The organism is Streptomyces sp. YIM 121038 (assembly GCF_006088715.1).
Taxonomy (GTDB): Bacteria; Actinomycetota; Actinomycetes; order Streptomycetales; family Streptomycetaceae; genus Streptomyces.
Window position 1 is genome coordinate 5537501 of the sequence record NZ_CP030771.1, and the last position, 57671, is coordinate 5595171.

General features: G+C 71.9%; 47 protein-coding genes and 2 rRNA genes (2 of these 49 running past the window's edge). 30 read left to right on the forward strand and 19 right to left on the reverse strand.

Going from position 1 to position 57671, the window contains the following annotated elements; all coding sequences use genetic code 11:
• The 10 genes from C9F11_RS23640 to C9F11_RS23685 all read left to right on the forward strand — a co-directional run.
• Positions 1 to 1461, forward strand: a 23S ribosomal RNA gene (locus tag C9F11_RS23640); it begins 1663 nt to the left of the window's first position.
• An 89-nt stretch (positions 1462 to 1550) separates the two neighbouring features.
• Positions 1551 to 1667 (forward strand): 5S ribosomal RNA (gene rrf / locus C9F11_RS23645).
• 63 nt (positions 1668 to 1730) lie between these two features.
• Entirely contained in the window at positions 1731 to 2387 is a 657-nt protein-coding gene (locus C9F11_RS23650; protein ID WP_138961150.1) for an HAD family hydrolase, read from the forward strand.
• Positions 2388 to 2430: 43 nt separating this feature from the next.
• On the forward strand, positions 2431 to 3678 hold the full coding sequence (locus C9F11_RS23655; protein ID WP_138961151.1) for an MFS transporter: 1248 nt from the start codon (positions 2431 to 2433) through the stop codon (positions 3676 to 3678).
• On the forward strand, positions 3629 to 4801 hold the full coding sequence (locus C9F11_RS23660) for an acetoin utilization protein AcuC (RefSeq protein WP_138961152.1): 1173 nt from the start codon (positions 3629 to 3631) through the stop codon (positions 4799 to 4801). Before C9F11_RS23655 ends, C9F11_RS23660 begins: the two co-directional genes overlap by 50 nt.
• Before the next feature lie 267 nt (positions 4802 to 5068).
• A complete protein-coding gene (locus C9F11_RS23665; protein ID WP_138961153.1) occupies positions 5069 to 5884 on the forward strand; it encodes a phosphatase in 816 nt (271 codons plus the stop codon).
• 129 nt (positions 5885 to 6013) lie between these two features.
• The gene (locus tag C9F11_RS23670) at positions 6014 to 6223 is read left to right on the forward strand and encodes a helix-turn-helix domain-containing protein (protein ID WP_157164103.1); all 210 of its coding nucleotides are present in this window, start codon (positions 6014 to 6016) and stop codon (positions 6221 to 6223) included.
• A 132-nt stretch (positions 6224 to 6355) separates the two neighbouring features.
• On the forward strand, positions 6356 to 6454 hold the full coding sequence (locus C9F11_RS23675) for an AURKAIP1/COX24 domain-containing protein (protein ID WP_003948845.1): 99 nt from the start codon (positions 6356 to 6358) through the stop codon (positions 6452 to 6454).
• Between the two features lie 348 nt (positions 6455 to 6802).
• Positions 6803 to 7906: an NAD-dependent epimerase/dehydratase family protein gene (locus C9F11_RS23680; RefSeq protein WP_138961154.1), complete on the forward strand. Its 1104-nt coding sequence runs from the start codon at positions 6803 to 6805 to the stop codon at positions 7904 to 7906.
• 14 nt (positions 7907 to 7920) lie between these two features.
• Positions 7921 to 9093, forward strand: a complete 1173-nt coding sequence (locus C9F11_RS23685) for a lysophospholipid acyltransferase family protein (protein WP_138961155.1) — start codon at positions 7921 to 7923, stop codon at positions 9091 to 9093.
• 122 nt (positions 9094 to 9215) lie between these two features.
• Here the strand turns inward: C9F11_RS23685 and C9F11_RS23690 are convergent, their stop codons facing one another.
• The 3 genes from C9F11_RS23690 to C9F11_RS23700 form a co-directional block, all read right to left on the reverse strand.
• Positions 9216 to 10448 carry a DUF5667 domain-containing protein gene (locus tag C9F11_RS23690; protein WP_138961156.1) on the reverse strand — a complete coding sequence of 411 codons (1233 nt, stop codon included), beginning with the start codon at positions 10446 to 10448 and terminating at the stop codon, positions 9216 to 9218.
• 346 nt (positions 10449 to 10794) lie between these two features.
• Positions 10795 to 11565: an ECF subfamily RNA polymerase sigma factor, BldN family gene (locus C9F11_RS23695; protein WP_138961157.1), complete on the reverse strand. Its 771-nt coding sequence runs from the start codon at positions 11563 to 11565 to the stop codon at positions 10795 to 10797.
• Positions 11566 to 12121: 556 nt separating this feature from the next.
• Positions 12122 to 13060 (reverse strand): HAD-IB family hydrolase, encoded by a 939-nt coding sequence (locus tag C9F11_RS23700; protein ID WP_138961158.1) that lies wholly within the window; start codon positions 13058 to 13060, stop codon positions 12122 to 12124.
• 130 nt (positions 13061 to 13190) lie between these two features.
• Here C9F11_RS23700 and C9F11_RS23705 point away from each other — a divergent pair, with 130 nt between their 5' ends.
• The 7 genes from C9F11_RS23705 (at position 13191) to C9F11_RS23735 (ending at position 21123) form a co-directional block, all read left to right on the forward strand.
• Positions 13191 to 13490: a glutaredoxin family protein gene (locus C9F11_RS23705; RefSeq protein WP_138961159.1), complete on the forward strand. Its 300-nt coding sequence runs from the start codon at positions 13191 to 13193 to the stop codon at positions 13488 to 13490.
• A 375-nt stretch (positions 13491 to 13865) separates the two neighbouring features.
• A complete protein-coding gene (locus tag C9F11_RS23710; protein WP_030687529.1) occupies positions 13866 to 14621 on the forward strand; it encodes a redox-sensing transcriptional repressor Rex in 756 nt (251 codons plus the stop codon).
• Positions 14618 to 16315 (forward strand): glutamyl-tRNA reductase, encoded by a 1698-nt coding sequence (locus tag C9F11_RS23715; protein ID WP_138961160.1) that lies wholly within the window; start codon positions 14618 to 14620, stop codon positions 16313 to 16315. The genes C9F11_RS23710 and C9F11_RS23715 overlap by 4 nt, the downstream gene beginning before the upstream one ends.
• Positions 16312 to 17271, forward strand: coding sequence for a hydroxymethylbilane synthase (gene hemC, locus C9F11_RS23720; protein WP_138961161.1), 960 nt, complete (start codon positions 16312 to 16314; stop codon positions 17269 to 17271). The genes C9F11_RS23715 and hemC overlap by 4 nt, the downstream gene beginning before the upstream one ends.
• Positions 17268 to 18938 (forward strand): uroporphyrinogen-III synthase, encoded by a 1671-nt coding sequence (locus tag C9F11_RS23725; protein WP_138961162.1) that lies wholly within the window; start codon positions 17268 to 17270, stop codon positions 18936 to 18938. The genes hemC and C9F11_RS23725 overlap by 4 nt, the downstream gene beginning before the upstream one ends.
• A gap of 140 nt (positions 18939 to 19078) precedes the next feature.
• Positions 19079 to 20068: a porphobilinogen synthase gene (gene hemB, locus C9F11_RS23730; RefSeq protein WP_138961163.1), complete on the forward strand. Its 990-nt coding sequence runs from the start codon at positions 19079 to 19081 to the stop codon at positions 20066 to 20068.
• Positions 20069 to 20160: 92 nt separating this feature from the next.
• Entirely contained in the window at positions 20161 to 21123 is a 963-nt protein-coding gene (locus C9F11_RS23735; RefSeq protein WP_138961164.1) for a zinc-binding dehydrogenase, read from the forward strand.
• A gap of 40 nt (positions 21124 to 21163) precedes the next feature.
• Here the strand turns inward: C9F11_RS23735 and C9F11_RS23740 are convergent, their stop codons facing one another.
• The 3 genes from C9F11_RS23740 to C9F11_RS23750 all read right to left on the reverse strand — a co-directional run bounded on the left by C9F11_RS23740 (position 21164) and on the right by C9F11_RS23750 (position 23619).
• The gene (locus C9F11_RS23740) at positions 21164 to 22054 is read right to left on the reverse strand and encodes an NAD(P)-binding domain-containing protein (protein ID WP_138961165.1); all 891 of its coding nucleotides are present in this window, start codon (positions 22052 to 22054) and stop codon (positions 21164 to 21166) included.
• Positions 22055 to 22268: 214 nt separating this feature from the next.
• Complete coding sequence (locus C9F11_RS23745; protein WP_138961166.1) at positions 22269 to 22802, reverse strand: DUF4232 domain-containing protein; 534 nt, start codon at positions 22800 to 22802, stop codon at positions 22269 to 22271.
• Between the two features lie 91 nt (positions 22803 to 22893).
• Positions 22894 to 23619: a DUF4232 domain-containing protein gene (locus tag C9F11_RS23750; protein ID WP_138961167.1), complete on the reverse strand. Its 726-nt coding sequence runs from the start codon at positions 23617 to 23619 to the stop codon at positions 22894 to 22896.
• 206 nt (positions 23620 to 23825) lie between these two features.
• On the opposite strand from C9F11_RS23750, the gene C9F11_RS48775 reads away from it, so the two are divergent.
• Together C9F11_RS48775 and C9F11_RS23760 are read left to right on the forward strand one after the other, a co-directional pair.
• The gene (locus C9F11_RS48775; protein ID WP_249401855.1) at positions 23826 to 25376 is read left to right on the forward strand and encodes a helix-turn-helix domain-containing protein; all 1551 of its coding nucleotides are present in this window, start codon (positions 23826 to 23828) and stop codon (positions 25374 to 25376) included.
• Between the two features lie 137 nt (positions 25377 to 25513).
• Positions 25514 to 26797, forward strand: coding sequence for a PLP-dependent aminotransferase family protein (locus C9F11_RS23760; RefSeq protein ID WP_138961168.1), 1284 nt, complete (start codon positions 25514 to 25516; stop codon positions 26795 to 26797).
• Here the strand turns inward: C9F11_RS23760 and argS are convergent.
• The gene (gene argS / locus C9F11_RS23765; RefSeq protein ID WP_138966909.1) at positions 26775 to 28532 is read right to left on the reverse strand and encodes an arginine--tRNA ligase; all 1758 of its coding nucleotides are present in this window, start codon (positions 28530 to 28532) and stop codon (positions 26775 to 26777) included. The two genes, C9F11_RS23760 and argS, sit on opposite strands and share 23 nt — an antisense overlap.
• Positions 28533 to 28758: 226 nt before the next feature.
• Between argS and lysS the strand changes: the two genes are divergently transcribed.
• The gene (lysS, locus tag C9F11_RS23770; RefSeq protein WP_138966911.1) at positions 28759 to 30525 is read left to right on the forward strand and encodes a lysine--tRNA ligase; all 1767 of its coding nucleotides are present in this window, start codon (positions 28759 to 28761) and stop codon (positions 30523 to 30525) included.
• A 375-nt stretch (positions 30526 to 30900) separates the two neighbouring features.
• Here the strand turns inward: lysS and C9F11_RS23775 are convergent, their stop codons facing one another.
• Complete coding sequence (locus tag C9F11_RS23775; protein WP_249401856.1) at positions 30901 to 32442, reverse strand: DUF2637 domain-containing protein; 1542 nt, start codon at positions 32440 to 32442, stop codon at positions 30901 to 30903.
• A gap of 226 nt (positions 32443 to 32668) precedes the next feature.
• Here C9F11_RS23775 and C9F11_RS23780 point away from each other — a divergent pair, with 226 nt between their 5' ends.
• Entirely contained in the window at positions 32669 to 33592 is a 924-nt protein-coding gene (locus C9F11_RS23780; RefSeq protein ID WP_138961169.1) for a peptidase, read from the forward strand.
• An 86-nt stretch (positions 33593 to 33678) separates the two neighbouring features.
• On the opposite strand, the gene C9F11_RS23785 is transcribed toward C9F11_RS23780, so the two are convergent.
• The gene (locus C9F11_RS23785) at positions 33679 to 34590 is read right to left on the reverse strand and encodes a DUF3558 domain-containing protein (RefSeq protein ID WP_249401857.1); all 912 of its coding nucleotides are present in this window, start codon (positions 34588 to 34590) and stop codon (positions 33679 to 33681) included.
• A gap of 135 nt (positions 34591 to 34725) precedes the next feature.
• Positions 34726 to 35655 (reverse strand): DUF3558 domain-containing protein, encoded by a 930-nt coding sequence (locus C9F11_RS23790; RefSeq protein ID WP_138961170.1) that lies wholly within the window; start codon positions 35653 to 35655, stop codon positions 34726 to 34728.
• Between the two features lie 192 nt (positions 35656 to 35847).
• Between C9F11_RS23790 and C9F11_RS23795 the strand changes: the two genes are divergently transcribed.
• On the forward strand, positions 35848 to 37041 hold the full coding sequence (locus C9F11_RS23795) for an RtcB family protein (RefSeq protein WP_138961171.1): 1194 nt from the start codon (positions 35848 to 35850) through the stop codon (positions 37039 to 37041).
• Positions 37042 to 37062: 21 nt separating this feature from the next.
• Here C9F11_RS23795 and C9F11_RS23800 read toward each other — a convergent pair whose 3' ends face one another.
• The 4 genes from C9F11_RS23800 to C9F11_RS23815 form a co-directional block, all read right to left on the reverse strand.
• Complete coding sequence (locus tag C9F11_RS23800; protein WP_138961172.1) at positions 37063 to 37272, reverse strand: hypothetical protein; 210 nt, start codon at positions 37270 to 37272, stop codon at positions 37063 to 37065.
• Entirely contained in the window at positions 37269 to 38057 is a 789-nt protein-coding gene (locus tag C9F11_RS23805) for an SDR family NAD(P)-dependent oxidoreductase (protein ID WP_138961173.1), read from the reverse strand. Before C9F11_RS23805 ends, C9F11_RS23800 begins: the two co-directional genes overlap by 4 nt.
• 73 nt (positions 38058 to 38130) lie before the next feature.
• Entirely contained in the window at positions 38131 to 38466 is a 336-nt protein-coding gene (locus tag C9F11_RS23810; RefSeq protein ID WP_138966917.1) for a YnfA family protein, read from the reverse strand.
• 288 nt (positions 38467 to 38754) lie between these two features.
• Complete coding sequence (locus C9F11_RS23815) at positions 38755 to 39306, reverse strand: GNAT family N-acetyltransferase (protein ID WP_138961174.1); 552 nt, start codon at positions 39304 to 39306, stop codon at positions 38755 to 38757.
• Between the two features lie 140 nt (positions 39307 to 39446).
• Between C9F11_RS23815 and C9F11_RS23820 the strand changes: the two genes are divergently transcribed.
• Both C9F11_RS23820 and C9F11_RS23825 read left to right on the forward strand, forming a co-directional pair.
• Positions 39447 to 39665 carry a hypothetical protein gene (locus C9F11_RS23820; RefSeq protein ID WP_138961175.1) on the forward strand — a complete coding sequence of 73 codons (219 nt, stop codon included), beginning with the start codon at positions 39447 to 39449 and terminating at the stop codon, positions 39663 to 39665.
• Complete coding sequence (locus C9F11_RS23825) at positions 39662 to 41566, forward strand: HEXXH motif domain-containing protein (RefSeq protein ID WP_138961176.1); 1905 nt, start codon at positions 39662 to 39664, stop codon at positions 41564 to 41566. The genes C9F11_RS23820 and C9F11_RS23825 overlap by 4 nt, the downstream gene beginning before the upstream one ends.
• On the opposite strand, the gene fxsT is transcribed toward C9F11_RS23825, so the two are convergent.
• From fxsT to C9F11_RS23850, 5 genes are all read right to left on the reverse strand, one after another.
• The gene (fxsT, locus tag C9F11_RS23830; RefSeq protein ID WP_138961177.1) at positions 41563 to 46224 is read right to left on the reverse strand and encodes an FxSxx-COOH system tetratricopeptide repeat protein; all 4662 of its coding nucleotides are present in this window, start codon (positions 46222 to 46224) and stop codon (positions 41563 to 41565) included. The genes C9F11_RS23825 and fxsT overlap by 4 nt on opposite strands.
• Positions 46221 to 47585 carry an AAA family ATPase gene (locus C9F11_RS23835; protein ID WP_138961178.1) on the reverse strand — a complete coding sequence of 455 codons (1365 nt, stop codon included), beginning with the start codon at positions 47583 to 47585 and terminating at the stop codon, positions 46221 to 46223. Before C9F11_RS23835 ends, fxsT begins: the two co-directional genes overlap by 4 nt.
• 6 nt (positions 47586 to 47591) lie before the next feature.
• Entirely contained in the window at positions 47592 to 49211 is a 1620-nt protein-coding gene (locus C9F11_RS23840) for a hypothetical protein (RefSeq protein WP_138961179.1), read from the reverse strand.
• A complete protein-coding gene (locus C9F11_RS23845; protein WP_138961180.1) occupies positions 49208 to 50248 on the reverse strand; it encodes a trypsin-like peptidase domain-containing protein in 1041 nt (346 codons plus the stop codon). The genes C9F11_RS23840 and C9F11_RS23845 overlap by 4 nt, the downstream gene beginning before the upstream one ends.
• A gap of 160 nt (positions 50249 to 50408) precedes the next feature.
• Positions 50409 to 51005, reverse strand: a complete 597-nt coding sequence (locus C9F11_RS23850; protein ID WP_138961181.1) for a hypothetical protein — start codon at positions 51003 to 51005, stop codon at positions 50409 to 50411.
• A 209-nt stretch (positions 51006 to 51214) separates the two neighbouring features.
• Between C9F11_RS23850 and hemL the strand changes: the two genes are divergently transcribed.
• From hemL to C9F11_RS23885, 6 genes are all read left to right on the forward strand, one after another.
• On the forward strand, positions 51215 to 52540 hold the full coding sequence (hemL, locus tag C9F11_RS23860; RefSeq protein WP_138961182.1) for a glutamate-1-semialdehyde 2,1-aminomutase: 1326 nt from the start codon (positions 51215 to 51217) through the stop codon (positions 52538 to 52540).
• Positions 52541 to 52572: 32 nt separating this feature from the next.
• Complete coding sequence (locus C9F11_RS23865) at positions 52573 to 53220, forward strand: histidine phosphatase family protein (protein ID WP_138966919.1); 648 nt, start codon at positions 52573 to 52575, stop codon at positions 53218 to 53220.
• A 315-nt stretch (positions 53221 to 53535) separates the two neighbouring features.
• Complete coding sequence (locus C9F11_RS23870) at positions 53536 to 54870, forward strand: hypothetical protein (protein WP_249401858.1); 1335 nt, start codon at positions 53536 to 53538, stop codon at positions 54868 to 54870.
• 102 nt (positions 54871 to 54972) lie between these two features.
• On the forward strand, positions 54973 to 55620 hold the full coding sequence (locus C9F11_RS23875; protein WP_138961183.1) for a TlpA disulfide reductase family protein: 648 nt from the start codon (positions 54973 to 54975) through the stop codon (positions 55618 to 55620).
• Between the two features lie 17 nt (positions 55621 to 55637).
• A complete protein-coding gene (locus C9F11_RS23880) occupies positions 55638 to 56408 on the forward strand; it encodes a cytochrome c biogenesis CcdA family protein (RefSeq protein ID WP_249402220.1) in 771 nt (256 codons plus the stop codon).
• A 3-nt stretch (positions 56409 to 56411) separates the two neighbouring features.
• Positions 56412 to 57671, forward strand: partial view of a cytochrome c biogenesis protein ResB gene (locus C9F11_RS23885; RefSeq protein WP_138961184.1) — the 5' portion only. 684 nt of this gene lie beyond the right edge of the window; 1260 of the gene's 1944 nt are visible here — the first part of the coding sequence; its start codon is at positions 56412 to 56414; its stop codon lies off the right edge, out of view.

Genomic DNA, 57671 nt, shown 5'->3' on the forward strand with positions numbered 1-57671 from the left:
GCCCGGGCGGTGGTTGTCCCGGGGTAAGGGTGTAGGCCGTGTGATAGGCAAATCCGTCACACATTAAGGCTGAGACCTGATGCCGAGCCGATTGTGGTGAAGTGGATGATCCTATGCTGTCGAGAAAAGCCTCTAGCGAGTTTCATGGCGGCCCGTACCCTAAACCGACTCAGGTGGTCAGGTAGAGAATACCGAGGCGTTCGGGTGAACTATGGTTAAGGAACTCGGCAAAATGCCCCCGTAACTTCGGGAGAAGGGGGGCCACGCCTGGTGATGGGTTTTACATCCTGAGCTGGGGGTGGCCGCAGAGACCAGCGAGAAGCGACTGTTTACTAAAAACACAGGTCCGTGCGAAGCCGTAAGGCGATGTATACGGACTGACGCCTGCCCGGTGCTGGAACGTTAAGGGGACCGGTTAGTCACTCTTCGGGGTGGCGAAGCTGAGAACTTAAGCGCCAGTAAACGGCGGTGGTAACTATAACCATCCTAAGGTAGCGAAATTCCTTGTCGGGTAAGTTCCGACCTGCACGAATGGCGTAACGACTTCTCGACTGTCTCAACCATAGGCCCGGTGAAATTGCACTACGAGTAAAGATGCTCGTTTCGCGCAGCAGGACGGAAAGACCCCGGGACCTTTACTACAGTTTGATATTGGTGTTCGGTTCGGCTTGTGTAGGATAGGTGGGAGACTGTGAACCCGGTACGCCAGTATCGGGGGAGTCGCCGTTGAAATACCACTCTGGTCGTGCTGGATGTCTAACCTGGGTCCGTGATCCGGATCAGGGACAGTGTCTGATGGGTAGTTTAACTGGGGCGGTTGCCTCCCAAAGGGTAACGGAGGCGCCCAAAGGTTCCCTCAGCCTGGTTGGTAATCAGGTGTTGAGTGTAAGTGCACAAGGGAGCTTGACTGTGAGACTGACGGGTCGAGCAGGGACGAAAGTCGGGACTAGTGATCCGGCGGTGGCTTGTGGAAGCGCCGTCGCTCAACGGATAAAAGGTACCCCGGGGATAACAGGCTGATCTTCCCCAAGAGTCCATATCGACGGGATGGTTTGGCACCTCGATGTCGGCTCGTCGCATCCTGGGGCTGGAGTCGGTCCCAAGGGTTGGGCTGTTCGCCCATTAAAGCGGTACGCGAGCTGGGTTTAGAACGTCGTGAGACAGTTCGGTCCCTATCCGCTGTGCGCGTAGGAATATTGAGAAGGGCTGTCCCTAGTACGAGAGGACCGGGACGGACGAACCTCTGGTGTGCCAGTTGTTCTGCCAAGGGCATGGCTGGTTGGCTACGTTCGGGAGGGATAACCGCTGAAAGCATCTAAGCGGGAAGCCTGCTTCGAGATGAGTATTCCCACCTCCTTGAGAGGGTAAGGCTCCCAGTAGACGACTGGGTTGATAGGCCAGATATGGAAGCCTGGTAACGGGTGGAGTTGACTGGTACTAATAGGCCGAGGGCTTGTCCTCAGTTGCTCGCGTTCACTGTGTTGGTTCTGAAACCACGAACAACCCCATACCTGCATGGTGTGGTGCGGTAGTTCACAGTTTCATAGTGTTTCGGTGGTCATAGCGTGAGGGAAACGCCCGGTTACATTCCGAACCCGGAAGCTAAGCCTTACAGCGCCGATGGTACTGCAGGGGGGACCCTGTGGGAGAGTAGGACGCCGCCGAACAAATTGTGATGGGAAACCCCCGTGCCGGATGGCACGGGGGTTTTCTGCGTTTAGGGTCGAACCATGCGATACGACCTTGTCATCTTCGACAACGACGGTGTCCTGGTGGACAGCGAACCGCTCTCCAATACGATCCTCGCCGGATATCTGACCGAGCTCGGGCACCCCACCACTTACGAGGACTCCCTGCGCGACTACATGGGCGCCGCGCTCCACCGCGTACACGACACCGTTCTCGAACGGTCGGGGCAGCGGCTGCCGGAGGACTTCGACGACATCTTCCACGGCAAGGTCTTCGCAGCCTTCGAACGGGAACTGGAACCCATGGCCGGGGCCTTCGAAGTGCTGGAGAAGCTGACCGCCGACGGAGTCGCCTACTGTCTCGCCTCCTCCGGGAGCCATGAGCGCATTCGGGTCGGGCACCGGAAGACCGGGCTCGACAAGTGGTTCGGAAAAGAACGCGTCTTCAGCTCGCAGGACGTGGGGCGGGGCAAGCCGGCGCCGGATCTCTTCCTGTACGCCGCCGAACGGATGGGGGCCGCGCCCGAGCGGTGCGTCGTAGTGGAAGACAGCCCTCTCGGGGTACAGGCCGCGAGGGCAGCCGGGATGGACGTCTACGGCTTCACGGGCATGACCCCGGCCGAGCGGCTGACCGGAGCCACCCGGCTCTTCGGGGACCTGAGAGAGCTGACCACCCTTCTCACCGAAGTTGATGGGTGATCTATCTACCCAGCGGTAGCGCCCGGGCCTACGCTTCGCCGTCATGACGGAGACGCTGCGGCGGGGCAGGACCTCGCTCGCGTTCGGCTTCCTGGCGCAGGGCGTCGCGTTCGCGCTCCTGGTGACGCGGATACCGGCGCTGCAGGACCAGTACGGGATATCCGACGGGCTGCTGCCGGTCTTCCTGGCGGCGGTGCCCATCCTGGCCGGTGCGGGAAGCGTGGGGGCCGAGCGGCTGGTGAGGCGGGTGCGGCCCAGCCGGGTGATGCGGTGGTCGCAGCCCGCGGTGCTGCTCGCGCTGCTCGGCGCGGGGGCGGGCGACGCGATGTGGGAGATCGCGGTGGCGCTCGCGGCGTTCGGAGTCGCGGTGGGGGCGCTCGACGCCTCGATGAACATGCTCGGGGTGAGCCTCCAGCGGGCCTACGGGCGCAGCATCATGCTCGGCTTCCACGCCGCGTACAGCCTGGGCGGCATCGTGGGGGCCTCCCTGGCGTGGGCCGGCGCGCACTGGGACCTGTCGCTGTTCGTGCTGTACCTGCCGGTGGTCGTGGTGCTGCTGCCCGCCGCGTTCCTGGGGAGCCGGTGGTACGTCGACGACGTGCGCGGCCACGGGGACGAGGGGACGGAAGGCACTCCGGACGGCCAGGACGATGGCCGGAACGCCGAGGACCGCGTAGTCGTTTTTCGGACGCTGTTGCCGCTGTGCCTGGTGATGGCGTTCGTGTACATCGGGGACTCGACGGTCTCCAACTGGGGCGCCAAGTATCTCCAGGACGTGCTGGGCAGTTCGGAGCAGCTGTCCACGGTCCCGTACAACGTGTACATGGTGACGGCCCTGGTGGGGCGGGGAGTTGGGGACCTGGGCGTGCGGCGCTTCGGGGCGGTGGCCGTGGTGCGGGCCGGAGCGGTGCTGGGCGCGGCCGGGTTCGGTGTGGTGGCTGTGGCTCCCGGGGCGTGGGTGGGGATCGGTGGGTTCACACTGCTGGGGCTCGGGCTGTGCGTGATCGTGCCGCAGACCTTCGCGGCGGCGGGGCGGCTGTTCCCCGGGGCCTCGGACGCGGCCGTCGCGCGGCTCAACATCTTCAACTATGTGGGGTTCCTGGTCGGTTCGCCGCTGGTGGGGGCGCTGGGGGACGGGTGGAACTATCGCGGCGCGATGGTCGTTCCCTTGGTGTTGGTGCTCGTGATCCTGCGGTACGCCCGGTCGTTCGCCCCCGGACCGGACCGATACGGTGACGGACATGAGCGGGCGCGCACAGCTGATGTGGGACGAGGCGGTAACGGGCTATGACTTCGGTCCAGAGCACCCCATGGACCCGGTCCGGCTCGCGCTGACCAGGAGCCTGATCGGTGCCTTCGGGCTCGACCGGGAGCTGGACGTCGTCGCGGCGAAGCGTGCCGGTGAGTCGACGCTGGGCCTCGTCCACCGCGAGGACTATGTGGCGGCGGTGAAGGCGGCCTCCGCCGACCCTGCTTCGGCGCGGGAGGAGTACGGGCTGGGCACGATGGACGTGCCCGCGTTCGCCGGGATGCATGACGTGTCCGCGTTGATCGCCGGGCAGTCGGTCGGTGCCGCCGAGGCGGTCTGGCACGGACAGGCTCTGCACGCGGTGAACTTCGCGGGCGGGCTGCACCACGCCATGCCGGGCGCGGCCTCGGGCTTCTGTGTGTACAACGACGCCGCGCTGGCCATCGCGCGCCTCCTGGAGCTGGGGGCCGAGCGCGTCGCCTATGTGGATGTGGACGTGCACCACGGAGACGGGGTGCAGGCCGCGTTCTGGGACGACCCCCGGGTCCTGACGATCTCCCTGCACGAGCATCCCCGGACGTTGTTCCCGCAGACCGGATGGCCGGAGGAGACGGGAGGCGAGGCGGCGCCGGGCAGTGCGGTGAACGTGGCGCTGCCCGCGGGCACCGGGGACGAGGGCTGGGTACGGGCGTTCCACGCCGTGGTGCCGGAGCTGCTCGCGGAGTTCCGGCCGCAGGTCCTGGTGACGCAGCACGGCGCCGATACGCACTTCGAGGACCCGTTGGCGCACCTGGCGGTGTCGCTGGACGCGCAGCGGGCGGTGCAGGTCGCCTGTCATGAGCTGGCTCATGAGTACGCGGAAGGGCGCTGGGTGGCCCTCGGCGGGGGCGGGTACGCGGTGGTGGACGTGGTGCCGCGGTCCTGGACGCACCTGGTGGGCGTGGTGGCGGGGCAGGAGGTCGACCCCTCGGCGGGAGTGCCGGAGGAGTGGGGGCGTGAGGTGTTCGCGCGGGCGCGGGTTCTCGCGCCCGGACGGATGACGGACGGGCGGTGGCCGGTGCGGTGGCGGGGGTGGAACGAGGGGTACGACCCGGCCGACCGTGTGGATCAGGCCGTGTTGGCGGCTCGGCGAGCGGTGTTTCCGCTGCGGGGGCTGCTCGCCTGAGGCCCCGCGGGTGCTCCCCGCTGTGGCCGTCAGGGCTGTGGCCGTCAGCGTGCTCCGCGGGTGGACGCCCCTTCCCGGACCAGGGTCCGGGCCCCGCGATCGGACCAGGGTCCGGGCCCCGCGATCGGTGTTCCGCGTCTCGTCCTCGCCCGGCAGACCGGCCGGAGGGTGCCGCCGGAGTGCCCTGGCGTAGGAGTGTTAGCCCAACTGTGCGGTGTTTTCGGGTTTTTCGGGGTGGGGGTGGGGTGGCTGCGGCAGCATCGGGGCGTGTTGAGCACCGGAGCGTTGCGCGCGCATCTGCTGGCGGCCCGGCTCGCCGGGCCCGTGGCCACGTCGCGGGAGGAGAGCCTGCGGAGTTACCGGCTCTTCGCCGCCCGGGACCCACGGATACTGCTCGGGCTCGATCCCGAATGGACCTGGGGCACCGGCGACTTGCTGCGGCTCATGGCCGACAAGTGCGGGGTGTCCGGCGACCCGCGGCACACTACGGGGGCCGATGTCATCGACCCGGAGCGGACGTTGGCGGCTCTCGACGCGTTCGCCGAGCGGCTCCGGGAGGCGGCCCGCAGGAGGGTTCCCGTGCTGCTCGGGACGGGGCACCCGCACCGACTCCTTGGCTTCTACGCCGCGTTGGCCGATGCCCTGTCGGCGGCGGGCTGCCAGGTCCTCACTCCCGCGCAGGGTTGCCGTGTCGACATAACGACCCGGTTCGGCCTACGCACGTACAACCTTGACTACGTACAAGGTGTCGCGCTGGTGCGCGAACCCGGCGTGCGTCCCACCGGGAGTGAGACCGGCGCACACAGCCATTCTCCCTTGCCGGTTCGACGGGCTCTCGGGGTCCAGGCGGAGTCCGGGGGCCCTCTGCCCGAGCTGGTCATCGGGGACCACGGATGGGTCTGCGGAGCAGGTCAGCTGGGGTTTGAGGCGATCGGTCTGGCGGATACGGACGATCCGGCCCTGTTCGTCGGAGAGGCGGAGGGGCGAGTGTCCGTCGTCGTTCCGCTTGATGACGCTGTGCGGTCTGATTACTACCGACCGCTTACTCGCTATGTACTCAATCGAGCGTGTCTGTCACAGTAAACGGCCGATGGCAGCTCCTCTTCCCCACTCGCATCACCCGCCCCTACTCTGGGGAGTGAGCGCACAGCGACGAGGAGTCACCGGAAGGGGAAGCCGGTGCGCGTCATGTGCGGAAGGTTCAGGTGTGTCATGGCTGCTGACCAGAGGCCTCTCAGCGAGGTTGCGTTCCTGACCGTGGCGGAGGTCGCCGCGGTGATGCGAGTCTCGAAGATGACCGTGTACCGGCTGGTGCACAGCGGTCATCTGCCCGCAATCCGGGTCGGAAGGTCCTTCCGAGTGCCCGAGAACGCGGTTCACGAGTACCTTCGCGACTCATACGTGGGGGTGGAGACAGCCTGACCGACATCTCTCGATTACAGGCTCGGCGAACGGGCGGGTAGGCTAGGCCGACGTAGGTCGTGTGGGCCCAGACGCCCCGCACCGATATCCCCGCTGACGCGGGGGTGATCCGAGAAGTGAGCGAGGGTAGTCGTGGGCTCTGTTATCAAGAAGCGGCGTAAGCGGATGGCCAAGAAGAAGCACCGCAAGCTGCTGAAGCGCACGCGCGTTCAGCGCCGCAACAAGAAGTAAGCGGCCGCTGAGCGAGCGAGCCAGCGCACGTACTGAAGCCCTCCCGTCGTCCGACGGGAGGGCTTCGGTGCGTTCCGGGGCCCTCGGAACGACCCCGGAATCGTTGAGGGCGCTCTCATATGGGGTTCAACTGTTCAAAGGCGGGCGAACGGCTTGATCTCTACGAAGTCGTGTGGCCGTCGTCACTTCACGCAGCTCGCAGTCATCACAGCGCAACATCGACCCGCTAGCGTTGGCCACGCACGTAACGCGAGGCCGGACGCGCCGCTAGGTCTGAAGAGGCCGAAGCGCGGTACGCGGCCCGCAACAACCGGGGCAACGCGGGGCTGGGGAAAGGCGGCGCTGATCTTGGGCAAGGTCGTGCTCGTGACCGGGGTGGCCCGGCAGCTAGGCGGCAGGTTCGTCCGGCGCGTTCAGCGCGACCCCGAGGTCGAGCGGGTGGTCGCCGTGGACGCGATCCCGCCCGAGCACCATCTGGGCGGCGCCGACTTCGTGCAGGCCGACATCCGGCAGCCGACGATCACCCGGGTGCTCGCCGAGCACGCCGTGGACACGGTCGTGCACATGGACGTCACGGGCACCGCGCTCGCCGGCGGCAGCCGCGGCTCGGTCAAGGAGACCAACGTCATCGGCACCATGCAGCTGCTCGGCGCCTGCCAGAAGTCGCCGACGGTCAAGCGCCTGGTGGTGAAGTCGAGTACGAACGTGTACGGCTCGGCGCCGCGCGACCCGGCGGTCTTCACCGAGACCACGCCGCCCAAGTCGCTGCCGAGCGGCGGTTTCGCCAAGGACACCGTCGAGGTCGAGGGCTATGTGCGGGGCTTCGCGCGGCGCCGCCCGGACGTCGCGGTGTGCGTCCTGCGGTTCGCGAACATCCTCGGCCCGGCCGCGGACTCACCGCTCGCCGAGTACTTCTCGCTGCCGGTCCTGCCGACGGTCTTCGGCTACGACCCGCGCCTGCAGTTCGTCCACGAGGACGACGTGATCGAGGTGCTGCGGCTCGCCTCGCACGAACCGGCGCGGTCCACCCTCAACAGCGGCACCTTCAACATCGCGGGGGACGGTCTGCTGCTGCTCTCGCAGTGCGCGCGCCGTCTCGGCCGCCCGACGCTGCCGGTGCTGCTGCCCGCCGTCACCTGGGTGGGCACCGCGCTGCGCACGCTCGGCGTCACGGACTTCTCGCGCGAGCAGATCCGGCTGCTCACCCACGGCCGGGTCGTGGCGACACGGCAGATGCGCGAGACACTGGGGTTCAAGCCGAAGTACACGACCGCGGAGACCTTCGCGGACTTCGTACGCGGCCGGGGTCCCGGGCTGCTGCCTCCGGACGCGCTCGCGGCGGCCGTCGACCGGGTCGCGGCACTGCCGTTCGCGGGCGGCGGTACGGAGCGCGGCGCCCCCGTGGGCGCCGGACGCGAAGCCGACGACAGTGCCCACCACAGCGCCAACTGAGGAGATCGTCAACGATGGCGGACGCCAAGGTCATTCCGTTCGACGACGACCGGTCGCGTGGGGCCGGCCAGCGGCCGCCGCGCCGCCGGACCACCGTGTCGCGCCGCAAGGGCGACGCGGCGAAGGTGCGCGAGGTCAAGGCGGTGCCGACCGGGCGGGACGGTGACGTCCCGGCGGTCGAGGAGGCGGAGCCGGGGGCCGCGGGCGGGGCCGCCCCCGAGCCGTCGGGGCGGCGGCCGCGGCGGGTCGCCCTGCCCCGCGCCGGGGTCTCCCGCGCCGGTGCCGCCTCCGCCGAGGAGCAGGAAGCGGCGGCGCCCCACGCGCCCGAGCCGCGCGGTGGCGGCGGGGGCGGCTGGGACCGGCGGATCGCCGGCGGCCTGGCCTTCCTGCGGCGGCGGCTCACGGGGGACTACGAGGTCGACGAGTTCGGGTACGACGCGGAGCTCACCGACCAGGTGCTGATGTCGCTGCTCAGGCCGGTCTACGACAAGTACTTCCGGGTCGAGGTCAAGGGCATCGAGAACGTGCCCGGTGACGGCGGCGCCCTGATCGTCGCCAACCACTCGGGGACGCTGCCGTGGGACGGCCTGATGATGCAGGTCGCCGTGCACGACCACCATCCGCAGCAGCGGCATCTGCGGCTGCTCGCGGCCGACTTGGTGTTCATGCTGCCGGTGGTGAACGAGCTGGCGCGCAAGGCCGGGCACACCTTGGCCTGCGCGGAGGACGCGGGGGCGCTCCTGGAGCGGGGGGAGCTCGTCGGGGTGATGCCCGAGGGGTTCAAGGGGATCGGGAAGCCCTTCGGGGAGCGGTACAAGTTGCAGCGGTTCGGGCGGGGCGGCTTCGTGTCCACGGCGCTGCGGACCGGGTCGCCGATCGTGCCGTGCTCCATCGTGGGGGCGGAGGAGATCTACCCGATGGTGGGCAACGCGAAGACGGTCGCCCGGGTGTTGGGCATTCCCTACTTTCCGCTGACTCCCACGTTTCCTTGGCTGGGGCCTTTGGGAATGGTGCCGCTGCCCACGAAGTGGACCATTCAGTTCGGGGAGCCGATTCCCACGGACGGGTATCCGCCGGAGGCCGCCGAGGATCCGATGCTGATGTTCAACCTCACGGATCAGGTGCGGGAGCAGATTCAGCACACGCTGTACAAGTTGTTGGTGCAGCGGAGGTCGGTGTTCTTCTGAGCCGCCGTTCCGCTGGGCCGGTGTTCCTCCGAGAGGGAGCTGCCGCCCCGGGACCCTCACGCAAACGCCTCCGCCCACTCGCGTCCCCTTTTCCGGGAGCGAGTGGGCGGAGGCGTTGAGCGCTACTTCTGTTCCTCGTCCTCGATTCCCAGTTCCGGGAGGAGGCCGGGGATGAGGGGCGGCAGCGTCACTTCCGGTTTCGCGGGCGTGAGGCTGCTGTGGGGCTTCTCGGAGGTGTTGTGCGAGGGGGGCGGGGTGTGGGGCTTGGGCGGCTCGATCAGCCCGTCCGTGACTCCGGGGAGGAGGCCGTCGCTCTCCTTGTGGGAGGGGGCGGGGGCCTGTGGCCTGCCCGGGGCGCGGTGGGGCTGGGAGTCGTCCGAGGTGTGCGGGGAGGGGCGGTCCCTGCGGGGTGTGTCGGGGGTGTCCTGGCGGGGGCGGTCGTCCGGTGCGCGGTGCTTTCCGGGGGTGCGGGGGAGCAGGGAGCGCAGCGGGTCGACTTGCTGCTCTATGGCGTCGAAGACCGAGGTGACCTCTTCGCCCACGTCACCGAGCTGGACGGGGAGCTTGGCGCGCAGGTCGCGCCAGCTGGCGCTGTGGGCCTTGGCGAAGGAGGAGAGGGCCTGGATGGGGCCGAGGGAGCCGTCGCGCTCGTAGGCCTGGCGGAGCAGGCGGTGGCCCTCGGAGGCGTCGTGGCGCATGCCGGAGAGGGCGCGGCGGACCTCGCCGAGGGACTCGTGGTCGAGTTCGCCCGCGCGGGTGCGCTCCATCAGGCGGCGGGCCTCGCTGAGCCTGGTGGAGGCCTGGTCGAGGTAGATCTGGCCGCGGTCGGTGTCGCTGTCGGCCATGCCGAGCTTGAGGTCTTCCATGCCGCGCTTGAGGCCGTAGAGCGAGTCGCCCGGCAACGCGTCGTTGCTCGCGGCGGCGATGCCGCCGAAGGCCCCGGCGGCCACGCCCACGGTGAGTCCGCCGGCGGCGATGCCTTTGGACAGGCGGGAGCGCGGCTTGAGCTTCCGCAGCGCGCGGTGGGCGCCCTTGCGGGAGCGCTGGCGCGGCACGGAGGCGGTATCGCCCGTGGTGCCTTCCGCGAGCATGGCCTCCATGGCCGCCACGAGCTGGGCCCGCTGCACCACTTTGACCTCGGGATCCAGCTCCGGCCTCGGGAGCTGGGCCAGGCCGTCGGCGAGCGCCAGCAGGCGGTCGCGCTCGGCCGGTCCGGGGGCCGCGGTATCGGTGCGGGCGACCGTGGGGTCGGCGGGTTCTTCGGGCTGCTCGGCCGCCGGGTCCTGGCCGGAGTGCTCCTCCAGGGCCTGGGCGAAGGCGTTCGCCCGCCGGTGGGCCGATACGTTCGCGATCACTGGCGGCACCTCCTCTCGTCATGACGTCGACTCCCCAGGGGTCCTGAGGGTTGCAGGTCCTGAGCGCTTCCACACGATCGGGTGAGCGAATGGAGCGTCCCCCTGCTCTTTCGGAGCTCGGGGGAGGTCAGGATGCGACCACAGGGAGCCTGCATCCCGCACAACGAGCGTCGCGGCACTTGGGTTACGGACGGAGGATGATCGGACCGCCGGAGAATGGGGAGGCGCCGCGACGACCATCTGGCCGCCACGGACGGTGAGTTGGCCGTCGCCGAGGGTGTCGGGGCGAGGGCCGGGCCGGGTCGGTGGCCGCTGGGTGACCGCGTCGCGGCCGGGGTGCGGCCGGTCAGCGGGCGTCGTCCGGGAGGAGTCGGGCGAGCGTACGGACCGCTCGGTACTGGAGGGTCTTGATCGCGCCTTCGTTCTTGCCCATCACGCGCGCGGTCTCGGCGACGGAGAGGCCCTGGAGGAAGCGCAGGGTCACGCACTCCTGCTGCTGCGGGTTGAGGCGGCGGACCGCGTCCAGGAGCGCGGCGTTCGACAGGGATTCGAGGACGGAGTCCTCGGGGCTGCGCTCGACCTCGTTGGCGTCGAGCATTTCGCCGGTGGTCACTTCGAGGCGGAACCGGCTCGACTTGAAGTGGTCCGCGACGAGGTTGCGGGCGATCGTGACCAGCCAGGCGCCGAAGTCGCGGCCCTGCCAGGTGAAGGTGCCGATGCGGCGCAGGGCGCGCAGAAAGGTCTCACTGGTGAGGTCCTCCGCGGTCGCCTTGCCGCCGACGCGGTAGTAGATGTACCGGTAGACCGTGTCGCTGTACTGGTCGTAGAGGCGGCCGAACGCGTCGGCCTCGCCCGCCTGGGCGCGTTCGACGAGGTCCATCATGCGGGCGCTGTCACTGTCCGCGGCGGGGCGGCGGGTGGTGGTGGCGGCGCCGGAGCGCGACCGTCTGCTGACCGCGGCACCGCCGTCCGCCAAGGCGTAGCACGGCCCGGCGGGTGCCGGGACGGCGAAGGCGGGGACGGCGTACGCGGTGGGGACGAAGCCGCGCAGGCGGTCGAGGACCGTTGCGCGCAGCGTAGCCAGGCCCGAGGCGTCAACCCCGACGTGTGGGTACACGGGACTCCCAGAGGCAGAGCTTCCATCACGTGCAGTGCGGGACCGTTCACCCGTCGTAGCGACGTGCAAGGTCCTGTCATGCGTCTGAGGAGAATAACGCTTCGTACAGGCAGCGCTACACCCAGTTGCTCAAATCATCGATTACGTCGCTTCTCTTACCGATCAGCGGTCGGACAAGTACCGGTTATTGAACGCTTGTTGATCGAAACAGCGCGCATTCCGGCTGAGCGGGGGGCGTGTTGTGGCCGAGTTGAACGAACGGGACTGGCGGGAGGCCCGACGGGTAAGAGAGAACGATTACCGCCGTTTTCGCACAGGTGACGGTACGTGGCGACCAGCAGAGCCGCACACACAATCGAGAGAACCCCGTCCGACACCAAGGGCCGGGGCGCGGCGCGACAAAGAACCCCGTCCGGCACCCGAGGACGAGAGGCACGGCACGGCGGGGAAGCCCGTCCGGCGTTTGAGGACGAGCGCGTAGCGCGAAGGGGGAGCCGGTCCGGCGCCTGAGGACGAGGCGCGCAGCGCCGATGACCGGCTCACGCGCCCCGAGGGCTCAGTGGCGGCGACGGTGCAGCGCCACAGCCGCCGCCGTGGCCCCGGCCAGCGCTCCGACCCCGGCGGCGGCCGGGATGCCGACCTTCGCGGCCTTCCGCCCCGTGCGGTAGTCCCGCAGTCGCCAGTCGCGGGCGCGGGCGTGCTTGCGCAGCTTGGCGTCGGGGTTGATCGCGTAGGGGTGGCCGACGAGGGACAGCATCGGGATGTCGTTGTGGGAGTCGCTGTAGGCGGCGCAGCGGGCCAGGTCGAGGCCCTCGGCGGCGGCCAGGGCGCGCACCGCCTCGGCCTTGGCGGGGCCGTGCAGGGGCTCGCCGACGAGCTTGCCCGTATAGATGCCGTTCACGGACTCGGCGACCGTGCCGAGGGCGCCGGTCAGGCCGAGGCGGCGGGCGATGATCGTGGCCATCTCCACCGGCGCCGCGGTGACCAGCCAGACCTTCTGGCCCGCGTCGAGGTGGGCCTGGGCGAGGGCGCGGGTGCCGGTCCAGATGCGGTCGGCCAGATAGTCGTCGTACACGGCCTCGCCGATGGAGATCAGCTCGGCGACGCGGTGGCCCTTGACGATGGACAGGGCGCTCTCGCGGGCGTCCTGGAGGTGCTCGGGGTCCTCGCCCGCGAGCCGGAACCAGGCCTGCTGCCAGACGAACCGGGTGAGCTCGCGGCGCTGGAAGAATTTGCGCTGGTACAGGCCGCGGCCGAAGTAGAAGAGCGCGGCGCCCTGCAGCACGGTGTTGTCGAGGTCGAAGAAGGCGGCGGCCTTGTCGTCGCCGGCCACCGGGAACTCGGGGCCCTCGGCCTCGTCCGGCGCCGGGGTCCGCGCGAGGTCCTCCAGCTCCTGCGAGGACTTGCGAGCGGCCTCCGCCGAGGCCTCGCCTGCCAGGACGCTGCGCGCGGTGGCGGAGCGCCTACGGGGGTGGAGCCAACCGAGAGCGGCCATGCCGTCGAGCATAGCCACTCTGTTCGGTTGTCCCGTGAAGGTGAGGATGCGAACCCGTCAACTCACTGTGTCGCGCTGGTCACAGTGCGAGGTTCGCCCGGCGTACGGGAGCGCGTAGGAAGCTGGAGGCATGAGCCCGATTTTTCGTAGGACGGCGAAGCAGGCGGCCAGGAGCGCCGCGAAGGCACCCGGGGACCGGCTGGTGACGCTGGTCGGCAAGCCCGGGTGCCATCTGTGCGAGGACGCCGAGGCCGTCGTCGCGCAGGTGTGCGGCGAGCTCGGCGTTGCCTGGGAGAAGAAGGACATCACCGAGGACGAGGCGCTGCACCGGGAGTACTGGGAGCAGATTCCGGTGGTGCTCGTGGACGGGGAGCAGCACACCTTCTGGAAGGTCGACGCCGGGCGGCTGCGGCGGGCGCTCACGGAGTAACGGAACGGCGGCAGGGCGGGGCGGCGGGCGGGGGCCGGTCGCATAGCACGGGCGCGGCGGCGGCCGTGCGCGCCGATGGCTGGTTATGACGTCCGGAGCTGTCCGGAAAGTCGTTTAGCATCGGGTGCGGTTGTGAGGTCTCGGGGGCGATGATCATGAGGAGTGTGTGCGGCTTTGCCCCCGTCAGGTGAGTGTCGTTCCTGGCCGTGCGCCGGTTCCACGAAAGTGCGCCAGGGGCGCGTGACCCCGGTCACGTTGGGCGGGCAAATCGGACACCATCTTTGTGCACGCGTTCACAAAGACATAGCCTGCATTCGACGGGGCGGTCTGGGGACATGGGGCCGCCCGCAGCCCCGCTCTACCCGCAGGAGCACCGTGGCAACTGGCCGAACTCACCGACCGGCGACCCGTAGCCGAGGGATCCCCGAGGCCACCGTCGCCAGGCTTCCGCTGTACCTGAGGGCGCTGACCGCACTGTCGGAGCGCTCTGTGCCCACGGTCTCCTCCGAGGAGCTCGCGGCCGCCGCGGGGGTCAACTCCGCGAAGCTGCGCAAGGACTTCTCGTACCTCGGTTCGTACGGAACGCGCGGTGTCGGCTACGACGTCGAGTACCTCGTCTACCAGATCTCGCGCGAGCTCGGCCTGACCCAGGACTGGCCGGTTGTCATCGTCGGCATCGGTAACCTCGGCGCCGCCCTGGCCAATTACGGCGGGTTCGCCTCGCGCGGGTTCCGCGTGGCCGCCCTCATCGACGCCGACCCGGCGATGGCGGGCAAGCCCGTCGCGGGCATGCCGGTGCAGCACACCGACGACCTCGAGAAGATCATCACGGACAACGGTGTCTCGATCGGCGTGATCGCGACCCCCGCGGGCGCCGCACAGCAGGTCTGTGACCGTCTCGTCGCCGCCGGCGTCACCTCCATCCTGAACTTCGCGCCGACCGTCCTGACCGTCCCGGACGGCGTCGACGTGCGCAAGGTCGACCTCTCCATCGAGCTGCAGATCCTCGCCTTCCACGAGCAGCGCAAGGCCGGCGAGGAAGGGGCGGGCGACGGCGCCGCCGCGCCCGCCGCCTCCCAGGAGCACCGGAAGGGACCCGACGGGGACGTCCCCGCGGTGATGCCGGCATGAGTCTCCTCGTCGTTGGCCTCAGCCACCGGAGCGCTCCGGTGAGCGTCCTGGAGCGGGCCGCGCTCACCGTCGACGCGCAGTCCAAGCTGCTGCACGACACGGTGGCCGCCGAGCCCGCGGCCGAGGCCGCCGTGCTCGCCACCTGCAACCGCATCGAGCTGTACGCGGACGTGGACAAGTTCCACGCGGGCGTGGCCGAGCTGTCGACGCTGCTCGCCCGGCACAGCGGCGTGAGCCTCGAAGAGCTCACCCCTTATCTGTACGTGCACTACGAGGACCGGGCGGTGCACCACCTGTTCTCGGTGGCGTGCGGCCTCGACTCGATGGTCGTGGGCGAGGGCCAGATCCTCGGCCAGATCAAGGACGCCCTGGCGCGGGCACAGGACCTGCACACCGCGGGGCGGCTGCTCAACGACCTGTTCCAGCAGGCGCTGCGCGTCGGCAAGCGGGCGCACTCCGAGACCGGCATCGACCGGGCCGGGCAGTCCCTGGTGACCTTCGGCCTGGAGCAGCTCGCCGGGCGCGAGCCGGTGGAGGCGTGGGCCAAGGGCAGGCGCGCCCTGGTGATCGGCGCGGGTTCCATGTCGTCCCTCGCGGCGGCGACCCTCGCGCGCTCCGGCGTCGACGAGGTCGTGATCGCCAACCGCACCCTGGAGCGGGCCGAGCGGCTCGCCCGGATCCTGGCCGAGGGCGGCACCGGCGTGCGCGCCCGGGCGGTCCGGATGGACGCGGTGGCGGCCGAGCTGACACGTGCCGACGTGGCCGTTTCCTGTACCGGCGCGACGGGCCTCGTGCTCACGGGCGCCGATGTCGCGGCGGCGGTCTCCGGCCGTACGGGCGCGCCCGCGGTGACGCTTCCCGGCCAGACGGGCACGCCCGCGGCCGCCGGTGACGCGGACCGGGCCTGCGCGGACGACACCTGCCTCGTCACGCCCGGCGACGGCACCGGGAACCCTGACGGCACCGACGGCACCGACGGCACCGATGGCCCGGACTCCGGACCGCACATCGGCGACGCCCACGCGTACGAGCAGCACGGCGCGCTCGTCGACAACAGCCCCTCCGTCGGCGGCGGCGCCGCGGCGCGGACCGCCACGGCCGTGGCCCGGGCCCAGGTCGCCGCGCCCGCCCGCACCGTCGCGCTCGCGCTGCTCGACCTGGCCATGCCGCGGGACGTCGACGCGGCCGTGCACCGCGTCGAGGGCGTCCGGCTCGTCGACATCGAGTCGCTCGCGGAGGCCTCCGCCGACGCGCCGATGGCCGCCGACGTGGACGCCGTGCGCACGATCGTGTCGGACGAGGTGGCCGCGTTCGGCGCCGCCCAGCGGGCCGCGCACATCACGCCCACCGTGGTCGCCCTGCGCACCATGGCCGCCGACGTCGTCAGCGGCGAGATCGCCCGGCTCGACGGACGCCTGCCGGAGCTCGGCGACAAGGAGCGGGCCGAGATCACGCAGACCGTGCGCCGCGTCGTGGACAAGCTGCTGCACGCGCCGACGGTGCGGGTGAAGCAGCTGGCCAGCGAGCCCGGCGGCGCCGGGTACGCGGACGCGCTGCGCACCCTCTTCGACCTCGACCCGGAGACGGTCGCGGCCGTCTCCCGGGCCGACCACCTGCGGGACGCCCCCGGCGCGCAGGCGGGCCAGCAGGACCAGCACCACCAGAACGACGACCCGAAGCGAGGCCGGGCATGACCGAGAGGGCCCTCAGGCTCGGGACCAGGCGCAGCAAGCTGGCGATGGCCCAGTCCGGCCAGGTGGCCGAGGAGGTCGCGCAGCTGACGGGGCGTCCCGTCGAGCTGGTCGAGATCACCACCTACGGCGACACCTCGCGCGAGCACCTCGCGCAGATCGGCGGCACCGGTGTGTTCGCGACCGCGCTGCGCGACGCGCTGCGCGACGGCGAGGTCGACTTCGCCGTGCACTCCCTGAAGGACCTGCCGACCGCGCAGCCCGAGGAGTTCACGCTCGCCGCGCTGCCGGTGCGCGAGGACCCGCGGGACGTGCTGATCGCGCGCGACGGCCTGACCTTCGCGCAGCTGCCCGACGGCGCCCGGGTGGGCACCGGCTCGCCGCGCCGCATGGCGCAGCTCAACGCGTACGCCCGCGCTCACGGTCTGACCATCGAGACCGTGCCGATCCGCGGCAACGTCGACTCCCGGATCGGATACGTGCACGACGGGCGGCTCGACGCCGTCGTCCTCGCCGCCGCCGGACTCAGCCGCGTCGGCAGGCTCGACGAGGTGACCGACTTCCTGTCGGTCGACATGGTTCTGCCCGCCCCCGGCCAGGGGGCACTGGCGATCGAGTGTGCCGCGTCCAACGCGGACCTCGTCGCCACGCTCGCCGAGCTCGACGACCCGTACACGCGGGCCGCCGTGACCGCCGAGCGATCCCTGCTCGCCGCCCTGGAGGCCGGCTGCAGCGCACCCGTGGGAGCGCTGGCCGACCTGCTGGCCGACGGACAGGTTGTCAAGGAAATGCGCCTGCGCGGCGTCGTCGGTGCCACCGACGGCTCGTCGCTGGTGCAGCTGACCACCACCGGTCCCGTGCCCGAGACGGAAGACCAGGCGATGGCGCTCGGGCGGGAACTCGCCGCCGAGATGCTCGCCAAGGGCGCGGCCGGTCTGATGGGGGAGCGAGCACTTTGAGCCCCACCTCGAACCTTCCCGGCCTTCCCGCACACGGGCACGTCACCTTTCTCGGTGCCGGACCCGGAGATCCGGGACTGCTGACTCTGCGCGCCGTCGAGGCGCTGGCCCGAGCGGATGTGCTGATCGCCGAGCCAGATGTTCTCGATGTCGTACGTGTGCATGCCCGAGGGGGTGTGGACACACCCCTGCAGCAGGACGCTGACGGCACGTCAGAAGGCGCTCAGGCGCCGACGGCTGCACCGGATCGAGCTGCGGCCAATCTTGTCATGGAGGCGGCGCGGGGCGGCAGGCGGGTCGTGCGTGCGGTGACCGGCGATCCCGGCCTGGACACGGACGCCGCGGACGAGATGCTCGCCTGCGCCGCCGAGGGCATCCCCTTCGAGGTGGTGCCGGGCATCGCGGCCGCGGTGGGCGTGCCCGCCTACGCGGGGGTGCCGCTGCGGGACGCGCAGGGCACCGACGTGCGCTTCGTCGACGCGCGCACCGCCTCCGACCGCTGCTGGAGCGAGGTCGGCGCCTCGGACGGGACCGTGGTGGTCTCGACGGCCCTGGACTCGGTGGCCGCGGCCGCCGGTGAGCTGGTGGCCGCCGGGCGCAAGCCCGACACGCCGATCACGGTGACCGTCGCCGGTACGACGACGTGCCAGCGCACCTGGACCGCGACGCTCGGCACCATCGCGCAGGTCTTCAAGCAGGCGAAGGTCCTCCCGTCGCCCGACGGGGGTCGGCCCGTCATAGCCGTGGTCGGCGAGCGTTCCGCCGCCGCCCAGCGCGACCAGCTGTCGTGGTTCGAGTCGAAGCCGCTCTTCGGGTGGCGAGTGCTCGTGCCGCGCACGAAGGAGCAGGCGGCGTCGCTCTCCGACCAGCTGCGTTCGTACGGCGCGGTGCCGCACGAGGTGCCGACGATCGCCGTCGAGCCGCCGCGCACGCCCCAGCAGATGGAGCGGGCCGTCAAGGGGCTCGTGACCGGGCGCTACGAGTGGATCGCCTTCACCTCGGTGAACGCCGTCAAGGCGGTGCGCGAGAAGTTCGAGGAGTACGGCCTCGACGCCCGTGCCTTCGCGGGCATCAAGGTCGCGGCCGTGGGCGAGCAGACGGCCGCCGCGCTGATCGCCTTCGGCGTGAAGCCGGACCTGGTGCCCAGCGGCGAGCAGTCCGCCGCGGGCCTCCTGGAGGACTGGCCGCCCTACGACCCCGTCTTCGACCCGATCGACCGGGTGTTCCTGCCCCGGGCCGACATCGCCACGGAGACGCTGGTCGCCGGGCTCATCGACCTCGGGTGGGAGGTCGACGACGTCACCGCCTACCGGACCGTGCGGGCCTCGCCGCCGCCCGCGGAGACCCGTGAGGCCATCAAGGGCGGCGGCTTCGACGCCGTGCTCTTCACGTCGAGCAGCACGGTGCGCAACCTGGTCGGCATCGCCGGCAAGCCGCACAACGTGACCGTCATCGCCTGCATCGGTCCCGCCACGGCGAAGACCGCGGAGGAGCACGGCCTGCGCGTGGACGTGATGGCTCCCGAGCCGTCCGTGCACCAGCTGGCCGCCGCGCTCGCGGAGTTCGGCGCGCGCCGCCGTACGGCCGCGCTGGCGGCGGGGGACCCGGTGACCAGGCCCAGCGAGCGTCGGCCAGGAGCGCGGAGGCGGCGGGCCGCGGCGCCGTAAGGTGCCCTCGCGGGGCGTGCCCCGGGCCCGCCCCTTCCCGGACCGGAGGGCGCTGCCCTCCGGTACCTCCGTTCATCGGCCTTCGGCCTCGTCCTGAGACGCCGGACGGGCTGGGTCAGCCCGCCGGAAGGGAGTCAAGAGTGAGCACCTACGGTTCGTTTCCCGGCTCGCGGCCCCGGCGGCTGCGCACCACCCCCGCGATGCGGCGGATGGTCGCCGAGACGCGGCTGCACCCGGCCGATCTGATCCTGCCCGCCTTCGTGCGGGAGGGCATCGACGAGCCGGTGGCGATCGACGCGATGCCGGGGGTCGTCCAGCACACGCGGGACACCCTGAAGAAGGCCGCCGTCGAGGCGCTGGAGGCGGGGGTCTCCGGGATCATGCTGTTCGGGGTGCCCGAGGAGTCCAAGAAGGACGCCCTGGGCACGCCGGGCACCGACCCGGACGGCATCCTCCAGGTCGCGATCCGCGATGTGCGGGCCGAGGTCGGCGACGACCTGATCGTGATGTCCGACCTCTGTCTGGACGAGACGACGGACCACGGGCACTGCGGAGTCCTCGACAGCGAGGGCCGCGTCGACAACGACGCCACCCTGGAGCGGTACGCCGAGATGGCGCAGGTGCAGGCCGACGCGGGCGCGCACGTGGTCGGGCCGAGCGGCATGATGGACGGTCAGGTCGGCGTCATCCGGGACGCCCTCGACCAGACCGGGCACGAGGACGTGGCGGTCCTCGCCTACACCGCCAAGTACTCCTCCGCGTTCTACGGCCCCTTCCGGGAGGCCGTGGGGTCCTCGCTGAAGGGCGACCGCAAGACCTACCAGCAGGATCCGGCCAACCTCCGCGAGTCCCTGCGGGAGCTGGCGCTCGACCTGGAGGAGGGCGCCGACATGGTGATGGTGAAGCCCGCCGGGCCCTACCTCGACGTCCTGGCCAAGGTCGCGGAGCGCGTGGACGTGCCCGTGGCCGCGTACCAGATCTCCGGTGAGTACGCGATGATCGAGGCCGCCGCCGAGCGCGGCTGGATCGACCGGGACAAGGCGATCGTGGAGTCGCTCACCGGGATCAGGCGGGCCGGGGCCAATCTGATCCTCACCTACTGGGCGACCGAGGTGGCCCGCCAGCTCTGAGCCGTCTCCCGGCCGCGCTTGACCTCAACTTAAGTTGACGTTCCAGAGTGGTGTGTGTCAGGTCGTTCGTCGCCCGCCCGGGAGGACCACAGATGCACGCCGTCGTACTGCGCGAATTCGGATCCGCGGAGAACCTTCGCTACGAGACCGTGCCGGACCCCGAGCCGGGGCCCGGCCAGGTCCGGATCGCCGTGAGGGCGGCCGGGGTCCACTTCATCGAGACCGTGATGCGGGCGGGAGCCGCCAGCGACCTGGCGCCTCCGCTGCCCGAGCTGCCCGCCGTCCTCGGCGGCGAGGTCGCCGGGGTCGTCGACGCGGTCGGCCCCGGGGTCGACGCCTCCTGGCTCGGCCGGGCCGTCGTGACCGCCTCCGGGACGCCCGGCGGCTACGCCGAGCTGGCCGTCGCCGGGGTGGAACAGGTCTACCCCCTGCCGCGGGGGCTCGGGTTCCAGGACGCCGTCGCCATGGTCGTCACCGGCGCCACCGCCGTGGGGCTGCTCGACATCGCCGGGATCACCGCCGACGACGTGGTCCTCGTGACCTCCGCGGCCGGAGGCGTCGGCCGCCTCGTCGTCCAGCACGCGCTCGCCGTGGGCGCCACCGTGGTCGGCGCCGCGGGCGGCCCCGCCAAGGCCGAGGCCGTGCGCAAACTCGGCGCCGAGGCCGTCGACTACCGCGCGGACGGCTGGGACGACACCGTCCGCCACCTGCTCGGCGCCGACCGGCCGGTGACCGTCGTCCTGGACGGGGTCGGCGGCGCCCTGGCCGCCACCGCCTTCGAACTCATCGGTGACGGCGGCCGGTTCGTGTCCGTCGGGGCCGCCTCACAGGTCGGCTTCACGCCCGCGTCCGACCGGGTCGCCCACGTCGACGCGCTGCTCGACCTCCTGGCCCGGCCCGGGGACCGGCCCGGCTACGAGCGCCGCGCCCTGGACGCGGGCGCGCGCGGCGACCTGGTGCCCGCCGTGCAGTCCTTCCCGCTGTCCCACGCGGCCGAGGTGCACGCCGCCCTGGAACGCCGGGAGACCACCGGCAAGGTCGTGCTCGTGCCCTGAGGGTCCGTGCCCCGAGGGCTCGTGCCCCGAAGGTGAACGCCTAGCCCCGCTGGAGGAGTTCGGCGAGCCGGGACAGGCCGTCCGCGCCGTGACCCTGCTCGACCGCGCGGTCGAGCAGGGGCTGCACGCCCGCGAACAGCTCGTCGCTGACGCCCGCCTCCGCGAACGCCGCGAGCAGGTTCGGGAACGCCGCCTGGTTGACCTCCAGGCTGGAGACGTCCGTCAGGTGCTGCCCGGACTCCAGCGCGGCCGCCGTGCCGGGCACGAGACCGTGCGTCATGGCGGTGATCCAGTCGGCCAGGAGCGGCGCGAACTCCTTCGGCGGCACACCCGCCCTGCCCGTCAGGGCGAACGCCTGCGTCACGCCCTGGATCATCCCGTACATGCCGGTGAGCAGCGACAGGTCCCACAGCGCGGCCAGGCCCGCGTCCTGGCCGACCCACTTGGTGTCGGCCATCGCGGCCAGCGTCTCGCGGTGCTCCTGGAACGCCTCCTCGTCACCGCTGTAGAGGATGTAGGCGCCCGGCGTCGCGATCATCGGGGGGATCGCCATGATCCCGGCGTCGACGTACGCGATGTCGTGCTTCGCCGCCCAGGCCGCGAGCTCGCGGGCCTGCGCCGGGGTGCCGTTCGTGGTGTTCACCAGGGTCTTGCCGCGCAGCTCCTCGGCGAGCGGCTCGAAGAGGTCCCGGACGTGGTCGTTGAGGGTGAGGCAGGCGATCACCAGGGGGCTGGCGGCGACCGCGGCCAGGGGCGTCCCCGCGGGAGTCGCGCCCTGGGCCGCGAGGGGGCCCGTCTTCGCGGCCGTACGGTTCCAGACCGTGGTGGGGTGGCCCGCCTTGAGCAGGGCGGCCGCCAGGGCGCTGCCCATGTTGCCGAGCCCGAGGACGGACACGGACGGCTTGGAGGACGCGGAGGGCGCGGAGGACATGGGGGCTCCTTGGAGTGGGGAAAGGGGGGATCGAGGTGATGCCTCGATCCTCCGGTCCCACGATCCTTCGGACAAGTACCGACTTTTTAGTGCGTACTTACGGTTTGGTCAGTGGAGATTCCGTCAGGGAAGATGCCGCGCCCGCGCACCAGGGGGAGGTGCGCGGGCGCGGCCGGGGGGAGTCGTACGGTCCCGCGGACCTACCGGTAGGGGGCTACCAGTAGAGGGCGTCCGCGGCCGTCGACTGCCAGTAGGTGACGAAGGCGGAGGTGTCCACGTACACGCTGCCGCCCGGGAGCTTCGGGTGCGCCGTGGTGCCCACGCTGCCGTTCGCCGCGCGGTTGGAGAAGAGGACGCCGAGCTTCTTGGCGTCGTAGCCGTCCTCGCCCTCCGGCGACGAGGTGCCGATGCCCGCGTATGCCGACTGGCCCGGCTTCAGCGTGACGACCGCCTGCGGGACGCTGTCCCGGAGGACCTGGGTGGCGGACTGCGCCTCGTCGAAGCGCAGGTACGGGGCGTTGTACGCGTAGCAGGTCTTGGTGCCGGTGTTCTTGGCGGTCAGGAGCAGGTGGTTGACCGGGCGCTGGACCTCCTTGACCGTGACCTTGGTGGTGGCGGCGGAGCAGGCGACCGGCGCGGCGGACTTGGCGGGCGCGGCGGCCGTCGCCGCCGTCCCGGCGAGGGTGGTCAGGGAGAGCGCGGCGGTGAGGGTGACGAGGGCGGCCGTGGTGCGGCGGTTCGTGCGCATGGTCGGATCCGTCTCATTTCTCGTGTGGTTCGGTCACGGCGGTGGAAGGGGCCGCCGGGTGCGGTCCGGCCGGGCGGCCGGACGCGGGTGGTCAGTTGAGCGCGTCGGTCGAGCTGGTCAGCCAGTACGTGACGCGCAGCTTGTCGTCCACGTGGACGCCCTTCGCCTGGAGCGCGGCCTCGGCCATCCGGTCGCTGCCCTCGAAGCCGACCTCCAGGCTCTGCGCGGTGTAGCCCTCGCCGCCGCTGCCGTCCCCGGCGGACAGGATCGCCCCGGCGTAGCCCTTGGCGCCCGGCTTGAGCGAGGTGACGGCCTGCGGCTTGGTGTTCTCCATGACCGGCGGGACGGACTGCGCGTTCTCGAACTTGAGCCGCGGATAGCCCTTCAGGTCGCACATCTTGGAGCCGGTGTTGGTGACCGTGATGAGCATGTAGTTGAGGGGGCGCTGCACCGGGGTCGCGGTGATCGAGGTGTTGGCGGCGGAACAGGGCACGCGGTTCGCCGGGTCGTACGGGTCGGACTCCGTGCCGCCGGACGCGCCGGACGAGCCCTTGCCGCTGCCGGAGGAGCCGCCGGAGCCCTCGCTTCCGCCGCTCCCGCCGGAACCGTCGGCCCCTGAACCGTCGTCAGACTTCTCGGGTCGCTGTGCCGCGTCGGACTCCTGTGACGAGCTGTCCGTGGACGACTGCGTGGACTTCGCGGCGCCCTCGTCCCGGGTGCCGTCTTCGTCGTCGCACGCCGTCAGCGAGAGCGCGGCGACCGCGATCGTCGCGGCGGCGAGCAAGCGGGTACGGGGACGTCGGACGGGCGCACGCATGGCTGGTCTCTTCTCGTGTGACGGGGTAGACGCGTGCCGCTCGGCCGGGCCGTGACGAGCGGCGTGCTTGGATGACCAACAGCTTGTGCGGGGTTTCGTCCCAGCCGTTAGCCTCACCGCGGTGTTCGGGACGCTGGAATGTTCGTACCGGCCCTGAGCTGGGGGAATAGGTGCCGCCTGGAACGGTGGCGCGGGAAGGAGAACACGTGGGGGCGGGCGATCTCGCGGAGCTGTTGCGAGAACTGAAGGGGCGGTCCGGGCTCAGCTACGGAGCCCTCGCCAAGAGACTGCACGTCAGCACGTCGACGCTCCACCGCTATGTGAACGGCACCGCCGTGCCCACGGAGTTCGCCCCGGTCGAGCGCCTCGCCCGGCTGTGCAAGGCCACTCCGGAGGAGCTGGTGGAGGTCCACCGCAGGTGGATCGTCGCCGACGCGACGCGCGGGCGTAAGGCGGAGCCGGTGGCCGAGGCGGCCACCCAGGCCGTACCGGATGCCGCGCCTGAGCCGGATCCCGCGCCCGTACCGGATCCCGCGCCTGAGCCGCATCCCGAGCCCGCGACCGTCGTCGACACAGCCGCGCCCCGGCCGGAACCGGACGCCGTACAGGAACCGGGTCCGGGACCGGGATCGGAACCGAAGCAGGAGCCGGGGCCGGAACCTGAGCCGGACCCTGGCCCCGGCCGGGAGCCGGAACCGGAGGTCGAACTGCGGCGCCACCCCCGGCCGCACCCCGGCAAGACCCCCCGCAAGACCCTCCGCGTCCCGCGTGGCAGGCGCCAGCGGCTCGGCGTCCTCGCCGCCGTCGGCGTCGTGCTCGCCCTCGGCGGCACCGCCCTCGCCGTGCACTCGGCCTCCGGCAGCTCCGGCGGCGACGGCAAGAACGCCGCCGCGGACAAGGGCCCCAGTGCCGGGGCCGAGCGTTCGCCGTCCGGCACGCCGGACGAGAAGGAGCCGTCCGGCAAGCCCTCCGTCACCTCCTCGGCCAAGCCCCCCGAGAAGGAGGACGTGGACAAGAAGGACGGCGGCGGCCCGAAGGGCGCCCCCAAGGGCGGCGGGGAAGGCAGCGAGGGCCGCTCCTCCGGCGCCGGAGGCCGGGCGCCCGGAAGCGCCTCGGCCCGCGCCCCCGTCACCGTGTCCACCAACCCCCAGTACTGGCAGTCCGACTGCGGACGCCCGTACCTCATCAGCCGCGCGCCGGGCCGACTGCCCGCGCCGCCCACCTCGCAGGACGCCCCGGGCTGGGTGTCCGCGTTCGACGGGGTCGCGGCCGAGCAGCACGACGTGAAGTTCACCGTCCAGGGGACCGGCAAGGAGACCGTCGTCCTGGAGTCCCTGAACGTCCGCGTCGTCGGCAAGAGCGAACCGCTCGCCCGGAACATGTACCTCATGGGCTACCTCGGCGTGGGCTGCGGCAGCGGCATCCCCAAGCACTCCTTCGACGTACAGCTCGACAGGGGACAGGCCGCCCTCGTCTCCCAGGGCGACGAATTCCCCTACAAGGTCAGCGAGAACGACCCCGAGACCTTCTTCGTCTTCGCCACCAGCAAGACCCGCTACGTGCGCTGGTACCTGGAGCTGGAGTGGTCCAGCGGCTCCCGGCACGGGACGGTCGTCATCGACGACGAGGGCAAGCCGTTCCGCACGAGCGGCCCCCCGAAGAACCGCACCTACGGCTACACCCTCGACAACAAGGAGTGGGTGAAGGCGTGGCGCCGCCCCAACGGGGAGGACGGGTACGACTGGGAGCGCGGCTAGCGGCGGCCGGAGCGGGCGGGCCGCCCCGGGCAGGCGGGGCCGGGGCCGCCCGGGGCACGCGCGTCCGCATCGCGAGAAACGACTCCTGTAAGGGCCACTCATCCGCCTAGGCTGCTCGGCAACCGAAGGAGCAGCCGATGACCGCCACCGCACCCGCGCCCAGCACCGCCCCCGTTCCGGCCCTCGCCGCCCGCGCCGCCGCCGTCGGCGGCTCGCCCGTACGGGACATCCTCGCGGTCACCGCACGCCCTGAGGTCATCAACTTCGCGGGCGGCCTGCCCGCGCCCGAGTTCTTCGACAGCGAGGGCGTCGCCGCCGCCTACCAGGCCGTCCTCACCACGCGGCCCGGGCAGGCGCTCCAGTACTCGACGACCGAGGGGGAGCCCGCGCTGCGCGCCCGCATAGCCGGGCGGTACACCGGCGGCGGGCTCGCCACCGACGCCGACGACATCCTCGTCACCACCGGCTCCCAGCAGGCCCTCTCGCTGCTCGCCACGGCGCTCGTCGAGCCCGGCGACACCGTGCTCGTCGAGAACCCCTGCTACCTCGCGGCACTCCAGGTGTTCGCCTTCGCGGGCGCGCGCGTCGTCGCCGTGCCCGGCGACGAGGAGGGCATCGACCCCGGCGCCCTGGAGTCCCTGATCGCCGAGCACCGGCCCAAACTCCTGTACACCGTGCCCACGTTCCAGAACCCGACCGGACGCACCATGTCCGCCGGGCGGCGCGCCGCCGTCGCCGCCGTGGCCGGCCGGCGCGGCCTCTGGATCGTCGAGGACGACCCCTACGGGGAGCTGCGCTTCGAGGGCGAGCGCGTGCCGTGGATCGCTGCCCACGCCGGGGCCGAGGACCGGACCGCGCTGCTCGGCAGCTTCTCGAAGGTGATGGCGCCCGGCCTCAGGCTCGGCTGGCTGCGGGCCCCCGCCGCGCTGCGGCGCGCCTGCGCCATCGCCAAGCAGGCCGCCGACCTGCACACGCCCACCGTCAACCAGCTCGCCGCCGCCTGGTACCTGGAGCGCTACGACCTGGACGCGCACGTGGCGAAGGTCGCCGGGGCCTACCGCGAGCGGCGGGACGCGATGCTCGCGGGCCTGGCGGCCGCCCTCCCCGAAGGATCCACGTGGAACCGCCCCGAGGGCGGCATGTTCCTGTGGGCCCGCCTGCCCTCCGGCCACGACGCGACGGCCCGCCTCCGCGAGGTCATCACCCACGACGTGGCCTACGTCCCCGGAGCCCCCTTCTACGCGGGCACCCCGGACCCCGCCACCCTCCGCCTGTGCTTCGTCACCCAGACCCCGGACGAGATCACCGAGGGCCTGCGCAGACTCCGCGCGGGACTCGTCGGACAAACGGCGGAACGCGGGGGCTCCGACGCCGGGGCCCCCGCGTCCCGCGACGGGATCAGAGGCGCTCAGGCGTCCTGATGCCCAGGAGGGCCATGCCCTGGTGGAGGGTGCGGGCCGTCAGGTCGCAGAGGAACAGGCGGTTCTCGACCTGGGCCGGGGTGTCCGCCTTCAGGACCGGGCACTTGTCGTAGAACGTCGTGTACAGGGACGCCAGCTGGTAGAGGTAGGCCGCCAGCTTGTGCGGGGCGTACTCGGCGGCGGCCTCGAAGACCGTGTCGCCGAACGCGTCCAGGTGCAGGCCGAGGGCGCGCTCCGCCGGGGACAGCTCCAGCTCGGGGTGCGCGGCCGGCCGGGTCTCGCCCGCCTTGCGCAGGATCGACTGGATGCGGGCGTACGCGTACTGGAGGTAGACGGAGGTGTCGCCGTTGAGCGAGACCATCTGGTCCAGGTCGAACTTGTAGTCGCGGCTCGGTGACGTGGACAGGTCCGCGTACTTCACCGCGCCGATGCCGACCTGCGCGGCCCGCTCCTGGATCTCGTCCTCGGTGAGGTCCTGCGCCTTCTCGCGCACCACCTCCGCGGCACGCTGCACCGCCTCGTCGAGGAGGTCCTCAAGCCGCACGGTCTCGCCCTCACGCGTCTTGAACGGCTTGCCGTCCGCGCCGAGCACCGTGCCGTAGCCCATGTTGTGCGCGGTGACGTCGTCGTTCAGCCACCCGGCCCGCCGGGCCGTCTCGAAGACCATCCGGAAGTGCAGGGACTGGCGTACGTCCACCACGTACAGGAGCGTCGTCGCGTGCAGGCCGAAGACGCGGTCGCGGATCGCGGACAGGTCCGAGGCCGCGTAGCCGAAACCGCCGTCGGCCTTCTGCACGATCAGCGGGACCGGCTTGTCGTCCTTGCCCTTGATGTCGTCGAAGAAGACGACGAGCGCGCCCTCGGAGCGGACGGCGACGCCCGACTCCTCCAGCATGCGGGCCGTCTCGGCCATCATGTCGTTGTACGCGGACTCACCGACGATCTCCTCGTCACGGATCCGCATGTCCAGCTTCTCGAAGACCGAGTAGAAGTAGACCTTCGACTCGTCCACGAACCGCTGCCACAGCTCCAGGGTCTCCTTGTCGCCGGACTGGAGGGCGACGACCCGCTTGCGGGCCCGCTCCTTGAAGTCCTCGTCGGCGTCGAAGACCGCGCGCGAGGCCTTGTACACCCGGTTCAGGTTCGACATGGCCTGCTGGCCGTCCGTGTCGGTCTCCCCGGCCAGCTCGGCGGGGTTCTCGATCAGGTACTGGATGAGCATGCCGAACTGGGTGCCCCAGTCGCCGATGTGGTGCCGGCCGACCGTCCGCTCGCCGGTGAAGTCGAGCATGCCGCGCAGTGCGTCACCGATGACCGCCGAGCGCAGGTGGCCGACGTGCATCTCCTTCGCCACGTTCGGCTGGGCGTAGTCGACGACCGTGGTGCCGGGCTCGGCCTTCACGGGCACCCCGAGACGGTCGCCGTCGGCCGCGCGGGCCGCGAGCGTCTCGGTGATCGCCCGGTCCGTGACCGTGATGTTCAGGAAGCCGGGGCCGGAGACCTCGACGTCCTTCAGGAGCTCCGGCGCGTCGATCGACTCGACGACCCGCGTCGCGAGGTCACGCGGGTTGGCCTTCTGCTTCTTGGCGAGCGCGAGGATCCCGTTGGCCTGGAAGTCGGCCCTGTCACTGCGTCGCAGCAGCGGGTCGGCGGGGGCGGCCTCCGGCAGGGCTGCCGAGAGGGCGTCCGCGAGGCGCTGGTGGACGGAGGCGGTGAGGGACTGGACCGAGGCCATGGAGTGGGTGCCGTTCTCCTCGAGGGTGTGGGTAGACCCGGTCAGTATCCCATGGGGCGTCCAGCGGATTTCGCGGTCGCGACGGGGCCGCACACCCGTGCTCCACCGCAGGTGGGCGGGCGGAACGGAAAGGCGTTTTCGCGGTTGCGGGGCGACCTGGGAGAATGGTGCGGTCCAGCGGTACGCCCGTACGTACCGGCATCGAGGCAGGAAAAGAAGGGCGCCGATCGTGGCTCAGAGCACCGATACCACCGACTGGGTCTCCCGCTACGCGGACGAGGTCATCGCCGAGTCGGAGCGTCGTGCCGCGGGCGCGAAATCCGCCACCGCCGCACCGGTGATCGTGGTGGCCTCGGGCCTGTCCCCCTCCGGCCCCATCCACCTGGGCAACCTGCGCGAGGTCATGACTCCGCACCTGGTCGCCGACGAGATCCGCCGCCGCGGCCACACGGTGCGCCACCTGATCTCCTGGGACGACTACGACCGCTACCGCAAGGTCCCGGCCGGCGTCCCCGGCATCGACGAGTCCTGGGCCGAGCACATCGGCAAGCCGCTGACCTCGGTGCCCGCCCCCGCCGGATCCGCGCACCCGAACTGGGCCGAGCACTTCAAGTCCGCGATGATCGCCTCCCTGCACGAGCTGGGCGTCGAGTTCGACGGGATCAGCCAGACCGAGCAGTACACCTCGGGCGTCTACCGCGAGCAGATCCTGCACGCGATGAAGCACCGCGCCGACATCGACGCGATCCTCGACCAGTACCGCACCAAGAAGGACCCCGCCAAGGGCAAGAAGCAGGCCCAGAAGCCCGTCGACGAGGCCGAGCTGGAGGCCGCCGAGGGCTCCGGCGCCGCGGGCGAGGACGACGGCAGCGGCGGCTCCGCCGGGTACTTCCCGTACAAGCCGTACTGCGGCCGCTGCGAGAAGGACCTCACCACCGTCACCTCCTACGACGACGAGACCACCGAGCTGGCCTACGTCTGCACCGCGTGCGGCTTCGACGAGACCGTCCTGCTGAGCGAGTTCAACCGCGGCAAGCTCGTCTGGAAGGTCGACTGGCCCATGCGCTGGGCCTACGAGGGCGTGGTCTTCGAGCCGAGCGGCGTGGACCACTCGTCCCCCGGCTCCTCGTTCGTCGTCGGCGGCCAGATCGTCCGGCAGATCTTCGACGGCGTGCAGCCCATCGGCCCCATGTACGCCTTCGTCGGCATCAGCGGCATGGCCAAGATGTCCTCCTCCCGCGGCGGCGTGCCCACGCCCGCCGACGCGCTGAAGATCATGGAAGCGCCGCTGCTCCGCTGGCTGTACGCGCGCCGCAAGCCCAACCAGTCCTTCAAGATCGCCTTCGACCAGGAGATCCAGCGGCTCTACGACGAGTGGGACAAGCTGGAGGCCAAGGTCGCCGACGGCAGCGCGCTGCCCGCCGACGCCGCCGCGCACGCCCGCGCCGTGCGCACCGCCGCGGGCGAGCTGCCGCGGACCCCGCGCCCGCTGCCCTACCGCACGCTGGCCTCCGTCGCCGACATCACCGCGGGAGCCGAGGACCAGACCCTGCGGATCCTGAGCGACCTCGACCCGTCGGCGCCGCTCGCCTCCCTCGACGAGGTCCGGCCCCGGCTCGACCGCGCCGAGAACTGGATCACCACGCAGGTCCCCGCCGACGCCCGGACCATCGTGCGGTCCGAGCCCGACGCGGAGCTCCTGTCCTCCCTGGACGACGAGGCCCGCGAGTCGCTGCGGCTCCTCCTGGAGGGCCTGGACTCGCACTGGTCCCTGGACGGTCTGACGCACCTCGTGTACGGCGTGCCGAAGGTGCGGGCCGGGTTCTCGGCCGACGCCACGGCCAAGGAGCTGCCGCCGGAGATCAAGGTGGCACAGCGCACCTTCTTCGCGCTCCTGTACCGCCTCCTGGTCACCCGGGAGACCGGGCCGCGGCTGCCCACGCTGCTGCTCGCGGTGGGGGCGGAGCGGGTGCGCAAGCTCCTCGGAGCCTGACCTGGCCCCTGGGCCTCGAACGGGGGGCGGGCCCTGGCGACAGGGTTGCTCGGCAGCTGGGGCTGTGCCCACCCCTCCCCAAGCTCTCGGCTTCGCTCGAGCAGGGGATGCCCCACTCGCCCTGCGGGACGATTGCCCACAGCCAGGGGGGTTCCGTCCGCTCAGTCGCGGCGCGGGGCGTCGGGGCCGGGGTGGCGACGCCTGGTGTGACGGGTGGGTGGGTGGGGAGAATCCCGCCGCGGTAGCGGCGGGTCCGCTGACCACGCAGTCGCGGCGCGGGGCGTCGGGGCCGGGCGGGCGAAGCTCTGGTGTGACGGGTGGGTGGGTGGGAGGAAACCCGCCGCGGTAGCGGTGGGGTGGTTCAGCCGCGCTCGGTCAGGCGATGTGTTCCTCGGCGTCCAGGTCCTGCTGGTAGCGGTCCCGGAAGCCGCGCAGGTAGGGGCGGAGCGTGCTCTCCGCGAGGGGGCCGCCCGCCTGGCCCGTGATGCCGTACAGGTCCATCAGGTACAGGCTGAACTGCCGGGCGTTCGGATAGTCCCCCATCTCGCTCACGTACTTGCGGAAGGCGTTGAAGTACGCCTCCTCGCGCGTCATGTCGTCCGGAAGCCCCGGACCGCCCTCGACGGGCTCGGGCAGCGGCTCCGGTTCCGCCTCGGGCCGCGGCTCCTCGGGGGCCCGCTCGGCGCGCGGGTTCGGGATCAGCTGGCCGTTCGCCAGCGGGCGGGTGCGGCCGGGCCCCGACGGGACGCGGAACTCGGGCGCGTCCGCGGCCTCCGCCGACTCCGGAGCGGCGACCGGAGCCTGCCGCGCGTACGGCCGCGCGTCCTCGAACGTCTCGTAGGCCTCGTACGCCTGCTGCTCCTCGTACGCCGCCTGCTCGTCGTACCACTCGTCGTACGGGCCCTCCGGGTCGTACGGGAGCGGCGCCTCGCCCTGGGGACGCTGCTGCGGCGCCGCGAACCACGGGCTGCCGTGCTGCCCGGGCGCCCGCTGATCCTCGACCTGCTCGACCTGCTCGACCTGCTCGATCTGCCCGGCCTCCGTGGGCTGCTGAGGCCGCTGCGGCTTCTGGAGGTCCACGGGCCGCTCGGGCGCGGGCCCGGCCTCCGCGGCAGGGGCGGCGGCAGCGGCAGGGGCAGCCGTCGCCGGGCCGGGCGCCGGAGCCAGCTGCGGCTGCTGGGCGGCCGGCGCGACCACGGGCACGGGCACGGCCGCGGGCACGGGAGGCAGCAGCGCGGGCTCGATGCCCGCCGCGGCCAGCCCCGCCGGAGCGGTCTCCGCCAGCGGCACACCGTAACGGGCGAGCCGCAGCGGCATCAGCGACTCCACCGGAGCCTTGGTGCGCCAGCGCCGCCCGAAGCGGGAGCGCAGCCGCGCCTGGTAGACGAGCCGCTCCTGCTCCAGCTTGATGACCTGGTCGTAACTCCGCAGCTCCCACAGCTTCATCCGGCGCCACAGCAGGAACGTGGGCAGCGGGGAGAGCAGCCAGCGCGTCAGGCGCACGCCCTCCATGTGCTTGTCGGCCGTGATGTCCGCGATCCGCCCGACCGCGTGCCGCGCGGCCTCCACCGCCACCACGAAGAGCACCGGGATCACGGCGTGCATGCCCACGCCCAGCGGATCCGGCCACGCCGCCGCCCCGTTGAACGCGATCGTCGCCGCCGTCAGGAGCCACGCCGTCTGGCGGAGCAGCGGGAACGGGATGCGGATCCAGGTGAGGAGCAGGTCGAGCGCGAGGAGCACACAGATGCCCGCGTCGATGCCGATCGGGAACACTACCGAGAAGGTGCCGAAGCCCTTCTTCTCGGCGAGCTCGCGCACGGCCGCGTACGAACCGGCGAAGCCGATACCGGCGATGACGAGCGCACCGAAGACGACGACCCCGATGAGTATCCGGTGCATGCGTGTCAGCTGCATCGCGGCCACCCGCGAACCCCTCCCTATTCCGGCTGTTGCGAGCGACAGCGTGGCACATGTGTGCGGCCGAGCGTGAGCCGGTACCGCTGGCCCGGGCGCCGGCACACCCCTCGGCCCGTGTGTCACAGGTCGTCAACAGCGCCAACCGAACGGGAAGTTCCGCTCTCTTGCGGCACGGACGGAAAGCCCCCGTCCGCCGCCCGCACCAGCCGAGGAGACTCCCGCCATGACCGCCACCGCCACCGCCAGAACCCGCATCTTCCGGCGCCGGGCCACGGGGCTCGCCGTCGCCGGTACGGCCCTCGTCCTCGCCGTCCCGGCCTCGGCGACGGCCCTGGCGGGGCAGGGCGCGGCCGCGGCCGCCGACCCGGTCTCCGTCCTGAAGTACACCGCCAAGGAACGCAAGGACGCCCTCGCCTACTGGACGCCCGCCCGGATGAAGGCCGTCGGGAAGTCCGTGGACCTCGGCCCGACGGGCCCGAAGGCCAAGCCGTGGCGTGGCCCCACGCTGAAGACCGTCGGGCGGCTCTTCTTCGTCAACGCAGGCGGCGCCGACACCTGGTGCACCGCCACGGCCGTCAAGAGCGCCAACCGCTCCGCCGTGATGACCGCGGCCCACTGCGTGCGCCGGGGCTCCTCCCCGTACAACACCAACACCGCCATGGTGTTCGTCCCCGCCTACCACAAGGGCAGGACGCCGTACGGCGCGTTCGCCGTCCGGCAGGCCGCGACCCCGCGCACCTGGGAGAAGGACTCCGTCAACGACATGTCCGCGCTGACCGTCGACGCCGACAAGGACGGCAAGAAGGTCACCGATGCCGTCGGCGGCCAGGCCATCGCCTTCGACCGCCCGGTGGGCGGCACCGTCTCCGCCTTCGGCTACTCCGCCACCCGCCCGCAGCGCGGCGAGGAACTCCTGCGCTGCACCGGTACGGCCAAGAAGGAGCACGGCCAGCAGGCCATCTCCTGCGACATGAGCGGCGGTTCCAGCGGCGGCCCGTGGCTGGCCGGATTCAACACCACCACGGGCAAGGGCGGCGTCCTGGTCTCGGTCAACAGCGCGCTGGACTCGCTGACCCCGACCAAGATGTACGGAGAGGTGTGGAAGGCCACGGCCCAGAAGGTCTACGACCGGGCGCAGGGCCGCTGACGAAGAACCGGAAGCCCGGCCGCGCGCCGCGGCCGGGCCTTTCCGTGCCTGTCTGCCCGCGTGTCCGCCGGTCCGGCGGGCCCGCTCTAGTGCTTGGCGCCGTCGAGGGCCGAGCCCTTGCCGTCCCCGGCCTTCGGCTTGTCCTTGGCGTCGCTCTTCGCGCCGTCGTCGGCGCCGTCCTTCGCGCCGTCCTTCGTGTCGCCCTTGGCGTCGCCCTTCGGCTTGTCCGAAGTCGCCGGGCCGCCCGCCTTGTTCGCCGCGACGACCGACGCGGCGGCCTCCTTCGCGGCCTTCTGCGTGGCCTTGCCGAGGTCGGCGGCGTTCGGCTGCTTGTCGCCCGCGAGGCCCGCGCCGTTGTAGTCGACGGTGACGACGGCGTTCTCCACGCGCGTCACCAGGGTCTGCTGCTTGAAGGTCTCCTTGCCCTTGGTCACGTCGTAGCTGACCAGCGTCGCCTGGTCGCCCGTGCCCGGCACCGGAGTGGTCTTCGCGCTCTTCGCGCCCTTGACCGCCTGCGCGTCCGCGACCTGCTTGGCGAAGTTGGCCTGCGCGCGCTTGGCGCCGCTGCCCAGGGACTGGTCGGACTCGAAGCGGTTCAGGGAGACCCGCAGCCAGCGGAACTGGGAGCCGTCGACGCCGTTGTCCTCCAGGCTCTCCCAGGTGCAGTTGCCCCGCGTCGACACGTCGTCCGACGTGCCCGTCTTGCCCGCCTTGTCCTTGGCGGACGGAACGAGGCCGTCCAGCGTCTTCTTCGAGAGCGTCCTGCAGGGCTCGGGAAGCTTCCCGTACGCGGCCTTCTCGACGGTCGCGGCCTCACCGCCGGAGCCCTTCGACGCCGAGGCGGAGGGCTTGTCCGCGGAGTCCTTCTTGCCGCCGTCCGAACCGGAGCCGGAGTCGTCGCCGCTGCAGGCGGCGGCGAAGAGGATCACCGGTGCGGCGGCCGCGCCCACCAGAACGCGGGTGAGTCGCTGTCGCTGTCGCTGTGCGGGTCGGTGCATGGTTCCTTCACTCGTGTTCGCTCGTGGCGTCCGTGCCGGGTGCGCGTGGACCACGGGGTCCGTTGGGCCACCGTACGCGGTGAGCGACGCGGGTGACCCGGCTTCCCGGGAGCCCGGACCGGCCTCCCGGACCCGTCAGCCGTTGAACCTGTCGCTGAGGTTTTCGGCCAGTTCGCGCGCGTTGTCCTGCATTTCCTTGGAGTCCGGGACCTCGGTGCGGCGGGCGGGCTGCTCGTCGTACTCGACGGTGACGACGACGTTCGACGTGCGGAACACCACAGTCACGGTCCGGTGCCGGCTCGCCGACGCGGCGGTGCTGAGCACGTCCGCGAGGAACGCCTCGTCGCCCAGGTCGTCCAGGGTGCGGGACTCCAGGCCCTCCGGGGTGGCCTCGGGGTCGGGGGTGTCCCCGGGCTCGGCCCCGTCGCCCTTCCCGACCTCGGCGGCCGCGCCGCCCTGCGCCCGGGCGGCGACCTGGGTCCCTTCGGAGCCCGTGGGCTTCTCGGACCCCTCGGGCTCCTTCGACCCCTTCGACCCCTCCGGTCCCTCGGACTCGTCCGACCCTTCGGAACCCGACGGGGACGGGGACCCCTTCTCGGACCCCGAGGCCGACGGCTCCGGGAGGTCCGCCTCGCGGAGCTTCGTCCGGTAGACCTCCTGCGCGCGGGCGTCGTCGCTCACGGCCCCGTCGTAGGAGACGACGCGCTCGAAGTCGACGAGCAGGTGGTGCGTGGCGTCGGGGGACTCGACCTTCCAGCGGCAGCCCACGCGGCGGTCGGTGTCGTAGGTGACCGTGGGGGAGCCCCCGTAGGCCTTCTCGCGCTGGTCGGCGTCCTCGATCTCCTCGATGCCGGGCAGCATCGCGTCGAGCGTCGAGTTGTCGACCGCGCCACAGGGCTCGGGCAGGGTGCGGTACCTGCCGGGCTCGGCGGCCGTCGTCGAACCGCCCGCGTCGCCGGACTTGCCGTCGCCGCCGTCGTCGTGGCCCGAGCCGCCGGTGCAGCCGGCGAGCAGTGCCACGAGGAGGACCGCGGCGCCCGGTACGTAGACCTTCCTCCGCTGCACCGTGCTGGCTCCTCTCGGTCCTGTCCGGTCCGTCCGGCCTGGTTATTGGGTTGCCGCCGGCGGGCGGCCGGTGGACACAATGTGTATCGCACGCGCTGCCGTGGACGCCGGTCCGTTTTCCCATTCGTTGACCTTGGCGCCGGTATTTGCGCTCCAGTGCTTTTGCTTTGGTTCCGGGGGAATGAGGACGGTATGTCGTACGTAGAGGTTCCGGGCGCGCAGGTGCCGATCCGGATGTGGGCCGACCCCAGCACGGTCGAGGACGTCGCGATGCAGCAGCTGCGGAACGTGGCCACGCTGCCGTGGATCAAGGGTCTGGCCGTCATGCCGGACGTCCACTTCGGCAAGGGGGCGACGGTCGGCTCCGTGATCGCCATGAAGGACGCGGTGTGCCCGGCGGCGGTCGGCGTCGACATCGGCTGCGGCATGTCCGCCGTCCGCACGTCCCTCACCGCCAACGACCTCCCCGGCGACCTCTCCCGCCTCCGCTCGAAGATCGAGCAGGCGATTCCGGTGGGCCGCGGGATGCACGACTCCCCGGTCGACCCGGGGACCTTCCACGGCTTCGCCACGGCGGGGTGGGACGGGTTCTGGGGGCGGTTCGAGGGGGTGGCGGAAACGGTCAAGTTCCGTCAGGAGCGCGCCATTAAGCAGATGGGAACGCTCGGAAGCGGCAACCACTTTGTCGAAGTTTGCGTGGATTTGACAGGTTGTGTCTGGTTGATGCTGCACTCCGGCTCCCGCAACATCGGCAAGGAGCTGGCCGACCACCACATCGGCGTGGCCCGGGACCTGCCGCACAACCAGGGCCTGGTGGACCGCGATCTGGCGGTCTTCGTCGCCGACACCCCGCAGATGGCCGCGTACCGGAACGACCTCTTCTGGGCCCAGGAGTACGCGAAGTACAACCGCGCGATCATGATGGCGCTCCTGAAGGACGTCGTCCGCAAGGAGTTCAAGAAGGCCAGGCCGACGTTCGAGCAGGAGATCTCCTGCCACCACAACTACGTGGCGGAGGAGCGGTACGACGGCATGGACCTGCTCGTCACCCGCAAGGGCGCGATCCGCGCGGGCTCCGGCGACTACGGCATCATCCCGGGCTCCATGGGCACCGGCTCGTACATCGTGAAGGGGCTCGGCAACGACGCGTCGTTCAACTCGGCCTCGCACGGCGCGGGCCGCAGGATGAGCCGGAACGCCGCGAAGAAGCGCTTCTCCACACAGGACCTGGAGGAGCAGACGCGGGGCGTGGAGTGCCGCAAGGACTCGGGCGTCGTGGACGAGATCCCCGGCGCGTACAAGCCGATCGAGAAGGTCATCGACCAGCAGACCGACCTGGTCGCCGTCGTGGCGAAGCTCAAGCAGGTGGTGTGCGTGAAGGGCTGACACCCCCCTCCGCGTTCGGGGCTACTTCGCGTGGGAGACCGCGTAGATCATGACGAAGGCCACGATGTGGATGCCGAAGAGGAAGTACGCGAGGTACCACCACACCATGCGTTCGTTCTTCTTCTCCTCGGCCAGGCGGCGGGACTCCTGCTCGTAGCGGAGGCGGTCGAGGGGGTCCGTGGAGTCGGGGGAGCCGCCGGGGGTGCCGGGGTCGTCGGCGGCGTAGGTCACGGCTGTTCCCGGTGGACCTTCGTGTTGGAGGCCTGGGCGCGGGGGCGGACCACCAGCAGGTCGACGTTGACGTGCGGCGGGCGGGTGACCGCCCAGGTGATCGTGTCGGCGACGTCCTCGGCGGTCAGGGGCTCGGCCACGCCCGCGTAGACCTTCGCGGCCTTCTCCGCGTCGCCGCCGAAGCGGGTGAGGGCGAAGCCCTCGGTCCTGACCATGCCGGGGGCGATCTCGATGACGCGGACGGGGGTGCCGACGATCTCCAGGCGGAGGGTCTCGGCGAGGACGTGGGCGCCGTGCTTGGCGGCCACGTAGCCCGCGCCGCCCTCGTACGTGGCGTGGCCCGCGGTGGAGGAGACGACGACCACCGTGCCGTCGCCGCTCGCGGTGAGGGCGGGCAGCAGGGCCTGGGTGACGTTCAGGGTGCCGATGACGTTCGTCTCGTACATCTGCCGCCAGTCGGCCGGGTCGCCGGTGGCGACCGGGTCGGCGCCGAGCGCGCCGCCCGCGTTGTTCACCAGGACGGCGATCTTCTGGAAGGCCGTGGCGAAGGTGTCGACGGCCGCGCGGTCGGTGACGTCGAGGCCGTACGCCGTCGCGCTGTGGCCCGCCTCCGTCAGCTCCGCCGCGAGCGCCTCGACGCGGTCCTTGCGGCGGGCCGTCAGGACGACGCGGTATCCGGCCTCGGCGAGGCCGCGCGCCGTCGCGGCGCCGATGCCGCCGCTGGCGCCGGTGACGACGGCGATGCCGGGCTTGCGGGGGGTGTCGGCGTGCGGCGTGGACGGCATGGGGGCTGCTCCCTCGGGTGCGGGGCTCGTACGGGCGTTCTCTCGCTCCGGCAGCCAGGATAGGCGGGGTGCCTCACTCGCCTCGCGGCGCGTACATGATCAGGGCCATGCCGGCGAGGCACACCAGGGCGCCGGTGACGTCCCACCGGTCGGGCCGGTAGCCGTCCGCGACCGCGCCCCAGGCGAGCGACCCGGCCACGAAGACGCCGCCGTACGCCGCCAGGATGCGGCCGAACTCGGCGTCGGGCTGGAGCGTCGCGACGAAGCCGTAGAGGCCGAGGGCGAGGACGCCCGCGCCGATCCACACCCAGCCCCGGTGCTCCCGCACGCCTTGCCAGACGAGCCAGGCACCGCCGATCTCGAAGAGGGCGGCGACGGCGAAGAGGGCGGCGGAGCGGGCGACGAGCATGGCGCCCAGGGTGTCACGGGCCGCGGCGGCGGCCGGTCCGCCGCCCTGGTCCCGGGCTCTGTGTCGGGCCACCGCCGTGGTTGCGCCGCTGTGCCGCCTCCGTGGGTGGGTTGCGCCGTCCGCCGTCCGCCGTCCGCCGTCCGCCGTCCGCCGTCGCCGTCCGCTGCCGTCGCCGTCGCCGTCGCCGTCCGTCGCCGTCGCCGTCCGCCGTCGCCGTCGCCGTCGTGGTCGTGCCGTCGTGGAGGCCGGTCCGCCGTGTCTGGGGCGTGCCGTTCCGCCCCCGGGGCGTCAGCCGGTCCGGGACTCCCGCGGTGCGCCGCCCGTCAGGTCCAGTGCCCAGTCGTTGCACCGGCTCCAGCGGCCCTTGGGGTACTCGAAGTCGCCCGCGCCCACGAGGGTGAAGCCCGCCTTGCGGCAGACCGCGTTGGACGGGGCGTTCGTCGCGGCGGGGAAGGCGTGCAGCGAGCCGTGGCGGCCGTCCGCGCGGGCGTCCTCGACGGCCAGGAGGGTGGCCCTCACGGCGAGGCCCCGGCCCTGGAACTCCGGCAGGACGCCCCAGCCCGTCTCCCAGATCGTCTGCCCGGCGTGGATCGCCTCCCAGTACCCGACGAGGCCCGCGGCCTCTTCCGCGTCCGCCGTCACGATCGTGAACATCCGGCCCGTGCCGCCCAGGTTCAGATATCTGTGGTGGCGGTCGCGGAGCTTCTCGTCGGGCTCGGGGCCGCCCAAGTGCTCCGTCATCGCGGGGGTGTTGTGCCGGACGAGCTGCGGGAAGTCACCCTCGCCGTACGGGACGAGGCGGACCGGCGGCGGCTGTGCCGTGGTGGGTGTGCGCTCCATGTCCTCACGGTAGGGGGAGGGTCTGACAACGCCGCCCTGGCACGGGATGACCAGCGCCAGTCTTCCGCTGGCGTGCCATTGCAGCCACCATGGAAGCGGATTCTGAGTCGCGGAACCGTTACGTCAGGGGGAACCACGGTATGGCGGAGTCTGCGAAGGACTTCTGTTCCGACTTGGTCGATCTGTCCGGGGTCTCCTTGGTCTCCTTGGCGGAGCTGCACACCGGTGACGATCCGGTGCTGCGGCGGGCACTGCACCGCGCCGCGCGCCGGGCGAGCGTGTTCGCCGGCACGCTGGACGAGCAGAACAGCGAGGAAATGACACTGCTGCGCGGGGACCGGCCGAGGCGCCGGAGGTGACCGACGGGCGGTTGGACCTGTACCGGCTCCCCGAGGAGTCGTTGAGGTCAATCGCCGCAGGTGACGCCCGGGCTCCGGAGTTGCGGCTGCTGCGCTCCGCCCAGCGCAGTCACCTGCTGCTCGTGCTGAGGTCGCTGCTCGACCACAGTGGTGTGGCGCGGGCCCGGCCGCCCCGCGTCGGCGCGGTGGCGTCGGCGGAGTCGGCCTGGCGCCTGCTCGCCGCCGTGCAGCGCAGTGACCCGGGTGCGGTCGACGCGGTTCTCGCGGACCCCATGGTGATGGCCTGGGCCATGCGGCTGCTGCGGAGGCTGCGCGGCGTCGGGCGGGGTGCCGCTTCTTCGGCGGCGCCGCTGTGGGCGGATGTCGGCCAGTTGTACGCGCTGGCCGCGGCGGCGGCACTGCGTGCCGGGCGGGACGCCGTGGTGGGCGTGCCGGCCCACCGGGGCGTGGTGTGGGTGCCCGGCGCCGGGGTCGTGGGGCCGCTGTCGTCGCGCAGGTGGAGCGGGGCCGAGGTCCGGGTGGCCGCGCACGGCGCCGTCGTACGGGGGGAGGGCGGGGAGGTGCGGTTGCCCCGGGATCTGGGGGAGGCCGCGCCCGGGTGGCATCCGCTTCCGGTGCTGTGGGACGCGGCGCCCTGGTCCGGTGAGCCGGGGGCCGCGCTCCGCTTCGACACGGTGACGCCGTACCGCGACTTCGTGGTGTCCCCGCGGGCTCCGGCGCGGATGGCGGGGCGGCGGTCCGGGCTGTGGCGGGAGCGGGTCGCCGGTGCGTGCGCCCTGCTGGCCCGGGAGTCCCCGGCGGACGCGGTGCGCCTTGCGGCGCTGGTGCGGGTTCTGGTGCCCCGGGCCTTCGCCGCGTCCACGCGGGGCCAGGTGGCCAGTTCCTCCTCGCCAGACGCCTTCGGCGCGGTCACCCTTTCGCTGCCGTACGACGAGGCGCAGATGGCTGCAACGCTGGTGCACGAGACCCGCCATCAGCAGTTGAACGCGCTGCTCGGCCTCGTACCGCTGGTGCGGGAGCCGGACGGGGGCGGGCGGCGGCTGCACTACGCGCCCTGGCGCAGCGATCCTCGGCCGGTGCACGGCCTGTTGCACGGGGTGTTCGCGTTCGCGGGGGTGACGCGTTTCTGGCGGCTGCACCGGGACTTCGTCACGGGGGACGAGGCGCGGCGTGCCGACTTCGAGTTCGCCGTGTTCCGGGACCAGGTGCGGGAGGTCGCCGCCGTTCTGCTGTCCGGTGCGGAACTCACCGCGGCGGGGCGGATGTTCGTGGAGGAGATCGCGGCGGCGGCCGGGGGGTGGGCGAAGGAGGACGTCATGGCCGAGCCCGCGCGGCTGGCCGCGCACTACTGCGCGTTGCGGCGGGCCGTGTGGCGGGCGCGGCACCTGGAGTTCGACGGGGCGGCGGCGCGGCGGGCCGCCGCCGCGCGGGCGGCGGGCGAGGCGGCTCCGCCGCTGCCGGGGTCGTGGCTGCGGCCGCGTCCGGACGCGATCCGTACGGACACCTTCGGGCATGTGGTCCGGCTCTACCTGGGGGCGCCGGACGAGTTCGCCCGCCGCTGGCGGAAGGCCGACGCGGCGGGGGACGCGGTGATCGGCGCCGAGTGCGCGGCGGTGGCCGGGGACGCCGACGGTGCCGTGCGCCGTTACGCGGCGTGGGCCGCGGCCGATCCGGGTGACGTGGAGGCGTGGATCGGCGCGGTGCTCGCGGAACCGGCCCGCTCGGCGGCCGGGGAGCTGTTGCTCGGGCGCCCGGAGGCCGTGGCGGCGGTGCGTCGGGCGGTGGCGGCCGAAGGGGTGGAGCCGCCGGGCCCGTTGGAGCTCGCGGAGTGGCTGTGCGGCGCTGTCGCCGCGCCCGGCGGCGACAGCGGGTGGTGCGGCGACAGCGACTGGCGTGGCTAGAGCGAGATCAGGTCGATGTCCGCGTTGGCCCTGAGCCCCTTCTCGGCGTCGCGGGTCGCGGGGTGGGACGGGCCCAGGATGGCCCGGTAGGTGGACAGCGCCTCTTCGAGGATCTGGCTGCTCTCCTCCGTCCGGCCCAGCGCCCTGAGGTCGTGGCTCAGGTTCAGCTGGACGGCGAGGTTCGCGGGGTGCCGTTCGCGCAGCCGGGCGGCCTCCTCGGCGACGGCCGCGTCGATCTCGTAGGCCCGGTCGGGGCGGCCGAGTGCGAAGTGGTCGCTGGCCAGGTTCATCCGGGCGAGCAGGGTGCGCGGGTGCTCGGCCGAGAGCGTGCGGGTCAGCCCGTCGACGATCTCCTGGTCCAGGGCGAGGGCGCTGTCGTTCTCGCCGAGCAGGCGCAGGGTCACGGCGAGGTTCATGGCCATGGCGTGACTGTGCGGGTGTTCGCGTCCGTAGAGTCCGCGGTGCTCCTCCAGGGCCTGTTCGGTCAGCTGCCTGGCCTCTTGCAGCTTGCCGACCTGGCGCAGGTCGTTGGCGTGGCTGATGGCCATCTGCAGGTACTGGCGGCTGCGCTCCCCGAAGCGGTTGCGCACCAGGGAGATGTAGGGGGTGGAGAGTTCGTACGCGCCCTCGTGGTCGCCCTTCTTGCGGCGGGTCACGCACAGGTTGCGGACGACCTGGACGGTGAACCAGTGGTCTCCGCCGAGCTGTTCGCGCAGGTCCTCGGCGAGTTGTTCGTAGCCTTCGAGGGACTCCTCGTACCGGCCCACTTCCTGGAGGTCGAGCAGGTAGGCGTTGTACGTGGTCAGGGTGTAGAGGTGGTCCTCGCCGAGGACCTCCACGCGGCGTTGCCACGTGTCGTGGTCCAGTTCCCGTGCCTTCTCCGGTGAGCCCGCGAGGCGCAGGCTCACCGCGTAGTTGTGGGCGGTGAGGAGGGTGGCGGGGTCGTCGGGGCCGAATTCGGCGAGGCTCGTCTCGTAGACGCGCTGGTCGATCTCGCGGGCTTCGTAGAAGTTGCCGCGGATGCGGTGGTTGCCCGCCATGAAGCTCTGGGCCTGGAGGGTGTTCTCGTGGGCGTCGCCGAGGACCCTGCGGTAGCGGTCGACGAGTTCGGCCTGCATGTGGAAGGCGCGGTCGAGGTCGAGGTTCTGCTCGCGCACCGTCCCCGCGATCTGCTGATCGATGGCGAGGACTTCCTCGTGGTCCTCGCCGAGCCGGTCGTGCCAGATCTCGGACGCGCGTTCGCCCAGGTTGAGGGCGGCCGAGTAGTCCCCCCTGGCCCGCAGGAACCACACCTCGTTGAGGACGAGGCGGCGGGTCCAGCCCTCTTCGCATTCGACGGCGTTGGAGGCCCGCAGGTGGGTGAGGAGGGAGGAGTAGCGCGGCCAGAAGGTGGCGCGCTGGGGGTTCCTGGGGTCGGCGTTGGAGAGGAGCTGGTGGGCGGCGTGCCGCATCTGGGCCCGCTCCTGGGGGTTCATCTGCTCGACGAGGACGCGCTGGACCAGGCGGTGCAGCTGGACGGTCGACTGGCGGTGGTCGATGCGGGCGAGGGCGTAGCGGCCGATCTCGCGGACGGCGCGGCCGAGTTTGACGGGGTCGTCGAGCGCGGCCTGGAGTTCCTGGGGCACGGAGATGCCGCGGACGGCGGAGAAGAGGTCCCAGGAGATGGGTTCGGGGGCGAAGAAGGCGCAGACCTGGAGGAGTTGGAGGGCGTCGGGGCGGTCCTCGCGGAGGCGTTCCAGGGACACGTTCCAGGCGGCCGCGACCGGCATCTCGTAGTCGGGCGGCGGGTCGGACTGGAGGAGTTCGGCCCATTTGCGTTCGAAGAGTTCCAGGTACTGCTGGACGGGCATGCCCGTCTCGGCCAGCCAGACGGAGGCCTGTTCGACGGCCAGGGGGAGGTCGCCGAGGGAGGCGGCGAGGTGGTTGACGGCCTCGTCGGGGAGTTCGGGGCTGCGGCGGCGCAGCAGCGAGACGCTCTCCTCGCGGGCGAACACGTCGACCTCTAGGGAGCTCGCGGTGCTGGACCACTGGACGTTGCGGGAGGTGACGAGGATCCGTCCGGGGCCGTCACTGGGGAAGTACTTGCGTACTTCTTTGGGGTCTTCGGCGTTGTCGAACACCAGCAGCCAATCGCTGTAGGGCTCGCCCCTGCGCAGCGCGTCGAGGACGGCCGGTACCGCGGAGATCTCGGAGCCGGCCTGGAGCCCCATCTGTTCGCCCAGTTCGATGAGGGACTGGACGATCTGGTTCTCCTGTTCGGAGGCCACCCACCAGATGAGCCGGTAGTCGCGGCTGTGCCGGTACACGTATTCGACGGCGATCTGTGACTTCCCGACGCCGCCCATGCCGTGCAGTGCCTCGGGGAGCACCGCGGTGACTCCGGTGCCGAGGCGGTCCTGCAGCTGTTCGAGCAGGGCTTGGCGGCCGGTGAAGTTCCTGTTCCGCTGCGGTACGTTCCCCCAGATTCGGGGCGGGTCGTGCGGGCCGCGCGGGCCCGGGGCAACCGGCAGACCGGCAGACACGGCGGGGCCTCCAGAAAGGGAGCGAGGGGGAGCTGAGGGGGAGGGGGGCGGGGTGGTTGCGGAGGGGCTGGGAGCAGTGGGGGGTGGGGCGGTGGGGGACGCGGCCCGGGATGGGGGCGGCGCCGAAAAGCCCTCGCGGTCCGGGGTGTTCGCCGGGGCTTGCGGCCGGTACCGTATCGCAGTTTGATGGCTCTTTTTCAAGTTTGACCCGCTATCAGCCTTTGAGTACTGTAATGAATGCTTATGTCCTGATGTAAAGGCTTCGTCTTGAGTCAGGGCGCGCGGGCCTGCCGCATGGCTTTGCAACAGCCTTCCCAGGTGATTGGCGCGGGCGAGATAAGGCCCCGAAAGGGCGCAGAGCGCGGTGTAGAGATGGGTCACGAAAGGGCGCGTCTGGTCCGTGATCGGCGGGTCCGCGGGGTCGCCGTCCGGCGCGACCAGGGCGCCGCCGCCCTCCCAGAGCGCTTCGAGCCGGGGCCCCAGGAACCCCTGGACCTGCCGCAGCGCCCCGATCGTGTCGGCGCGCCGCCCGAGCGCGAGCAGCTCCTCGCGCACGCCCTCCACGAAGTCGTACGACACGGTGTACGCGTCCTCGACGTCGGCGGTGTCGTCGCCGCGGCGCACCAGGCCGAGCAGCACGATCTCCGCCAGGTTCCAGAACCGGGTGCCCGGCAGGGCCTGTTGGAGCAGCCGCATCACCGGCAGGTTCAGGGGCACCGCCGCCAGGCGCTTGGCCAGGGCGAAGCCCGCGGGTGACGCGGTGGCGCGGAACCGGCGCACCACGGCGGCGGCCCGCTCGGCGCGGTCCCGCTCCGGCGACGGCTCGGGCGCGGCGCCCCGGCGCGGCCCGTCGGTCGCGTCGAGGCCCTCCAGGAGCACGTCGGCGAGGCGCTCGGGCACCGGGCCGACCGCCTCCGCGCGCAGGTCCCCGGCCGGTGCCGTCAGGAGCGCGGCGATGCGGTGCCACTGGCTGGGGTCGGCCGCGGCCACCAGGCGGGCCCAGCGGCCGAGCGACTCCGGGCGCAGCTCCACGACCGGGACGGCGATGGCGTCCGCGGGGCCCGGCGCGGGGACGGCGTGGGGCGCCAGGGCGTCGGCTTCCGGGGGGCAGGTCTCGGCGTCGTAGCGGCGGTTGGGCTCGGCCGGGGACGCGGTGCGCAGCCGGGTGGGCGTGACCGTGGGCAGGGTGAGGTCCCACAGGTGCTGGGGCAGCACGTTCAGGACGGCGGTGGGGGCGGTGCCCGCGAGGCGGTGCAGGAACGCGGCGGCGCTGCCGTCGCGCCAGGCGTCGTGGCCGCCGTCCGTGACGACGAGGACCAGCTGGCGCGCGCTCGGCGACAGGGCGGCGGGCGGGGCCCCGTGCGGGCTCCAGCGCAGCCGCCGCACCGTGCGGAACGCCGCCGTCTGCTCCATCAGCGCGACGATCTGACGGGCCGTGCGGCGCCACAGGGCCATCGAGGGGCCGTCGTCCACGAGCAGCAGCAGGTCCTGCCGCCGCTCCGGCAGCGAGCGGCACACCGGCGTCCACAGGCCGTCCACGGCGGCCTGCTCGGCGGTGGCCTCCTCGTCGAGGGCCGTGTCGTACGGCGAGGACCAGAACAGGCGCAGCGGACGCAGGGCGCGGCCGAGGGCGAGGGAGCCGAGCCGCGCGCCCTCCGCGCGGGCGGCCTGCTCGCCGCCCGGGGCACCGCCGAAGCCGCCGCGCAGGCCGACGAGCGGCCTGACGGGGGCGGCGGCGACGGGGGGAGCCTTCTCGTGGGCGGTCCGCTGGTGTTCCTGGGGGCGCTCCCGGGGGTGCTGCTGGGGGCGCTCCCGCGGGTGTTCCTGCGGACGTTCCCGCGGGTGTTCCTGCGGGCGCCCGCCCGGGGCGTCAGGGCCGTCGGGGGCATCGGGCGTATCGGGGGCGTCAGGCGTATGGGGGACGTCCGGGGCGGGGCGCCCCGGCGTGACCGTGCCGCGTGCCGCCTGCCGCGGCGGGAACACCGGCAGCGCCGCGTCCCGGCAGGCGGCCAGGTACACGGCGTCCGCGAGCTCCGTCCATGTGGGCGCGTCCGGATTCGGGGTGTCCGGGGCCTGCCCGGCGCGCGCGGACTCCCGTGCGGCCTCGGGCGGCGGCTCCGCGGCGGCGACCGTCATCCCGGCCTCGATTCCGCCCCCGCCCCGTCGAGCCGGTGCCACAGGGCGTCGACCAGTTCGTCGAGCGCCCCCGCGTCGGCGGGTAGGCGTCCCGAGGTTGTCAAGTACACGGAGTTCAGCAGCTGGTCGATGGCCAGACCGCCGCGCTCCCTGCTGCGCCGGAGGAACCGCTCGATCAGGTCGCCGCCGTCCCCGGCGCGGGTGGCCGCGCCCTCCGCGAGGTGTGCCGTCACCATGTCGACGAGCTGCGTACGATCCGGGTCCGGCATATGCAGGCGCAAACAGCGGCGTAAGAAGGCGGGCGGGAACTCGCGTTCGCCGTTGGAGGTGATGACCACGATCGGGAAGGCGCGGCAGCGGACGACGCCGCCGACGATCTCCGCGGCGCCCTCCGGGTCGTCGGTCAGGACGGTCACGCGCGGATGGCGCCGCCGGGCCCGCAGCAGTTCGGAGACGGGGAACTGGCCCTCTTCGAAGACGCTCAGCAGATCGTTGGCCAGGTCCTGGTCGCTCTTGTCCAGCTCGTCGATCAGCAGCACCCGCGGCGTCTCGTACGGGAGTAACGCCGTCCCCAGGGGGCCGAGTTGGACGTAGTCGCCGATTCCGGGAAGCTGCTCGTCGACTGCCGCCGTGCCGTCGGCCGTCCGGGGTGCGACGGGGGAGTCCTCCGCCGTGCGCAGCGCGCGCAGCGCGGCGGAGTCCTGGACGCGGCCGATCGCGTCGTACTCGTACAGGCCCGAGCGCAGTGTCGTCCTGCTGGTGATGTGCCAGCGAAGGACCCGGCCGAGCCGCAGCTCGCGGCTGATGCGGTAGGCGAGGCTGCTCTTGCCCGTGCCGGGGCGGCCCGTCACGAGGAGCGGGCGTCGCAGAAGCAAAGCCGCATTGACCATATCGGCCTCGCGCCGCAGCTGCTCGGAGGCCGGGGAGCGCCCGGAGGGCCTGCCGAGCCTGCGCGCGACCTCGTCGTCGTCGGCGGGCGGCGGCGGCACCACGGGCCCGCCGGTGAACCGGCGCCAGGGCGGAGGGTCGGGCAGCAGCTCGCGCAGGGTCGTGTCGTACAGGGGCTGACCCGAACCCCGGTAGATCCACCAGCGGTTCTGGCTGGCGGAGCCGGAAGGCGCGGCTGGGGCGGGGGAGTTGAGGGAGCCGGAAGGGCCCGGGTCCGGACCGGGTCCGGGGTCGGGACCGGGCCCGGGGGCGGGTCCGCCATCGGCGGGGCCGGTGCCCGTGGCCGACGGGTCCGCCGCTTCCGCGGGTGTCGCCGTGTCCGTGTCAGGAGTCTTGTCCTGTGACCGGACGTCCTCGGCGCCCGCCGCGCCGACCGGGCGGATCCCTTGAGGCACGCCGTCCTCGGGAAGCATCGCGTCCTACCCTCCCCCCTGTGCGGAAGAATCCGCCATGGCGCCGCCCCCTCCTGGAAGGCGGTACGGATCGTCCCAGAGCAGTGCTGCGTGGCGACCGAGCGTAGAGTCGCCCTCAGCAGCATCCCCGGCTTTTGCCTCTATGCGCAACGACCGGACGGCATCGGGTAGTTGATGGATTCCTGTGCGAGCTGCCAAGTCGGCCAGCTCGCCGCGGAACACCGGATCTATGCCGCCCCGTCTGTCCCACACCACGATCGGCACCCCGGCGCGCAGCGACTCGGCCAACTCGTCGACACCGGAACCGCTTCCGCCGGCGTGGCCCGGCGGATCGCTGAGGACCACCATGACGCGCCGGGGGTCCGACAGCAGCCGGGAGCGGCCGTCGTCGGGAAACCAGTGCACGGGCCCCGCGCGGCCGGTGAGGAGCGCGTCCCAGCGGCGCGCCCAGCGGCCGTGGGTGTCCGTGCGCTCCATCCTTTCGAGGCTGCGCAGGAGCACCGGATGGTCCTCCCCGAGGCTGCCGTCCGCACCGTGGAAGCCCTTCTTGGCCCACCGCTCGACCGGCAGCCCCAGCAGCTCCCTGGGCAGCACGAACTCCAGCGTGAGGTCCTCCTTGCAGAAGTAGGCCCAGCCCGTCTCCGCCTCCTCCACCAGGGACTTCACCTGCTCGGGCAGCTCCGCCACGTCCACGCGCAGGTCCCCGCCGCGCACCGGATAGGGCTCGGGCCCCTCGATCTGCCACCAGTACGAGAGCAGCCGCTCGTCCGCGTGGTCGGGGTCGGGCAGGGGGCGCAGCCGGATCAGCAGACAGGCGCTCGGCGCCCACACCGGCTCCTGGCCGACGGCACGCACCGGGGGCGCGGGGGTGGGGGCCGCCGCGCGCACGCCGCGCCCAAGAAGGCCGGATTCCGCCCCCGCCGCCACGGGCAGGGCGGGGTCGCCGCTCTCGACCGGCACGACGGGCACGTTCTCGGCCCTCGCCGGGCGGCCCCGGCCCCGCTCGCCCCGGCGGGCGGCGGCCCGCGCGGCCCCGTCGTCGTACGGCTCGGGGCGGGCGCGGTGCTCCATCACCCAGTCGAGCAGGTCCTGTTGGCGCTGGCCCTTCGCGTAGCGGGCGAGGTGCTCGACGAGCAGGACGCAGGGCGGCAGTTCGCCGGGCCGCGCGTTGAGCGTCGCGGCGTGCACGACGGCGAGCCAGGGCTCGGTGCAGTGGGCGGGCAGCGGGTCGGCGCGGTACCGCATGACCTCCTGGTACGCGCCCGCGATGTCGAGCACTTCGAGGCCGCCCAGCGCCTCCATCAGACGGGACCAGTCCTCCGGCGGGAACAAGGGCACCTCCGCCACGGCGATCGCGGTCCGTACGCGCTCGGTGTAGCGCGTGTTGCCTTCGAGGAGTTCGACGACGCCGCCGAGGACCTGGAGGCCGTCGGCGTACTCCAGGACCGCCATCAGGAGCGAGGAGAGGTACGTCCGCCGCCGGGCGCTGTCCGGCACCGCGACCGTGGCGCCGAGGGCCCGGCCCACCATGCGGGTGCACTCGCGAAGGGTGGCCGTCTCGTCGAAGGCCGGTACGCCGTCGAGGGCGTCGAGCACGACCTTGGGCGGTCCCCAGGACTGCGTCACGGGGCATCGCCGCCCGGCGCCTGCGGCCACACCTCGTCGAACAGGGCGAGCGCCGCCCGTGCCGGTTCTGACGACTCGTCAAGCATGCGCAGCGCGGCCACGAGCGCCTCCCTGCCGTCGCGGTGGTCGACGCAGGCCTGTACGACGTGGAAGACCTGGAGGCGCGGTCTGGAGTGGTCCCGGACGCCGTGCCGGATGTGTGCGGGGAGCAGCCGCCGCAGCACGGCCGCGCGGTCCTCCTCGACCAGGGGCACCCGCAGGAGGGCGTCGGCGAGGGCGAACTGATCGCGGTCGGTGGGGAGTCGCGGCGGCGGACGCTCGGCGCGCGGCTGCGTCGCGGTGCCGTGGCCCGGGGGCTCCGCCGGGCCCGCGGTGCCGTTCCCGCCGCCGTCGACCGCCGGGGCGAGGGCGGGGCACAGCCGGGCCACCGCCTCCATGGGGAGCATCCACGCCGCCCTGGTGCGCCGGTCGCCGAGCGCGGCCGTGAGCATGCCGACCACCCTGCGCGTGGCGGGGTCCCAGACGCCCGCGCCGCTGAAGCCCGGCTCGATCCAGGCGCTCGCGGAGTCGAGCCCGTCGAGCTGCACCCAGCCCAGGTGCGGCCCGCCGCGGCCCGCGAGGCTCGCTCTGGACCACAGCCCGTCGGGGGCGCGGGCGGGGTGGCCGTACACGCTCACCTCGCGCCGGTCGGGTTCGCCGCAGGGGCCGAGCCGCGCGAAGCCGACGTCGGGGGGCGGCCGCCAGGTGGTGGTGAGGACCGCGAGGTCGCCGACCCCGTCCTCCGGTCCCGGGAACCAGCCGCCGGGCACGACCGTGGCCTCGCCGGACACCACCTCCGGGTGGCCGCCGACGTCCACGCGGACCGCCTCGGCGGGAGCGTCGGGGCTCGTCCGGCGCAGGGCGCCCGCGACCACGTGCGCGCAGGTCAGTACGTAGCAGGGAGCCACCATGATGCCGGCGCCCCGTAAGTCGCCCGCCGGCGTGAGGACGCGCACGCGCCCCGCCGCGGGCGTGCTCTGCCCATCCCCCTCGGCCACTGCCCCGCCCCTTCCCCCGGCACGGATCCGACGGCGCGCACTTCCCGGTACGGAGCCAGCGTACGAAGGACGCACGCTCCGCGCACCGGCGCTGCGCGCACCGGAGTGTCCCGGGTCCGTAACCGCCGGTTCCCCGGTGACTACCCAGGGAACCGGACGTTCACGGCCAGACCAGGCAGTACGCCTGATGCCCCGCGTCGTGCAGGCGGTGGCTGAAGTCCTGCCACTCGTGCAGGAGTTGGTAGACGTTGAACGCGTCGCGGGGGCCGCCGCGGTCCGGGACCGTGGACCAGATGAAGGCGGCGGCGCCGACCGACTCCTCGCCGACGCCGCGCAGCGGGTCGACGACCGTCATGGGGAGCTTCACGACCGCGTAGTCGGGGTGGAGGACGACCAGTTCCAGCGGGGGGACCTTGTGCAGGGGTATGCCTTCGATGCCGGTGAGGACCATCGCGGCCATCGTCTCCGGCTTGATCTTCGTGAACATGCCGCCCATGCCCAGCTCGTCGCCGCCGAGCTCCTCGGGCCGCATCGAGATCGGTACCCGGGCCGCGGTCGCGCCGTCCGGGGCCCCGAAGTACTTGTAGGTCACCCCCACCCCGCCGCTCCTGCTTCCCGTACGGTCACGCCCCGCCCTGTCCGGCGCGCGCTGCTCGGGGGCCGGGACCGCCTCCGCATCTCGCCGGTGCTTGCCCCGCCGGGCACGCCGGGGACCCAGGCCGTCGGTCCCCTCGCCCAGTCCACCACCGCGCTGCATATCTCCACCCGACTGCTTTTCCAGGGCGCGCGGGCCTTGCCGCGCAACCCGATCATCGTGTCAGTGACCTCCCCCACGGTCACCCGCCGAAACGTGGGGTGAAACACCAGTCCACAGGATCTCCGCACCACCCGCCCCGAGGGAAGGCGGTGCGGCCGGAAAGCCGGCGCGCAGGAGGCCCCGGCGCGCCGTCCGGACCCTCTGACACCATGGTTCATGTGAGCTTCCCGTATAGCGCCCCAGTTTCGCAGACTCTTTTCGACCGTGCGGCGGCCGTGACGCCCGGCGGTGTGAACTCGCCCGTGCGCGCCTTCCGCGCGGTGGGTGGTACGCCCCGCTTCATGGTGTCCGGTACCGGTCCGTACCTCACGGACGCCGACGGTCGCGAGTACGTCGACCTCGTGTGTTCGTGGGGGCCCATGATCCTCGGCCACGCCCACCCCGAGGTGACCGCGGCCGTCCAGGAGGCCGTCGCGCGCGGCACGTCCTTCGGCACGCCGGGCGAGGGCGAGGTCGCCCTGGCCGAGGAGATCGTGGCCCGGATCGCCCCCGTCGAGCAGGTCCGCCTGGTGTCCAGCGGCACCGAGGCGACGATGTCCGCCATCCGCCTGGCCCGCGGGTTCACCGGGCGCGCCAAGGTGATCAAGTTCGCCGGGTGCTACCACGGCCACGTGGACGCGCTCCTCGCCGCGGCCGGGTCCGGCGTCGCGACCCTCGGCCTGCCGGACACGCCCGGTGTCACGGGCGCCCAGGCGGGCGACACCATCGTCCTTCCGTACAACGACATCGAGGCCGTGCACGAGGCCTTCCACAACCACCCGGGCCAGATCGCCTGTGTGATCACGGAGGCCTCGCCGGGCAACATGGGCGTGGTGCCGCCGGGACCCGGCTTCAACGAGGGCCTGAAGGCCGCGTGCGAGAAGAACGGCGCCCTTTTCATCTCCGACGAGGTCATGACCGGCTTCCGGACGAGCAGGGCCGGCTGGTTCGGCGTGGACGGGGTCGTGCCCGACCTGATGACCTTCGGCAAGGTCATGGGCGGCGGCTTCCCCGCCGCGGCGTTCGGCGGCCGCGCCGACGTGATGGCGCACCTCGCTCCGGCGGGCCCCGTCTACCAGGCGGGCACGCTCTCCGGGAACCCGGTCGCGACCGCCGCGGGCCTCGCGCAGCTGCGGCTGCTCGACGACGCCGCGTACGCGAAGGTCGACGCGGTCTCCGAGCGGATCCGCGGCCTGGTGAGCGAGGCGCTCACCAAGGAGGGCGTGGCGCACCGCGTCCAGAACGCCTCCAACATGTTCTCCGTGTTCTTCACGGACCGCGAGGTGCGCGACTACGAGGGCGCGAAGGCGCAGGAGTCGTTCCGCTTCACGGCGTTCTTCCACTCGATGCTGTCGCAGGGCGTGTATCTGCCGCCGTCGGCCTTCGAGTCCTGGTTCGTGTCCACCACCCATGACGAGCGTGCGGTCGAGAAGATCGCGGCGGCCCTTCCGGCGGCCGCGCGCGCCGCCGCCGAGGCCGAGGAGGTCAGCGCGTGAGCGGGGCCGATGAGCTGACCGTCGTCCATCTGATGCGCCACGGCGAGGTGCACAACCCGGACGGGATCCTGTACGGGCGGCTGCCCGACTACCACCTCTCGGAGCTCGGGCGGCAGATGGCCGACCGGGTCGCCGAGCACCTGGCGTCGCGGGACGTCACGCACGTCGTCGCCTCGCCGCTCGACCGGGCGCAGGAGACGGCGACGCCGATCGCCAAGGCGCACGGCCTCGACCTCGCGACGGACGGGCGGCTCATCGAGGCCGGCAACGTCTTCGAGGGCAAGACCTTCGGCGTCGGCGACGGCGCCCTGAAGAACCCGGAGAACTGGAAGCACCTGGTCAACCCCTTCAAGCCGTCCTGGGGCGAGCCGTACGTCGAGCAGGTCGTGCGGATGATGGGCGCGCTCGACGCCGCGCGGGACGCGGCGCGCGGGCACGAGGCGGTGTGCGTCAGCCACCAGCTGCCGATCTGGATCGTGCGCAGCTTCGTGGAGAAGCGGCGCCTGTGGCACGACCCGCGCAAGCGGCAGTGCACGCTCGCCTCGCTCACGTCGTTCACGTACCGCGGCGACAAGATCGTGTCGGTGGGGTACTCGGAGCCGGCGCGGGATCTCGTGCCGAAGCATCTCCTGGCAGGGGCCAAGCCGGTGAAGGGCAAGGCCAAGGCCTTCGGGGCCTAGCCGGTGCGCTGGGCTTGAGCAGGGTCCGGCCCCTGCGGGGCCGGGCTGAACGCTGCCGCTTGTCGGCTGTCTGCCGCGGGTCGTCCGTGGCTGGGCGCGCCGTTCCCCGCGCCCCTTCGGGGGCGCTCCGGTGTGGGGCGGTTCCTGTGAGGTTGCTGTGCGCGGCGGGTAATGGGGTGGCCACCCTATGGCGTGGAATGTCTGTTCTCTGTAATAGGCCCCGAATAGGTCCGGCTTGGCCGGAACCCGTCCCGGTGTCGTGCCCTCTAAGTGGTTGTCCTTTGCACAACCGAGGGCGCGACGAATGGGGATGGAATGCGCGACGACAGCCGGACGGACACGGACCTGGGCGGCGGAGCACCGGCCGCGAGCCGTGGTGCGCTGAGCCGGCGGGGCGCGATAGGCCTGGGCATAGGCACCGCGGCGGCCCTCGGGCTCACCGCCTGCGGCTCCGGCTCCGGGGACTCGGGCTCCGCCGCCGACAAGGGCAAGGGCGGCGGCGCCAAGCCGGAGCGCCCGGCCAAGCCGATCGGTGACGGCTCCACGGCGTTCACCGGAAAGCAGCCCAACCAGCCGGAGGCGCCCCGGCCCCTTGAGCCGGGGGAGACCCCGCCGCAGTTCGTGATCTTCTCCTGGGACGGCGCGGGCGAGGTCGGCAACGGCCTGTTCCCGCGCTTCCTGAAGCTCGCGAAGGAACACGACGCGGGGATGACGTTCTTCCTCTCCGGGCTCTATCTGCTGCCCGAGTCGAAGAAGCGGCTCTACCGCCCGCCGAACAACGCCGTCGGCGCCTCCGACATCGGCTACCTCACGGACGGCCACATCAAGGAGACCCTGAAGTACGTCCGCCAGGCGTGGCTGGAGGGCCACGAGATCGGCACGCACTTCAACGGCCACTTCTGCGCGGGCACCGGCACCGTGGGCAACTGGACGCCCGCCCAGTGGCAGAGCGAGATCGACCAGGCCAAGTCCTTCGTGAAGAAGTGGCGGACGAACACGGGCTGGACGGATCTGCCGCCGCTGCCGTTCGACTACGAGAAGGAGCTGGTCGGCGGCCGCACGCCGTGCCTGCTCGGCCAGAACAACCTGCTGCCGACCGCCAAGAAGCTCGGCTGGCGCTACGACGCGTCCTCGCCCGGCGGCCGCCAGAAGTGGCCCGAGAAGAAGCTGGGCATCTGGGACCTGCCGCTCCAGCAGATCCCGTTCCCGGGGCACTCCTTCGAGGTCCTGTCGATGGACTACAACATCCTCGCCAACCAGTCGAAGAACTCCACGAAGGCCCCGCCGGCCAACTACCCGGGCTGGCGCAAGCAGGCCACCGAGGCCTACCTCGCGGGCTTCAAGCGCGCCTACGAGTCCAACCGGGCCCCCTTCTTCATCGGCAACCACTTCGAGGAGTGGAACGGCGGCATCTACATGGACGCCGTCGAGGCCGCGATCAAGGGCATCGCCGGGAAGAAGGACGTCCGCATGGTCTCCTTCCGGCAGTTCGTGGACTGGCTCGACGTGCAGAAGCCCGAGGTGCTCGCCAAGCTGCGCAGCCTGGAGGTCGGCCAGCAGCCCACCGGCGGCTGGAAGGGCTTCCTGTCCGACGCGGGCTCCGGCGACAGCCGCAAGGACGCCGAGAAGGACACCGGCGACGCGGCCTGAACCACCGGCTGGAAAACACGCGGAAACCCTGTCTGAAATGGGACTTTCCGCTACCGCGGGGGGCGTCGAAGATCCCCGAATCGGGCATGCGAAACTTTTCACATGAGTGCCGCCTGCCGCGCCCCCCGCAGCCAGAACCGCAGTCTTGACCGCCGTGCCAGCCGCCGTCGCAGTCGCGTGACGGCGCTGGCGGCGGCCGCGGCGGCCGCCGCGCTCACCCTGACGGCCTGCAGTTCGGGCGGCACGTCGGGCGGTTCCGGCAAGACGAACTTCATCACCGGCTCCGACGGCATCTCCACCGCGAAGAAGGCGGACCGCCGCGACGCGCCGGACCTCGACGGCGAGACCCTCGACGGCGACAAGCTCAGCCTCGGCGACTACAAGGGCAAGGTCGTCGTCGTCAACGTCTGGGGCTCCTGGTGCCCGCCGTGCCGCGCCGAGGCGCCGAGCTTCGCGAAGGTGGCCAAGGAGACCAAGCCCAAGGGCGTGGAGTTCGTCGGCATCAACGCCCGCGACCCCGAGAAGGGCCCGGCCATCGCCTTCGAGAAGGACAAGGGCGTGCCGTACCCGAGCCTGTACGACCCGATGGGCAAGCTGATGCTGCGCTTCCCGCGGGGCACGCTCAACCCGAACTTCATCCCCTCCACCCTCGTCATCGACAAGGACGGGAAGATCGCGGCGCGCTCGCAGCAGCCCCTCAGCGAGGAGAAGCTGCGCAAGATGATCGACCCCGTGGTCGCGGAGAAGTGACCGACGTGTCGACCGCCATCGCCGCCGCCCACACGCTCGCCGCGTCCGGGCCGAACCAGACCGTCATGAGCGGAGCGCTGCTGCTCGCGATCCCCGTCGCGGTGCTCGGCGGCCTCGTCTCGTTCTTCTCCCCGTGCGTCCTGCCGCTGGTGCCGGGCTACCTCTCGTACGTGACCGGTGTGACCGGGCAGGACCTGGAGGAGGCCAAGCGGGGCCGGATGGTCGCGGGCGCCGGGCTCTTCGTGCTCGGCTTCACCGCGATCTTCGTACCCGCCGGGATGTTCGTCGGGGCGCTCGGGCAGACCCTGAAGGAGCACCAGAGCACCGTCACGAACGTGCTCGGCGTGGTGATGCTCCTGCTCGGGCTCTTCTTCATGGGCCTCATGCCCTGGCTCACCCAGCGCGAGTTCCGCTTCCACAAGCGGCCCGCCACCGGGCTCGTCGGGGCCCCGATACTGGGCGCGCTGTTCGCCGTAGGGTGGACGCCGTGCATCGGGCCGACGCTCGCGGCCGTCAACGTCCTGTCCTTCGAGGGCGCCGACCCGCAGCGCGGCGCGCTCCTCGGCGTCGCGTACTGCCTCGGCCTCGGCATCCCGTTCATCCTCGCGGCCGTCGCGTTCCGCAAGGCGCTCGGCGCGTTCGGCTGGGTGAAGCGGCACTATGCCTGGGTGATGCGGATCGGCGGCGGCATGATGATCGTGACCGGGCTGCTGATGCTGACCGGCGTCTGGGACAGCGTCATGCAGCAGATGCAGGTCTGGTCGAACAGCTACTCGGTGGGGATCTGATCCATGAGCAAGACCACGACCACCCGGGACGAGTCCGTCGCCCAGGACGAGCTCGGGGCGGCCGGCGCGCAGCTGTCCACCGCTCCCCTCGACGAGGTCACCGGCGGCGGCCCGAACCTGCCCTCGCTCGGCGTCATCGGCTGGTTCCGCTGGATCTGGCGGCAGCTGACCTCCATGCGGGTCGCGCTGCTCCTGCTGCTCCTGCTGTCGCTCGGCGCGATCCCCGGCTCGCTCATCCCGCAGCAGGGCACCGACGAGCTCAAGGTCCAGGACTTCAAGGACACCCACACCACGCTCGCGCCGATCTACGAGAAGCTCGGCCTGTTCCACGTCTACAGCTCGGTGTGGTTCTCCGCGATCTACATCCTGCTCTTCGTCTCGCTCATCGGCTGCATCGTGCCGCGCACCTGGCAGTTCGTCGGCCAGCTCCGCGGCCGCCCGCCCGCCGCGCCCAAGCGGCTCACCCGGCTGCCCGCGTACACCAGCTGGCGCACCGACGCCTCGCCCGAGCAGGTCAACGAGGCCGCGCTCGCGCTGCTCAAGCAGCGGCGCTTCCGCTCCCACCAGGTGGGCGGGGCCGTCGCCGCCGAGAAGGGCTATCTGCGCGAGGCCGGGAACCTGGCCTTCCACATCGCCCTGATCGTGCTCCTGCTCGCCTTCGCCGCCGGACAGCTCTTCAAGTCCGAGGGCGGCAAGCTGATCATGGAGGGCGACGGCTTCTCCAACACGCTCACGCAGTACGACGACTTCAAGTCCGGCAGCCTGTTCAGCACCGACGAACTGGAGCCGTTCAGCTTCAAGCTGCGCAGCTTCGAGGGCACGTACGAGACGTCGGGACCCCAGCGCGGCACGGCCCGCACCTACAAGGCGCACGTGACCTACACCGAGGGCACCGACGGGCCGGAGAAGCAGAAGGCCATCGAGGTCAACAAGCCCCTCGAGGTCAACGGCACGAAGGTCTATCTGATCGGCCACGGCTACGCGCCCACGGTCACCGTCCGCGACGGCCGCGGCAAGGTCGTCTCCCGGGTCTCCGTGCCGCTGCTGCCCATCGACTCCATGGGCACGGCCACCGGCGCCATCAAGATCCTCGACGGCTACCGCGACAAGAACGGCAAGAAGGAGCAGCTCGGCTTCAACGCCTTCTTCGTGCCGACGTTCGCGGGCGAGGGCAACGGCCAGATGTTCTCCCAGTTCCCCGCGCCCTTCAATCCGCGGCTCGCGCTCTCCGCGTACCACGGCAGCCTCGGCGTGGACTCCGGC

Coding starts and splice junctions, on each gene's coding strand:
- C9F11_RS23820 (WP_138961175.1), top strand. CDS start 39,447: ATGGCGGAGTCTGCGAAGGACTTCTGTTCCGACTTGGTCGATCTGTCC.
- hemC (WP_138961161.1), top strand. CDS start 16,312: ATGACCGAGAGGGCCCTCAGGCTCGGGACCAGGCGCAGCAAGCTGGCG.
- C9F11_RS23760 (WP_138961168.1), top strand. CDS start 25,514: ATGACCGCCACCGCACCCGCGCCCAGCACCGCCCCCGTTCCGGCCCTC.
- C9F11_RS23780 (WP_138961169.1), top strand. CDS start 32,669: ATGACCGCCACCGCCACCGCCAGAACCCGCATCTTCCGGCGCCGGGCC.
- C9F11_RS23785 (WP_249401857.1), bottom strand. CDS start 34,590: ATGCACCGACCCGCACAGCGACAGCGACAGCGACTCACCCGCGTTCTG.
- C9F11_RS23750 (WP_138961167.1), bottom strand. CDS start 23,619: ATGCGTGCGCCCGTCCGACGTCCCCGTACCCGCTTGCTCGCCGCCGCG.
- C9F11_RS23795 (WP_138961171.1), top strand. CDS start 35,848: ATGTCGTACGTAGAGGTTCCGGGCGCGCAGGTGCCGATCCGGATGTGG.
- C9F11_RS23705 (WP_138961159.1), top strand. CDS start 13,191: ATGAGCCCGATTTTTCGTAGGACGGCGAAGCAGGCGGCCAGGAGCGCC.
- argS (WP_138966909.1), bottom strand. CDS start 28,532: ATGGCCTCGGTCCAGTCCCTCACCGCCTCCGTCCACCAGCGCCTCGCG.
- C9F11_RS23740 (WP_138961165.1), bottom strand. CDS start 22,054: ATGTCCTCCGCGCCCTCCGCGTCCTCCAAGCCGTCCGTGTCCGTCCTC.
- C9F11_RS23850 (WP_138961181.1), bottom strand. CDS start 51,005: ATGCAGCGCGGTGGTGGACTGGGCGAGGGGACCGACGGCCTGGGTCCC.
- C9F11_RS23735 (WP_138961164.1), top strand. CDS start 20,161: ATGCACGCCGTCGTACTGCGCGAATTCGGATCCGCGGAGAACCTTCGC.
- C9F11_RS23775 (WP_249401856.1), bottom strand. CDS start 32,442: ATGCAGCTGACACGCATGCACCGGATACTCATCGGGGTCGTCGTCTTC.
- C9F11_RS23865 (WP_138966919.1), top strand. CDS start 52,573: ATGCGCCACGGCGAGGTGCACAACCCGGACGGGATCCTGTACGGGCGG.
- C9F11_RS23670 (WP_157164103.1), top strand. CDS start 6,014: ATGGCTGCTGACCAGAGGCCTCTCAGCGAGGTTGCGTTCCTGACCGTG.
- C9F11_RS23660 (WP_138961152.1), top strand. CDS start 3,629: ATGAGCGGGCGCGCACAGCTGATGTGGGACGAGGCGGTAACGGGCTAT.
- C9F11_RS23810 (WP_138966917.1), bottom strand. CDS start 38,466: ATGCTCGTCGCCCGCTCCGCCGCCCTCTTCGCCGTCGCCGCCCTCTTC.
- C9F11_RS23835 (WP_138961178.1), bottom strand. CDS start 47,585: ATGCTTCCCGAGGACGGCGTGCCTCAAGGGATCCGCCCGGTCGGCGCG.
- C9F11_RS23685 (WP_138961155.1), top strand. CDS start 7,921: ATGGCGGACGCCAAGGTCATTCCGTTCGACGACGACCGGTCGCGTGGG.
- fxsT (WP_138961177.1), bottom strand. CDS start 46,224: ATGACGGTCGCCGCCGCGGAGCCGCCGCCCGAGGCCGCACGGGAGTCC.
- C9F11_RS23815 (WP_138961174.1), bottom strand. CDS start 39,306: ATGGAGCGCACACCCACCACGGCACAGCCGCCGCCGGTCCGCCTCGTC.
- C9F11_RS23655 (WP_138961151.1), top strand. CDS start 2,431: ATGACGGAGACGCTGCGGCGGGGCAGGACCTCGCTCGCGTTCGGCTTC.
- C9F11_RS23650 (WP_138961150.1), top strand. CDS start 1,731: ATGCGATACGACCTTGTCATCTTCGACAACGACGGTGTCCTGGTGGAC.
- C9F11_RS23805 (WP_138961173.1), bottom strand. CDS start 38,057: ATGCCGTCCACGCCGCACGCCGACACCCCCCGCAAGCCCGGCATCGCC.
- C9F11_RS23715 (WP_138961160.1), top strand. CDS start 14,618: ATGAGTCTCCTCGTCGTTGGCCTCAGCCACCGGAGCGCTCCGGTGAGC.
- C9F11_RS23870 (WP_249401858.1), top strand. CDS start 53,536: ATGCGCGACGACAGCCGGACGGACACGGACCTGGGCGGCGGAGCACCG.
- C9F11_RS23745 (WP_138961166.1), bottom strand. CDS start 22,802: ATGCGCACGAACCGCCGCACCACGGCCGCCCTCGTCACCCTCACCGCC.
- C9F11_RS23875 (WP_138961183.1), top strand. CDS start 54,973: ATGAGTGCCGCCTGCCGCGCCCCCCGCAGCCAGAACCGCAGTCTTGAC.
- hemL (WP_138961182.1), top strand. CDS start 51,215: ATGGTTCATGTGAGCTTCCCGTATAGCGCCCCAGTTTCGCAGACTCTT.
- C9F11_RS23700 (WP_138961158.1), bottom strand. CDS start 13,060: ATGGCCGCTCTCGGTTGGCTCCACCCCCGTAGGCGCTCCGCCACCGCG.